46 protein-coding genes and 1 tRNA gene (1 of these 47 running past the window's edge) are annotated in these 57,671 nt (G+C 35.4%); 29 read left to right on the top strand and 18 right to left on the bottom strand.

All coding sequences use genetic code 11. The annotated features are described in order from the left end of the window. From nuoF to mfd, 16 genes are all read left to right on the top strand, one after another. Nucleotides 1-787, top strand: partial view of an NADH-quinone oxidoreductase subunit NuoF gene (gene nuoF, locus V5N67_RS05480; RefSeq protein WP_332060894.1) — the 3' portion only. It extends 521 nt beyond the left edge of the window; the window shows 787 of its 1,308 coding nt (coding positions 522-1,308); its start codon lies beyond the left edge, outside the window; it ends in the stop codon at nt 785-787. 63 nt (nt 788-850) lie between these two features. Beyond that, complete coding sequence (nuoG, locus tag V5N67_RS05475; RefSeq protein ID WP_332060893.1) at nt 851-2,917, top strand: NADH-quinone oxidoreductase subunit NuoG; 2,067 nt, start codon at nt 851-853, stop codon at nt 2,915-2,917. A 30-nt stretch (nt 2,918-2,947) separates the two neighbouring features. Next, nucleotides 2,948-3,994 carry an NADH-quinone oxidoreductase subunit NuoH gene (gene nuoH, locus V5N67_RS05470; RefSeq protein ID WP_332060892.1) on the top strand — a complete coding sequence of 349 codons (1,047 nt, stop codon included), beginning with the start codon at nt 2,948-2,950 and terminating at the stop codon, nt 3,992-3,994. 14 nt (nt 3,995-4,008) lie between these two features. Continuing rightward, nucleotides 4,009-4,500, top strand: coding sequence for an NADH-quinone oxidoreductase subunit NuoI (gene nuoI, locus V5N67_RS05465; RefSeq protein WP_332060891.1), 492 nt, complete (start codon nt 4,009-4,011; stop codon nt 4,498-4,500). A gap of 96 nt (nt 4,501-4,596) precedes the next feature. Then, complete coding sequence (locus V5N67_RS05460; RefSeq protein WP_332060890.1) at nt 4,597-5,217, top strand: NADH-quinone oxidoreductase subunit J; 621 nt, start codon at nt 4,597-4,599, stop codon at nt 5,215-5,217. Between the two features lie 11 nt (nt 5,218-5,228). Further along, the gene (nuoK, locus tag V5N67_RS05455; protein WP_332060889.1) at nt 5,229-5,537 is read left to right on the top strand and encodes an NADH-quinone oxidoreductase subunit NuoK; all 309 of its coding nucleotides are present in this window, start codon (nt 5,229-5,231) and stop codon (nt 5,535-5,537) included. A gap of 6 nt (nt 5,538-5,543) precedes the next feature. Then, on the top strand, nt 5,544-7,508 hold the full coding sequence (gene nuoL, locus V5N67_RS05450) for an NADH-quinone oxidoreductase subunit L (protein ID WP_332060888.1): 1,965 nt from the start codon (nt 5,544-5,546) through the stop codon (nt 7,506-7,508). Beyond that, nucleotides 7,508-8,977, top strand: coding sequence for an NADH-quinone oxidoreductase subunit M (locus V5N67_RS05445; RefSeq protein ID WP_332060887.1), 1,470 nt, complete (start codon nt 7,508-7,510; stop codon nt 8,975-8,977). The genes nuoL and V5N67_RS05445 overlap by 1 nt, the downstream gene beginning before the upstream one ends. Nucleotides 8,978-8,994: 17 nt before the next feature. Further along, complete coding sequence (gene nuoN, locus V5N67_RS05440; RefSeq protein WP_332060886.1) at nt 8,995-10,449, top strand: NADH-quinone oxidoreductase subunit NuoN; 1,455 nt, start codon at nt 8,995-8,997, stop codon at nt 10,447-10,449. Nucleotides 10,450-10,484: 35 nt separating this feature from the next. Beyond that, nucleotides 10,485-11,288: a biotin--[acetyl-CoA-carboxylase] ligase gene (locus V5N67_RS05435; RefSeq protein WP_332060885.1), complete on the top strand. Its 804-nt coding sequence runs from the start codon at nt 10,485-10,487 to the stop codon at nt 11,286-11,288. Nucleotides 11,289-11,341: 53 nt separating this feature from the next. Then, nucleotides 11,342-13,018, top strand: a complete 1,677-nt coding sequence (locus tag V5N67_RS05430; protein ID WP_332060884.1) for a ribonuclease J — start codon at nt 11,342-11,344, stop codon at nt 13,016-13,018. 214 nt (nt 13,019-13,232) lie between these two features. Beyond that, complete coding sequence (gene proS, locus V5N67_RS05425) at nt 13,233-14,561, top strand: proline--tRNA ligase (protein ID WP_332060883.1); 1,329 nt, start codon at nt 13,233-13,235, stop codon at nt 14,559-14,561. 8 nt (nt 14,562-14,569) lie between these two features. Beyond that, nucleotides 14,570-15,838 carry a lipoprotein-releasing ABC transporter permease subunit gene (locus V5N67_RS05420; protein WP_332060882.1) on the top strand — a complete coding sequence of 423 codons (1,269 nt, stop codon included), beginning with the start codon at nt 14,570-14,572 and terminating at the stop codon, nt 15,836-15,838. Beyond that, nucleotides 15,838-16,518 (top strand): ABC transporter ATP-binding protein, encoded by a 681-nt coding sequence (locus V5N67_RS05415; protein WP_332060881.1) that lies wholly within the window; start codon nt 15,838-15,840, stop codon nt 16,516-16,518. Before V5N67_RS05420 ends, V5N67_RS05415 begins: the two co-directional genes overlap by 1 nt. A gap of 76 nt (nt 16,519-16,594) precedes the next feature. Next, nucleotides 16,595-16,879, top strand: a complete 285-nt coding sequence (locus tag V5N67_RS05410; RefSeq protein ID WP_332060880.1) for an FAD assembly factor SdhE — start codon at nt 16,595-16,597, stop codon at nt 16,877-16,879. Nucleotides 16,880-16,890: 11 nt separating this feature from the next. Next, a complete protein-coding gene (gene mfd / locus V5N67_RS05405; protein WP_332060879.1) occupies nt 16,891-20,391 on the top strand; it encodes a transcription-repair coupling factor in 3,501 nt (1,166 codons plus the stop codon). Between the two features lie 961 nt (nt 20,392-21,352). On the opposite strand, the gene V5N67_RS05400 is transcribed toward mfd, so the two are convergent. Then, the gene (locus V5N67_RS05400; protein WP_332060878.1) at nt 21,353-23,164 is read right to left on the bottom strand and encodes an extracellular solute-binding protein; all 1,812 of its coding nucleotides are present in this window, start codon (nt 23,162-23,164) and stop codon (nt 21,353-21,355) included. A gap of 307 nt (nt 23,165-23,471) precedes the next feature. Between V5N67_RS05400 and V5N67_RS05395 the strand changes: the two genes are divergently transcribed. Then, nucleotides 23,472-24,083 (top strand): invasion associated locus B family protein, encoded by a 612-nt coding sequence (locus tag V5N67_RS05395; protein ID WP_332060877.1) that lies wholly within the window; start codon nt 23,472-23,474, stop codon nt 24,081-24,083. Nucleotides 24,084-24,178: 95 nt separating this feature from the next. Here V5N67_RS05395 and V5N67_RS05390 read toward each other — a convergent pair whose 3' ends face one another. Beyond that, entirely contained in the window at nt 24,179-26,815 is a 2,637-nt protein-coding gene (locus V5N67_RS05390; protein WP_332060876.1) for an Rne/Rng family ribonuclease, read from the bottom strand. Between the two features lie 622 nt (nt 26,816-27,437). Between V5N67_RS05390 and V5N67_RS05385 the strand changes: the two genes are divergently transcribed. From V5N67_RS05385 to prfB, 3 genes are all read left to right on the top strand, one after another. Beyond that, complete coding sequence (locus V5N67_RS05385; RefSeq protein WP_332060875.1) at nt 27,438-28,655, top strand: N-acetylmuramoyl-L-alanine amidase; 1,218 nt, start codon at nt 27,438-27,440, stop codon at nt 28,653-28,655. Between the two features lie 160 nt (nt 28,656-28,815). Next, nucleotides 28,816-31,275, top strand: a complete 2,460-nt coding sequence (locus V5N67_RS05380) for a penicillin-binding protein 1A (RefSeq protein WP_332060874.1) — start codon at nt 28,816-28,818, stop codon at nt 31,273-31,275. Between the two features lie 177 nt (nt 31,276-31,452). Beyond that, a protein-coding gene (prfB, locus tag V5N67_RS05375) for a peptide chain release factor 2 (RefSeq protein ID WP_332060873.1) occupies nt 31,453-32,581 on the top strand; the annotation gives its coding sequence in 2 pieces (ribosomal slippage) (nt 31,453-31,521 and nt 31,523-32,581; 1,128 coding nt in all). A gap of 148 nt (nt 32,582-32,729) precedes the next feature. Here the strand turns inward: prfB and V5N67_RS05370 are convergent. The 3 genes from V5N67_RS05370 to V5N67_RS05360 all read right to left on the bottom strand — a co-directional run bounded on the left by V5N67_RS05370 (nt 32,730) and on the right by V5N67_RS05360 (nt 35,647). After that, nucleotides 32,730-33,209, bottom strand: a complete 480-nt coding sequence (locus V5N67_RS05370; RefSeq protein WP_332060872.1) for a peroxiredoxin — start codon at nt 33,207-33,209, stop codon at nt 32,730-32,732. Between the two features lie 211 nt (nt 33,210-33,420). Then, nucleotides 33,421-34,674, bottom strand: a complete 1,254-nt coding sequence (tyrS, locus tag V5N67_RS05365; RefSeq protein ID WP_332060871.1) for a tyrosine--tRNA ligase — start codon at nt 34,672-34,674, stop codon at nt 33,421-33,423. 292 nt (nt 34,675-34,966) lie between these two features. Beyond that, nucleotides 34,967-35,647, bottom strand: a complete 681-nt coding sequence (locus V5N67_RS05360) for an alpha/beta hydrolase (RefSeq protein WP_332060870.1) — start codon at nt 35,645-35,647, stop codon at nt 34,967-34,969. Between the two features lie 173 nt (nt 35,648-35,820). Between V5N67_RS05360 and V5N67_RS05355 the strand changes: the two genes are divergently transcribed. The 6 genes from V5N67_RS05355 to V5N67_RS05330 all read left to right on the top strand — a co-directional run bounded on the left by V5N67_RS05355 (nt 35,821) and on the right by V5N67_RS05330 (nt 42,391). After that, entirely contained in the window at nt 35,821-36,966 is a 1,146-nt protein-coding gene (locus tag V5N67_RS05355) for a cysteine desulfurase family protein (protein ID WP_332060869.1), read from the top strand. 174 nt (nt 36,967-37,140) lie between these two features. Beyond that, complete coding sequence (sufB, locus tag V5N67_RS05350; protein ID WP_332060868.1) at nt 37,141-38,652, top strand: Fe-S cluster assembly protein SufB; 1,512 nt, start codon at nt 37,141-37,143, stop codon at nt 38,650-38,652. Nucleotides 38,653-38,707: 55 nt separating this feature from the next. Then, the gene (sufC, locus tag V5N67_RS05345; RefSeq protein ID WP_332060867.1) at nt 38,708-39,463 is read left to right on the top strand and encodes a Fe-S cluster assembly ATPase SufC; all 756 of its coding nucleotides are present in this window, start codon (nt 38,708-38,710) and stop codon (nt 39,461-39,463) included. Between the two features lie 11 nt (nt 39,464-39,474). Further along, on the top strand, nt 39,475-40,743 hold the full coding sequence (gene sufD, locus V5N67_RS05340) for a Fe-S cluster assembly protein SufD (RefSeq protein ID WP_332060866.1): 1,269 nt from the start codon (nt 39,475-39,477) through the stop codon (nt 40,741-40,743). Between the two features lie 9 nt (nt 40,744-40,752). Further along, nucleotides 40,753-41,997 (top strand): cysteine desulfurase, encoded by a 1,245-nt coding sequence (locus V5N67_RS05335; RefSeq protein ID WP_332060865.1) that lies wholly within the window; start codon nt 40,753-40,755, stop codon nt 41,995-41,997. Continuing rightward, nucleotides 41,990-42,391, top strand: a complete 402-nt coding sequence (locus V5N67_RS05330; protein WP_332060864.1) for an SUF system Fe-S cluster assembly protein — start codon at nt 41,990-41,992, stop codon at nt 42,389-42,391. The genes V5N67_RS05335 and V5N67_RS05330 overlap by 8 nt, the downstream gene beginning before the upstream one ends. Nucleotides 42,392-42,629: 238 nt before the next feature. On the opposite strand, the gene sodC is transcribed toward V5N67_RS05330, so the two are convergent. The 5 genes from sodC to V5N67_RS05305 all read right to left on the bottom strand — a co-directional run bounded on the left by sodC (nt 42,630) and on the right by V5N67_RS05305 (nt 46,291). Next, nucleotides 42,630-43,157, bottom strand: coding sequence for a superoxide dismutase [Cu-Zn] SodC (sodC, locus tag V5N67_RS05325; RefSeq protein ID WP_332060863.1), 528 nt, complete (start codon nt 43,155-43,157; stop codon nt 42,630-42,632). Nucleotides 43,158-43,649: 492 nt separating this feature from the next. Continuing rightward, a complete protein-coding gene (locus tag V5N67_RS05320; RefSeq protein WP_332060862.1) occupies nt 43,650-43,973 on the bottom strand; it encodes a hypothetical protein in 324 nt (107 codons plus the stop codon). After that, a complete protein-coding gene (locus tag V5N67_RS05315; RefSeq protein ID WP_332060861.1) occupies nt 43,951-44,295 on the bottom strand; it encodes a hypothetical protein in 345 nt (114 codons plus the stop codon). The genes V5N67_RS05320 and V5N67_RS05315 overlap by 23 nt, the downstream gene beginning before the upstream one ends. Before the next feature lie 283 nt (nt 44,296-44,578). Next, a complete protein-coding gene (locus V5N67_RS05310; RefSeq protein WP_332060860.1) occupies nt 44,579-45,052 on the bottom strand; it encodes an NUDIX hydrolase in 474 nt (157 codons plus the stop codon). A 12-nt stretch (nt 45,053-45,064) separates the two neighbouring features. Further along, the gene (locus V5N67_RS05305) at nt 45,065-46,291 is read right to left on the bottom strand and encodes a UbiH/UbiF family hydroxylase (protein WP_332060859.1); all 1,227 of its coding nucleotides are present in this window, start codon (nt 46,289-46,291) and stop codon (nt 45,065-45,067) included. Between the two features lie 170 nt (nt 46,292-46,461). Here V5N67_RS05305 and pcsA point away from each other — a divergent pair, with 170 nt between their 5' ends. The 3 genes from pcsA to V5N67_RS05290 are packed head-to-tail and all read left to right on the top strand — an operon-like array spanning nt 46,462 to nt 48,742. Beyond that, nucleotides 46,462-47,253 carry a phosphatidylcholine synthase gene (gene pcsA, locus V5N67_RS05300; RefSeq protein WP_332060899.1) on the top strand — a complete coding sequence of 264 codons (792 nt, stop codon included), beginning with the start codon at nt 46,462-46,464 and terminating at the stop codon, nt 47,251-47,253. 11 nt (nt 47,254-47,264) lie between these two features. Continuing rightward, entirely contained in the window at nt 47,265-48,311 is a 1,047-nt protein-coding gene (locus V5N67_RS05295) for an enoyl-CoA hydratase/isomerase family protein (protein ID WP_332060858.1), read from the top strand. Beyond that, nucleotides 48,308-48,742, top strand: a complete 435-nt coding sequence (locus V5N67_RS05290; RefSeq protein WP_332060857.1) for a DUF6163 family protein — start codon at nt 48,308-48,310, stop codon at nt 48,740-48,742. Before V5N67_RS05295 ends, V5N67_RS05290 begins: the two co-directional genes overlap by 4 nt. A 656-nt stretch (nt 48,743-49,398) precedes the next feature. Here V5N67_RS05290 and V5N67_RS05285 read toward each other — a convergent pair. The 8 genes from V5N67_RS05285 to V5N67_RS05250 all read right to left on the bottom strand — a co-directional run bounded on the left by V5N67_RS05285 (nt 49,399) and on the right by V5N67_RS05250 (nt 57,219). Then, on the bottom strand, nt 49,399-50,220 hold the full coding sequence (locus V5N67_RS05285; RefSeq protein WP_332060856.1) for an MBL fold metallo-hydrolase: 822 nt from the start codon (nt 50,218-50,220) through the stop codon (nt 49,399-49,401). 10 nt (nt 50,221-50,230) lie between these two features. Next, entirely contained in the window at nt 50,231-51,004 is a 774-nt protein-coding gene (locus tag V5N67_RS05280; RefSeq protein WP_332060855.1) for a TatD family hydrolase, read from the bottom strand. Then, nucleotides 50,994-52,553 (bottom strand): methionine--tRNA ligase, encoded by a 1,560-nt coding sequence (gene metG, locus V5N67_RS05275; protein WP_332060854.1) that lies wholly within the window; start codon nt 52,551-52,553, stop codon nt 50,994-50,996. The genes V5N67_RS05280 and metG overlap by 11 nt, the downstream gene beginning before the upstream one ends. 60 nt (nt 52,554-52,613) lie before the next feature. Beyond that, a complete protein-coding gene (locus V5N67_RS05270; RefSeq protein WP_332060853.1) occupies nt 52,614-53,669 on the bottom strand; it encodes a DNA polymerase III subunit delta' in 1,056 nt (351 codons plus the stop codon). Next, nucleotides 53,666-54,310, bottom strand: coding sequence for a dTMP kinase (tmk, locus tag V5N67_RS05265; RefSeq protein WP_332060852.1), 645 nt, complete (start codon nt 54,308-54,310; stop codon nt 53,666-53,668). Before tmk ends, V5N67_RS05270 begins: the two co-directional genes overlap by 4 nt. Nucleotides 54,311-54,330: 20 nt before the next feature. After that, complete coding sequence (locus V5N67_RS05260) at nt 54,331-55,506, bottom strand: D-alanyl-D-alanine carboxypeptidase family protein (RefSeq protein WP_332060851.1); 1,176 nt, start codon at nt 55,504-55,506, stop codon at nt 54,331-54,333. A 363-nt stretch (nt 55,507-55,869) separates the two neighbouring features. Then, entirely contained in the window at nt 55,870-56,757 is an 888-nt protein-coding gene (locus V5N67_RS05255) for a septal ring lytic transglycosylase RlpA family protein (RefSeq protein WP_332060850.1), read from the bottom strand. Nucleotides 56,758-57,143: 386 nt separating this feature from the next. After that, nucleotides 57,144-57,219: transfer RNA gene (locus V5N67_RS05250), tRNA-Lys, on the bottom strand. Nucleotides 57,220-57,671 lie beyond the last annotated feature (452 nt).

The raw sequence follows: 57,671 nt of genomic DNA, 5'->3' as shown, positions 1-57,671 counted from the left end.
AGAAACAGCTCTTCTTGAAAGTCTTGAAGGAAAAAAAGGACAACCTCGACTTAAGCCGCCATTCCCTGCAAATATGGGAGTGTATGGCTGTCCGACAACAGTAAATAATGTAGAGTCTATTGCAGTTGTTCCAACGATTTTACGTCGAGGTGCTTCGTGGTTTTCATCGATTGGACGTGCAAATAATGTTGGAACAAAGTTATTTATGGTTTCTGGACATGTAAATGCGCCCTGTACGTTTGAAGAAGCCCTTGGTGTATCTTTTCGTGAATTAATTGAAAAACATACAGGGGGAATTCGTGGTGGATGGAATAATCTTTTAGCAGTTATTCCAGGAGGAGCTTCTTGTCCAGTTGTTCGTGGTGAAGATATGGTTGATGCAATTATGGATTTTGACGGGATGCGAGATGTTGGGTCTTCTTTTGGTACGGGAGGTATGATCGTTATGGACAAATCAACCGATATCATTAAGGCAATTTGGCGTATAGCAGCTTTTTTTAAGCATGAAAGTTGTGGTCAGTGTACGCCGTGTCGTGAAGGTACTGGTTGGATGATGCGTCTTTTAGGACGTATGGTTGAGGGAAAAGCGCAGAAACGTGAAATTGATCTTTTGTTTGAAGTTTCTAAGCAGGTTGAAGGGCATACTATTTGTGCGCTTGGTGATGCTGCAGCGTGGCCTATACAGGGGTTGATACGTAACTTTCGTTCAGAAATTGAGCGCAGAATTGATGATTATACGCGCAATACAGTTCAAAGTAAAAATATTGCTTTGGAGGCAATAGGATAGAGTATTTGTTTTAAGAGCAATGAAATATAAGTTAAAATGGGTTATCCGCAGGCTGGATGAATAATGATAAATATCAAAGTTGATGGTAAAGAGATTGAAGTTCCTGATTATTATACGTTGCTTCAGGCTGCTGAAGCTGCAGGTGCTGAAGTGCCGCGTTTTTGTTTTCATGAATCTTTATCAATTGCTGGAAATTGCCGTATGTGCTTGGTTGAAGTTAAGGGAGGTCCTCCGAAACCTCAAGCTTCTTGTGCTATGGGGGTTCGTGATTTACGGTTAGGACCTAATGGTGAAGTGCCTGAAATTTTTACTAACACTGCGATGGTTAAAAAAGCACGTGAAGGTGTTATGGAGTTTCTTCTCATCAATCATCCTTTAGATTGTCCTGTGTGTGATCAAGGAGGAGAGTGTGATCTTCAAGATCAAGCAATGCTTTACGGACGTAATTGTTCACGTTACACAGAAAATAAACGCGCTGTAGAAGATAAATATATTGGACCACTTGTGAAAACTGTTATGACACGGTGCATTCATTGTACACGTTGCGTCCGTTTTACAACGGAAGTTGCAGGTATTTCTGAGCTTGGTTTGATAGGTCGTGGTGAAGATGCTGAAATTACGACGTATCTTGAAAAAGCAATAACATCTGAGTTGCAGGGAAATGTTATTGATCTTTGTCCAGTAGGAGCTTTAACTTCAAAACCTTATGCATTTCATGCACGTCCATGGGAGTTAGTTAAAACAGAATCGATTGATGTGATGGATGCTGTGGGTAGTGCTATTCGTATTGATAGCCGTGGTCGTGAAGTTATGCGAATTATGCCACGTACAAATGAAGAGGTAAATGAGGAGTGGATTTCTGATAAAACGCGTTTTATTTGGGACGGGTTACGTACTCAGCGACTTGATAAGCCGTATGTACGTATAGATGGAAAGCTTCAACCTGTAAGTTGGACAGAAGCTTTTGCAAAAATAAAAATGGTAATTTCTAAAGCTTTTCCAGAAAAGATTGGAGCAATTGCTGGGGATCTTGCGTCTGTTGAGGAGATGTATGCGCTTAAAGCATTGCTGATTTCATTAGGTTCAAAGGCATTCGATTGTCGTCAAAAGGGGGTAGCTTTATCTCCTGAGTTTGGGCGTTCGAGTTATATTTTTAATCCAACGATTGCAGGTATTGAGCAAGCTGATGCGTTACTTATCGTGGGATCTAATCCACGTTATGAAGCTGCTGTTTTAAATGCACGTATTTTAAAGCGTCAGCGGAGGGGGCGATTCCCTATTGCGTTAATTGGAGAAAAAGTTGACTTATGTTACCCATATTCTCATCTTGGAATAGGTGCCGATGCATTAAATGCTCTTATTCGTAAAGAGGATGCATTTTTTCATGTGTTAAAAGAAGCTGAGAGACCACTTATTCTTATCGGAGAGGGGGCTATTTCAGGTGAAGAAGGTTTATCTGTTTTAAAGAATCTTGCAAAATTAGCTGATAGTGTTGGATCTCTTAGTGAGGAATGGAATGGGTTTGGTGTTCTTCATAATGCTGCATCAACTGTTGGAGGATTGGACATTGGTTTTACTTCCAAGCTTGGGATAAAAAACATCATTAAAACTTGTGAAGTTTTATTTTTACTTGGTGCTGATGAAGTAGAATTAGCCAATAAACAAGCTTTTACAATTTATATCGGCAGCCATGGTGATAATGGTGCACATGCTGCTGATGTTATTTTACCAGCATCAGCTTACACTGAAAAGTCAGGACTTTATGTAAATACCGAAGGGCGTGTTCAAATGACAAACCGAGCTGGTTTTGCTCCAGGTGAAGCAAAGGAAGATTGGGCAATTTTACGTGCTTTATCTGATGTTTTGGAACGAAAACTTCCATTTGATTCGCTTGCGCAGTTAAGACAGAGTTTATTTAATGATTATCCGCATCTTTGTGCTATTGATGATATAATACCTTCCAGTATAGATGATCTTAAAGCGCTTGGTTCACAAACAGTTGTTCTGGAGACGCAAACATTTACTTCTATGATTAAAGACTTTTATTTGACAAATCCGATAGCACGTGCTTCTGCAGTGATGGCTGAATGTTCATCTCTCGCAAAGAGTCGCGCTATGCAAGCCATGTGAAGTAAAGGCGTAAAGGAAAAAGGAATGGTTATGTATGATTTCTTTATGACTTGGTTATTGCCATTACTCATTATAGTCGGAAAAACACTTCTTCTTTTAGTTGTTCTTCTGATCTTGGTTGCTTACCTTCTTTATGCAGATAGGAAAATTTGGGCTGCTGTACAATTGCGGCGTGGTCCAAATGTTGTTGGTCCATGGGGGTTGTTGCAATCCTTTGCAGATTTAATTAAATTTGTTGTGAAGGAGCCTATTATCCCAGCTGGAGCTAATAAGGGTGTTTTTCTTTTAGCACCTTTTGTTTCTGCTACGCTTGCGTTGTCAACTTGGGCTGTTATCCCAGTTAATGATGGTTGGGAAGTTGCACATATTAATGTTGGTTTGCTTTATATTTTAGCTATTTCATCTCTTGAAGTTTATGGTGTCATTATGGGAGGGTGGGCATCAAATTCAAAATACCCTTTTTTAGGTGCTCTTCGTTCAGCTGCACAGATGGTTTCTTATGAAGTTTCAATTGGATTTGTGCTTGTAACCGTCATTTTGATAAGTGGTTCATTGGATCTCACAGCAATTGTCTATAAACAAAATAATGGTCTTGGTACAGCTTTTGGTCTTCCTTTTAGTAGTTTTCTTGATTGGAATTGGCTAGTTCTTTTTCCAATGTTTATTATATTTTTTATTTCTGCACTTGCGGAAACAAATCGTCCGCCCTTTGATTTAGTGGAAGCAGAATCTGAACTTGTCGCTGGTCACATGGTTGAGTATTCTTCAACTCCGTACATGCTTTTTTTCCTTGGTGAATATGTTGCTATTGTTTTAATGTGTGCATTAACAACCATTTTATTTTTAGGTGGTTGGTTGCCTCCATTGGATGTTTGGTGGCTTAATTGGATTTCTGGTATTGTTTGGTTCGTTTTAAAGGTTTGTTTTGTGTTTTTTTGGTTTGCTATGGTTAAAGCGTTTGTCCCACGTTATCGCTATGATCAGTTAATGCGACTTGGTTGGAAGGTATTTCTTCCTCTTTCATTGGCAATGGTTGTGATGACTGCTGCTTTTTTAAAATATACTGGTTTTGCTTAATAGGAGATTTTACTGTGTCAGGTCTTATTCAGGCGGCAAAGTCGCTCCTTCTATTAGAGTTTGTGAGTGCTTTTTTCTTAGCAATGCGTCAATTTTTTTCACCAAAACCTACGATTAATTATCCTTATGAGAAAGGTTTTGTTTCTCAGAGATTTCGTGGTGAACATGCTCTACGTCGTTATCCAAATGGTGAAGAGCGTTGTATTGCCTGTAAATTGTGCGAGGCAATTTGTCCTGCTCAAGCTATCACAATTGAAGCGGGACCGCGGCGCAATGACGGTACACGTAGAACTGTTCGTTATGATATAGATATGGTTAAGTGTATTTATTGTGGTTTTTGTCAAGAAGCTTGTCCAGTTGAAGCTATTGTTGAAGGTCCTAATTTTGAGTTTGCAACGGAGACGCGTGAAGAACTTTATTACGATAAGGAAAAGCTTTTAATGAATGGAGATCGTTGGGAGCGAGAAATTGCTCGAAATATATTGATGGATGCACCTTATCGTTGAGTGTATCATGAAATGAGTAGTCGGATAATTTTTCCGATAAATTTTCATCTGGTATGAATTATCATACCAATTATTTGGTTAGTTAAGGAGAAGCCTATGCTAACAGGTCTAGCGGCGGCATTTTTCTATTTGTTTGCTTTTATTATGCTCGTGAGTGCAGTTATTGTTATTACTGCACGGAATCCAGTGCATTCAGTCTTGTTTTTGATATTGTCATTTTTTAATGCTGCGGCTTTATTTTTGCTTGCAGGAGCAGAATTCTTGGGACTCCTTCTGCTGGTTGTTTATGTTGGTGCTGTAGCAGTTTTATTTTTATTTGTGGTTATGATGCTTGATGTTGATTTTGCTGAGTTTAAAAGTGGCGCACTTCGGTATGCTCCCATTGGAATTTTTGTTGGGGCTATTGTTGCGGTGGAACTTATTGTTGTTTTTTTGAGTAATCGTTTTCCTTCAGTGCTTGAAACGCATATTACGCAACCAATGCCAAATTTAGAGCAGAAGACAAATACGCAAGCATTAGGCGATATTCTTTATACGGATTATGTTTTTTACTTTCAAATTGCTGGGATAATTTTATTGGTCGCAATGATTGGTGCAATCGTTTTAACACTTCGTCATAAATCGGGTGTAAAGCGACAATCCATTGCAGTACAAGTTTCTAGGACAGTGGAAAATGCAATTGAAATTAAGCAGGTTGAATCAGGAAAAGGCATTTAAAGGGGGGGATTATGTATATTGATATCACTCATTATCTCACTGTTTCTGCTCTAATGTTTACAATCGGTATTGCTGGAATTTTTTTAAATAGAAAGAATGTAATTATTATTCTTATGTCAATTGAGCTTATATTGCTTTCAGTTAATCTCAATTTTATTGCATTTTCAGCATTTCTTCATGACCTTGTTGGTCAGGTATTTGCTTTATTTATTTTAACAGTTGCAGCTGCTGAAGCTGCAATTGGTTTAGCAATTCTTGTAGTTTTTTTCCGTAATCGTGGTTCTATTGCGGTTGAAGATGTTAATGTAATGAAAGGCTGATTATTGATGTATTATGCGATCGTCTTTCTTCCGCTTTTGGGCTTTTTAATTGCTGCTATAGGTGGAAGAACTATAGGAGCTCGCGCGAGTGAATTAGTAACGTGTAGCTTTATGGTGATTGTTGCGGCGTTATCGTGGGTAGCTTTTTTTAATATTGCTATTGGTCATGATTCAGCTGTTGATATACCAGTGTTACATTGGGTTAATGTTGGCGTTTTAAATTTTAATTGGACATTACATATTGATACATTGACGGCTGTTATGCTTGTTGTTGTAAATAGTGTTTCAGCATTAGTTCATATTTATTCAATTGGTTATATGCATCATGATCCTTCAAGGTCTCGTTTTTTTTCTTATCTTTCTTTATTTACATTTATGATGCTTATGTTGGTAACGGCCAATAATTTAATCCAAATGTTTTTTGGATGGGAAGGTGTTGGACTGGCTTCTTATTTATTGATTGGTTTTTGGTTTCAAAGGGCTTCTGCGAACAAGGCTGCAATGAAGGCTTTTGTGGTTAATCGTGTTGGAGATTTTGGTTTCCTTTTGGGGATTTTCAGTATTTTTGTTTTATTCCAATCCATTAATTTCTCTTCTATTTTTGAAAAAGCTGCAGACAATAGTTTTGTACAAAACATGACATTTTTAAGTTGGCAACTTGATGGACAGGCAGCAATTACTGTTACGTGCCTATTATTGTTTATTGGCGCTATGGGAAAATCAGCACAATTTTTTTTGCACACATGGCTTCCTGATGCAATGGAGGGGCCAACGCCTGTATCAGCACTCATTCATGCAGCAACAATGGTAACCGCAGGTGTCTTTATGGTTGCACGTATGTCTCCAATTTTTGAGCTTTCTTCAATTGCTTTGACAGTGATTGTTATTATCGGAGCAACAACTGCGTTCTTTGCAGCTACTGTGGGATTGGTACAAAATGATATTAAGCGCGTTATTGCTTATTCTACGTGTTCGCAACTTGGTTATATGTTTGTTGCATTAGGTGTTGGAGCTTATGGAGCAGCTGTTTTTCATCTCTTTACTCATGCTTTTTTTAAAGCTTTGTTGTTTCTTGGTGCAGGATCTGTAATTCATGCAGTATCTGATGAGCAGGATATGCGGAAAATGGGGGGGCTGCGCAAACATATCAAAGTAACTTATTGGATGATGGTAATAGGGACTATCGCATTGACAGGCGTTGGAATTCCAGGAACATTTTTTGGTACAGCTGGATTTTTTTCCAAGGATGCGATTATAGAATCTGCTTTTGTATCACATAACATTGCTTCAGGGTATGCTTTTGGGCTTCTTGTTTTTGCTGCTTTGTTAACAAGTTTTTATTCATGGCGGCTTGTGTTTATGACATTTCATGGTAAGCCGCGTGCAACTGTTGACGTTATGCATCATGTGCATGAATCTGCCCCAATTATGTTGATTCCACTGTTTGTTTTGTCTATTGGGGCATTGTTTGCTGGTGCAGTTTTTCAGCCTTACTTTTTCGGCAGTTGGTATGATTTGTTTTGGAAGGGGGCGTTATTTACAGGAGTCCATAATCATATTCTTCATGAAGCACATAATGTTCCAAATTGGGTTAAATGGTCACCATTTACAGCAATGATTTTAGGATTTGTATTGGCTTACGTATTCTATATTTTTATTCCTTCCATTCCGAAAAAAATTGCTAAGTTAATGCCTGCAATGTATCGTTTTTTTTACCATAAATGGTATTTTGATGAACTATACGATGCTGTATTTGTTCGTCCTGCTCTCAAAATAGGTTACTTTTTTTGGAAGGTGGGTGACGGTAAGATCATTGACGGTTTGGGCCCCAATGGTATTGCTGCGCGTGTTGTTGACATTACAAATAAAGTTGTTCGAATGCAGACGGGCTATCTTTATCACTACGCATTTGCAATGCTTATCGGCGTTGCCGCGCTGATCACATGGATGATGGTCGGGAGCTTAAACTGATGACAGATTGGCCTATTCTTTCTACGGTTACATTTTTACCGCTTGTTGGCGTAATTTTGATTTTGTTAATCAAAGATGATAGTGAGGTAGCGAAACGTAATATACGCAATGTGGCATTTTTTACGAGCGTATTTGTTTTCGCTATTTCTTTAGTGATTTGGGCAGGATTTGATAATACAAATCCTAATTTCCAAATGGTTGAGAAAGTTAACTGGTTAGGCAGTGGCATTCGCTATCATATGGGTGTTGATGGTATTTCTATTCTTTTTGTCGTTCTTTCAGCTTTTCTTTTGCCTTTTTGTATTTTAGCGAGTTGGGAAACTATTCAAGAGAGATTAAAATTTTATATGATTGCTTTTCTTCTTCTTGAAGTTGCGATTATTGGAGTTTTTTGCGCTCTTGATGCAATATTGTTTTATGTCTTTTTTGAAGGCAGCCTTATTCCTATGTTTATTATTATCGGTGTTTGGGGTGGAGCACGTCGTGTTTATGCAAGTATGAAATTTTTTCTATATACTTTGCTTGGTTCAGTGCTTATGTTGATTGCCATTATGGCTATGTATTGGGAATCTGGAACGCTTGATATTCCAACTTTGCTGAGTTACCAGTTTCCTATACATATGCAATTATGGTTGTGGCTTGCATTTTTTGCTTCTTTTGCAGTTAAAATGCCAATGTGGCCAGTCCATACATGGTTACCTGATGCTCACGTAGAAGCACCAACAGCAGGCTCTGTTATTTTAGCTGGTGTGCTACTTAAATTAGGCGGTTATGGTTTTCTTCGTTTTTCTTTGCCAATGTTTCCCATTGCTTCAGCTAATTTTGCTCCTTTGGTTTTCACATTGTCACTTATCGCTATTATTTATACATCGTTAGTTGCACTTGTTCAAAATGATATAAAAAAACTTATCGCTTATTCATCAATCGCCCATATGGGATACGTGACGATGGGGATTTTTGCTGCGAATGAACAAGGCATCCAAGGTGCCATTTATCAAATGTTGTCGCATGGAATTGTTTCAGCTGCTTTATTTCTTTGTGTTGGTGTTATTTACGATCGTTTGCATACACGTGAAATTTCAGCTTTTGGCGGTTTAGTAAACAATATGCCTAAATATGCTGTTGTTTTCTTAATTTTCACTATGGCAAATATCGGTTTACCAGGAAGTTCAGGCTTTTTGGGTGAATTTTTAACTTTAATAGGCGTTTTTCAGGTTAATACATTCGTTGCAGTTTTTGCTACAACTGGCGTTATTTTATCAGCGGCTTATGCACTCTATCTTTATCGGCGTATGATTTTTGGCTCTTTGGATAAGGAGAGTTTGAAAGTACTCACGGATCTTTCTTTAAGAGAAAAAATCATCCTTTATCCGATGATTTTTCTTACAATATTTTTTGGTGTTTACCCAACGCCTATTCTCAAAACGATGGCGTTTTCTGTACAAACTCTTATCAATAAACTGCACTAGAAAAAAGAAGAATGCTCATGCAAACCGAAATGATAGCTCAATTAGTGTTAATCTTTCCAGAAATTTTAATAGCATTGGGGGGAGTCGCATTACTTTTGATTGGTGTTTATTCCAGTGCACGTTCATATTTAACCGTAACTGGTCTAGCAATTGCTCTTCTTGTTGCGACTATTGTTATTATTATTGTTTTTCCCAAAAGTGGTTTATTTCAAACTAATGCACTTATTATAGATGCTTTTAGTCGCTATATGAAAATTTTAACGCTTATTGGTGCACTCTTTGCTCTTATTATGTCAGTTAGTTTTACCTGTGCTCAAAAATTTGATATATTTGAATTTCCAGTGTTAGTTCTTTTAGCAACTCTTGGCATGATGCTCATGATTTCAGCGGGCAATATGCTGTCACTTTATATGGGATTAGAACTACAGTCCTTAGCTTTATATGTTTTAGCGGCAATTAATCGTGATAATGTTAAGTCTTCTGAAGCGGGTATTAAGTACTTTGTTTTAGGAGCTTTGTCTTCAGGGTTACTACTTTATGGTATTTCTTTGCTTTATGGTTTTACTGGTCAAATTGGTTTTCGTGAAATTGCTACTGCTTTAAAAGGTGATAGTTTAAATTTGGGTGTTATTTTTGGGGTTGTATTTATTTTAGCTGGTTTAGCTTTTAAAATTTCTGCAGTTCCGTTTCATATGTGGACACCCGATGTTTACGAAGGAGCACCAACACCTATTACAGCATTTTTTGCTGGTGCCCCTAAAATTGCAGCAATGGCTTTAATGATTCGTGTTGTTGTTATGACCTTCATTCCATTGGGTAGTTCTGACGGTTCTATGCCTGCATGGCAGCAAATTTTGGTGTTTATGGCAATTGCATCGATGATTCTTGGTGCATTTGCGGCGATTGGTCAGAATAATATTAAACGCCTCATGGCTTATTCATCAATCAGTCATATGGGCTATGCACTTGTTGGTTTAGCTGCTGGAGATATAATCGGGGTAAAAAGCGTTATTCTTTACATGACTATTTATCTTAGCATGACACTTGGTTCATTTGCTTTTATTCTCGGGATGCGGTCTAATGATGAAAATGTTGAAAATATTTATGATCTTTCAGGGTTGGTAAAGACGAATCCATTTATGGCTGTTGTGATGACTATACAGCTTTTCTCTTTAGCCAGCATACCACCTATGGCTGGTTTTTTTGGGAAGTGGTATACATTTTCCGCTGCTGTTCATGCTGGTCTTGTCCCATTTGCTATCGTTGGTATGATAGCGTCTGTTATTGGAGCTTTTTATTATTTACGCATTATAAAAATTATGTGGTTTGATAATGCAAAAGCGCATTTCGCTATTTTATCGAGCGAGCTTCAATTTTGTCTCAGTCTGTCTGCGTTATTCATTTTATTTTACACATTTTTTGGAATTTGGTTTGCTGAGTTGGCAGAAAAAGCAGCAGCTGCATTATTTTAAGGAATATAATTTACATTTTGTGGGATTTAACGAATATGGTTTACACCTTATCAGATTTTGCACAAAAACAAGGATACACTGTTGAATCATATGAAAATGTTGATTCAACAAATCTTATTGCACAGCGTAAAGCACATGCTGGTCATCGTGGTTATCTTTGGATTGTTGCACGGGAGCAATCACAAGGAAGAGCGAGAAGGGGTAGATCGTGGCATAGTCCGAAAGGAAACCTCTATTCTAGTCTTTTGTTAATTGATGATATCCTTCATCAGACTGCTGCCCAGCTTGGTTTTGTAGCGGGATTAAGTATGTTAGAAGCAGTAAAACGATTTATAAAAGATGAAAAACAAATAAATAATATTATTAGTTTAAAATGGCCAAATGATATTCTGCTAAGAGGAGCTAAAAGCTCTGGCGTTTTACTTGAAATTTCTCAATTGACATCACAAAAATATGCATTGGTTGTTGGTATCGGAATGAATATAAAGTGTAATTACGAAGATGCACCTTATCCCACTTCGAGTCTAAATGACATTGGTTTACATATTGATGCAGAACAATTATTTACGGTTTTGACAGAGTGTTTTTCTAAAAATTACCTCCTTTGGAAAGAGTTAAGAGGATGTGATATAATCCGTGAAAAGTGGCTTTCACACTGCGCTCACCTCGGACAGCATATCAAGATAGTTAATGATAAAAAAATCATCGAAGGTATTTTTGATGGTCTTGATAATGATTTTAACTGCATCATAAAACAAGAAAATGGCGAAAAAGCAATTATAACAGCTGGAGATGTTCATTTTGGTTTGGTTGCCTCTGCTAATGCAAGTCGTTATTAATTTATGGAATTTTATTTCATCACTAGATCATCTTAGTGATTGAGGAGATGTTGATGGTTGCAGCCAATGAGAATGAGTTTGTGTTTTTACCTTTAGGAGGAGTGGGTGAAATAGGAATGAATCTGGCTGCTTATGGATTTGGTCCTCAAAATTTTCGTGAATGGCTGCTTATTGATATGGGTGTTAATTTTGCTGGTCCTGAATTACTAGGAGCAGATCTTATTTTACCAGATGTTCGCTTTTTGGAAAGTGAGAAACATAATGTACGTGGTCTTATTTTAACACATGCTCATGAAGATCATTATGGTGCTGTTCTTGATTTATTGCCAAAACTAAAAGTTCCACTTTACTGTACCCCTTTTACAGCAGGACTATTGGAGAGTAAAAAGCAATCAGATTTTGGAGATTGTAAAATTTCATTAAATATTTTTCAAGCTGGTGATTGCTTTCAGGTTGGTTCTTTTACAGTCGAAGCTATTGCTGTTAATCATTCAATTCCTGAATCTGTATCTTTGGCACTTACAACATCTTTAGGCACTGTGATCCATACTGGCGATTGGAAAATTGACCATACGCCTTCGCTTGGAGTAGTAACGGATGAAAAACGGTTTCGCGCTTTAGGTAACAAAGGTATTTTAGCATTGCTGTGTGATTCTACAAATGCATGTCGAGATAGTATACCATCATCTGAACAGCAAGTTGAGGAAACTCTCTCCAAAATTATTTCGCAAGCTGAAGGACGCGTTGCTATTGCAACTTTTGCATCTAATGTTGGTCGGATACGTTCTATTGCTCTTGCAGCGGAATCTGCTGGACGTCAAGTTCTTGTTGTTGGGCGTTCTCTTAAGCGGAGTATTATGGTTGCACAAGAGCTTGGTTATATGGATGGTTTAGCGCCATTCGTTACGGAAGATGATTATGGTTATATTCCACGAAAAAATATTGTTTTAGTCGTGACGGGGAGTCAAGGTGAGCCACGTGCTGCTTTAGCTAAACTTTCGCGAAATGAAATGAGAAATATTGCGCTTTCTACTGGTGATACTGTCATTTATTCGTCACGAAGTATTCCAGGAAATGAAAAATCTATTATTGAGATACAAAATCGCTTTATAGATTTAGGAGTTAAAATTATTACAAATGAAGATGCTCTTGTTCATGTTTCAGGTCATCCTTATCCTTCAGAACTTTTACAGATGTATAATTGGACAAAACCAAAGATACTGGTTCCTGTCCATGGTGAGGCAATGCACCTTACCGCTCAAGCAGCTTTAGCGCGTCAAGTAGGTATTAAAGTTGTTGCTGATATTAGAAATGGGAACGTGTTGCGCCTTGCGCCAGAGCCAGTAGAAGTCATTGATCAAGTTCCTGTTGGTCGTATCTATAAAGATGGTTGCCTTATTGGTGATGAAGATGAGTTAGGAATTCGTGAACGTCGCAAATTAAGTTATGCTGGTCATGTTGTTGTGTCACTTCAGATGAATAGTAAACATGATCTCCTTGGTGATATCGGTCTCATTACATCTGGTTTGCCTGAAAGAAATGAAAAAAGAGAAATTTTGAAAGATATTCTTTTAGATGTTGTAGAAAATACCATTCATAATATTCCACGTGTTAAGCGAAAGAATAATGAACTTATTCGAGAAGCAATACGGCGTGCTGTGAGGGCAGCTGTTAATGAAATTTGGCGAAAAAAGCCTATTTGTACAGTTTTTTTACATCGATCAAAATAAAAATTTTTACGTTATTTTTTATTAATTAAAAGAAAAAGAAAAATATCAGACCATTTTATGATTAAAAAATAAAAAATTTAGGAAATATAATACATAAATTCTTGAATAACATGATCATTATGTTTGCAAAAATTCAAAATGAAATTATAGATTAGCTTATGATATATTTAAGATATTCCGATATGATGTGCTTGATTAGGAGTGAATTAATTTAATGCGTCTTTCTCAATATTTTCTTCCTATTTTAAAAGAAAATCCTAAGGAAGCAGAAATTGTTTCCCATCGACTCATGTTGCGTGCAAGCATGATTCGTCAACAAACATCAGGGATCTATTCTTGGCTTCCATTAGGAAAAAAAGTACTTGATAAAGTTTGTAAAATTATTCGTGAAGAGCAAGAACGAGCTGGTGCAATAGAAATATTAATGCCAACGATTCAACCTGCTGATCTTTGGCGTGAAAGTGGTCGTTATGATGATTATGGTTTGGAAATGTTACGCATTAAGGATCGCCAAGAGCGTGACTTACTTTATGGTCCAACCAATGAAGAGATGATAACAGATATTTTTCGATCATATGTGCGTTCCTATAAAGACCTTCCACTCAATCTATATCATATTCAATGGAAATTTCGTGATGAAATCCGTCCACGTTTTGGTGTGATGCGTTCACGAGAATTTTTAATGAAAGATGCTTATTCTTTCGATTTTGATCATGAGAGTGCTAAAGCATCCTATAATCGTATGTTTGTTGCTTATCTACGCACTTTTTCTCGTATTGGCTTAAAAGCAATTCCCATGCGTGCTGATACAGGCCCTATAGGTGGCGAACTCAGTCATGAATTTATTATTTTGGCTGAAACGGGCGAAAGCGCTATATTTTGCGATAAGCAGTTCCTTGAACTCACAGTTCCGCATATTTCAGTTGATTTTACTAACAAGGATATTTTAGCTGATATTGTAAAACAGTGGACATCTTTTTATGCTGCAACAGAGGAAATGCATAACAAAGAAGAATGGGATAAAGTTTCTGCCCATAATCGCTTGTCGGCACGTGGAATTGAAGTAGGGCATATTTTTCATTTTGGAACTAAATATTCTGCTCCAATGAAAGCAAAAGTTATGGGGCAAGATGGAAAAGAATATTTAGTCTCTATGGGATCTTATGGTATTGGGCCTTCACGTCTTGTTGCTGCAGTTATTGAAGCATCTCATGATGAAAATGGTATTATTTGGCCAAAATCGATTGCACCCTTCGATTGTGGTATTATCAATATGAAGCCTGATGATGAAAAATGTACTCACATGTGTGAAACTCTTTATCAGGGATTAATACATGCTGGTTTTGATCCATTATTAGATGACAGAAATGAGCGTCCTGGATCGAAGTTTGCAACAATGGATTTGATTGGTTTGCCAACACAAATCATTGTTGGACCTAAGAGCGTTGCACAAAATGAGGTTGAAATTAAAGATCGAAAAACAGGTATTAAAAAATCTCTAACGGTTCAAGATACACTCAATCAGCTTTCTGTAATTTTATAGGCAACGCTATGTATATGCTGAGGAGCAAATGGTTTTTATCTTATGAATGGATGATAGCTTTTCGTTATATGATTCCCAATAAAAAGCACATAGTTGCATCTGTTATTTCCATTATTTCTTTAATTGGAATTATGTTAGGGGTGTTTGCTTTAGTTGTTGTGATGGCGGTGATGAATGGTTTTCGTACAGAGCTCCTCAACCGTATTCTTGGTATGAATGGCCATCTTGTTGTTCAAACAATTAATTCTGGTTTTTCCGATTATAATACTCTTATTTCTTCTTTAGAATCTGTAAATGGTGTGAAGTTTGTTTTGCCTGTTGTTGAAGGTCAAGCCCTTGTACAGGGTGAATTTGAAGGAGGATCTGGTGTTTTAGTTCGTAGTATGCGAAAACAAGATTTGGAAAAGCTTAAAACAGTATCTGAAAATATTAAATCAGGTACGCTTGCTCAATTCGATGAAGAGGATGGTGTCGTAATTGGCAGTAATTTAGCAGCAAAATTGGGACTTACCGTTGGAAGTAATCTTCGTATCATTACACCAGATGGTGATGAAACGCCTTTTGGAGTTATGCCACGTGTTAAAGCTTACAAAGTGACGGCTATTTTTGAAGTTGGTATGTCTGAATATGATTCAATATTTGTTTTTATGCCTCTTCATGAAGCACAAGTGTTTTTTAATTTAGGAGATCAAGTGCAGTTTTTAGAGTTATTTTTAGATAATCCTGATGCTATTGATCAAATAAAACCACAAGTAGAGAAAGTTATTAATCAACAAGTCTATTTAATTGATTGGCGTACACGCAATCAGGCTTTTTTTTCAGCCTTACAGATTGAACGAAATGTTATGTTTTTTATTCTTTCTCTTATTATTCTTGTTGCTGCCCTGAATATCATTTCAGGACTTGTTATGCTTGTCAAAGATAAAAGCCATGATATTGCAATTTTACGCACAATGGGTGCACGTCAAAGTGCTATTATGCGTATATTTATTGCTACTGGTATGATGATTGGACTTATTGGAACAATATTGGGTTTGATTTTAGGTATTATCACTATTGCTAATATTAATCATATTCAAAATTTTGTATCTTGGCTGTTTAACGTCGATGTATTTAATCCTCAACTTTACTTTTTAGCAAAATTGCCTGCACAAATTGAATGGGGACAGACAGCCATGGTTGCTGTAATGGCGTTATTTTTATCATTTCTTGCAGCACTCATTCCAGCGTGGCAAGCTGCTAGGCTGGATCCTGTACAAGCTTTGAGGTATGAATAATGACAGCTGTTTTAGAGCTTGTTGAAATTGAGCAACATTTTTTTGAAAATGATAAACCTTTAATTATTTTAGACAAAGCTAACCTTACCCTTAATCGCGGAGAGCTTGTTGCTCTTATTGCACCATCTGGTGCTGGAAAATCAACACTTCTTCATATCGCTGGATTATTGGAAAAACCAAAAGCTGGTGATGTGATATTACGAGGTATTTCTTGTACAAAACGTTCTGATAGTGAACGAACATCTCTCAGGCGAAATGATATTGGTTTTGTTTATCAATTTCATCATTTGCTTCCAGAGTTTACAGCTTTGGAAAATGTTATGATACCGCAAATGATAGCAGGATTAAAAAAAACTGTAGCAGAAGATCGTGCATTAAAATTGTTAACATATCTGCGTGTTTCTCATCGTGCGAAACACCGTCCATCAGAATTATCGGGTGGGGAACAACAGCGTGTTGCTATTGCACGTGCAGTAGCAAATGGTCCTTCGGTTCTTTTAGCCGATGAACCTACAGGAAATCTTGATCCTGTAACTTCAGCATATGTATTTCAAGCTTTATCTGTCCTTGTTCGTCAATCTGGTCTTTCTGCTCTTATTGCAACGCATAATTACGGTTTAGCTAAGCAAATGCATCGTCGAATTACGCTTAAAGAAAAAAAGATTATTGAACTTCCTTAAAAATAAGGTACACAATCCATTCTATAAATTGAATTTACTATATTGATATCATTTTTCATCTATTAAGGAGACTTTTATGACAGTTTTTGTCGTTGACGAAAACCAATTGGATGCGCGCCGTCGCCGATTGGTTTTTCGTGCATGGCACAGAGGTATTCGTGAAATGGATCTTATTTTAGGGCAGTATGTAGATGCTCATGTCGCTGGTATGAATGATGAAACTGTTTCTCAACTTGAGTATATTATGTCTTTTAATGATCGCGATTTGCTAAAATGGGTTGTTGGAGAAGCTTCACCACCATCTGAAATTGATGGTTCACTTTTTCACGATATCGTAAATTATTATGTTCGCATAAATTAAAATTGATCTCAATGTCCATATTCAAAAAAATTACTATTCCTAAAAATATTTCTGGTCATATGCAATTTGATGGGGTTACTGATGGATTTGAAGCCTTTGTACTTGCTAAATTAAGTTCGGAAATTGTGCAAGGAAAACCACTTATTTATGTGATCCGTGATGGAACAAAAATTGCTCATTTACAGCAAGTTTTAAATTTTATTGAGCCAAATTTTCCTATTATTCAGTTTCCTGCGTGGGATTGTTTGCCTTATGATCGTGTGTCACCTGGGGGTGCTGTTATGGCACATCGGCTATCTGCTTTGACACATATATCAAATTTGCGTAAAAACCCACGCACTGCGATTATATTAACGACAGCAAATGCAATTATGCAAAAATTGCTTCCTCGGGAAATGATTGAATCTCAGATTATTTCTGCACATATTGGTCAGAATATTAATATGGAGCATTTAATTCATTCGCTGAAATCTAATGGTTTTGAGCGTGTTTCTACTGTTCGTGATGTTGGTGAGTTTGCTGTGAGAGGAGGAATTATTGATATTTTTTCTCCTATGGATATCGCACCTTTGCGTCTTGATTTTTTTGGAGATACCCTAGAAAGCATCCGCGTATTTGATCCAGAAACACAAAGAACAACAGGTACGAGAACTGAATTTTTGTTACAATCAATGAGCGAGGTTGTTCTTACGCCTGAGTGTATTCACCGATTTAAAAGTAATTATACCCGTACATTTGGTATATCACAAAAAAATAATATGTTGTATGAGGCAATTTCTCAAGGACGACGTTTTGCTGGTATGGAGCATTGGCTTCCATTTTTTTATGAAAATCTTGATACTTTTTTTGATCATTGTGGTAATTGGCCTATTGTTTTTGAGCATCTCATAGAAGAAGTGCTTATAGAGCGCTATCGTCTCATTCAAGATTATTATGATGCTCGCAAAGAGCATGAAAATGATAAAGGGAGTCCTGCTTCTTACCATCCAATAGAAGCTGACCTTCTTTATTTAACACCAGAACGTATTTTAGAGCGTGTACAAAAATCTGGGCAGCGTATTGATTTCACACCTTTTCATATTCCACAAACTTTTGAACAAACTGTTGTCCACACGAATGTTAAACAGGGATACGATTTTGCAAAAGAACGTAATGCACAAGAAAAAAATGTTTTTTCAAGTGTAGTTAACCATATTGCTTCATTGCGTGCTGCCGGCAAAAAAGTGCTTTTAGCGGGTTGGAGTGAAGGGTCTCTTAATCGTTTGATACAGGTTCTTGATGAACATGGGTTAAAAAAAATAAACATTGCAAAATCATTGCAAACTGTCAAAGCAACACCACGTGACCGTATATCTGCAGCTGTTTTGATGATTGAGCACGGTTTTGAATCTGAAGATTTTGTTATTATAGCAGAACAAGATATCCTTGGTGATCGATTAATAAGATCGCCAAAACGGCGTAAACACAATAGAAATTTCATTTCTGAAATTGCCGCTTTAAATGCTGGTGATATTGTTGTGCATATCGATCATGGGATTGGGCGATTTATTGGTCTTAAAACCATTATGACGACTGGAATTTTACGAGATTGTCTTGAAATTAAGTATGCTGGAGGCGATCTACTCTTTTTACCTGTCGAAAATATCGAGCTTCTCTCACGTTATGGATCAGAGGGAACAGATGTAGCATTAGACAAGTTAGGTGGTGTTGCTTGGCAAGCACGTAAAACACGACTAAAAAAACATTTATTGGAAATAGCTGGACAGTTGATTCATGTAGCTGCAGAACGTGCTACACGTTCTGCACCTTCTTTGATTCCACCGATTGGACCATTTGATGAATTTGTTGCGTGCTTTCCCTACGAAGAGACAGAAGATCAAATGGATGCAATTGATGCCGTTTTAGACGATTTGGCATCAGGGAAACCGATGGATCGCTTAATATGCGGCGATGTTGGCTTTGGAAAAACAGAAGTTGCTATTCGAAGTGCTTTTGTTGCAGCATTAAATGGATATCAAGTTGCTGTTGTTGTTCCAACAACTTTACTTTCACGACAGCATTACAAAACTTTTATTTCGCGTTTTCAGGGACTCCCTGTGAAAATTGGTCATGCTTCAAGGCTTGTGAAAACTAAAGAACTTGCCCAAATTAAAAAGGGCATTTCAGATGGTACAATTGATATTGTTATTGGAACGCACGCATTGTTAAGCGATGCAATCAAGTTTTCACGGTTAGGACTTCTTATTATTGATGAAGAGCAGCATTTTGGAGTAAAACACAAAGAGCGTTTGAAAAAACTTAAAAGTGACATTCATGTCCTTACACTTTCAGCAACACCTATACCACGAACTTTAGGGTTAGCATTATCAGGAGTACGTGAACTTTCATTGATAACAACGCCACCTATTGACAGAATTGCGGTACGTACTTTTATTTCGCCTTTTGATGCACTTGTTATACGAGAGACTCTGCTTCGAGAATATTATCGTGGTGGACAAAGCTTTTATGTTTGTCCTCGTATTTCTGATCTTGCTTTTGTGGAAGAATATCTCAAAACACATGTTCCTGAACTTAAATTTATCGTAGCTCATGGGCAAATGCCAGCTGGACAACTTGATGATATTATGAATGCATTTTATGATGGGCAATATGATGTATTATTATCAACCACCATTATTGAATCAGGACTTGATATTCCAACTGCTAATACATTAATTGTACATCGCGCTGAGATGTTTGGTCTTTCTGCTCTTTATCAATTACGTGGTAGAGTAGGGCGTTCAAAGCAACGTGCTTATGCACTTTTTACATTTCCTTCTGGTAAAACTTTAACTTCTGCTGCTGATCGTCGTCTTAAAGTGCTGCAATCTCTTGATACACTAGGGGCTGGTTTTCAATTGGCAAGCCATGACATGGATATTCGCGGCTCAGGAAATTTTTTAGGTGAAGAACAATCAGGACATATTAAAGAAGTTGGGTTTGAACTTTATCAAAAAATGCTTGAAGAGGCTGTTGCTGAGTTAAAAGATGGAGAGCAAAATGAGGATCAACAATGGTCACCTCAAATTTCACTTGGTACAACGGCGATGGTACCAGAAAGCTTTGTGCCTGACTTATCTTTACGTATGGGGCTTTATCGTCGTTTGACAGAACTGAATGATTTAGAGCAAATAGATGAATTTGGAGCTGAATTAATCGATCGTTTTGGTCCTTTGCCACTTGAAGTTCAATACCTTCTTAAAGTGTTTTATATCAAAACATTGTGTCGAAAAGCGCATGTAGAAAAGTTGGATGCTGGACCAAAGGGTGTCGTTATACAGTTTCGTAATAATTATTTTGAAAATAGTGTTGCTCTTATTCAGTGGGTTGGGAAACAAGGTTCGATGGCAAAAATTCGACCAGACCAGAGTATTGTCTTTATCCGTGATTGGGTAACAGTGGATAAAAGATTAAGCGGAGTAGCAATTATTATGAAACAGCTTGCAGAAATGGCAGGATACTGTTCCACTTAGCGGTATTTTTACTCATTCAAAGTTATCACGCATTTTTAAAAATTATTCTATAAAGTATCCATCCTTGTTCCTAACTTTAAAAGTGTTAACGTCAAAAATATGTATGATAAATATTTAAAATAGAATTAGTTTTTGATTAAAATATTAGTATTTTAAATGGCTTAAGATTTATTTTTAAGAATAAAATTAAAGAAAATTTTGATAAATTAAGCTTTTTGGAAAAATACAATTTAGATGCAGGATAACATAAGCCTATAAGTAAATTTAACAGGGAAATATCATAAATTTAATTCAAAATTTTGGTGATCTCATTAACAGAGAAATAAGAAGTTATATACAGCATGTATAGAGAAAGGGAGCAGGGGAAGAGAAATTGTAATTAAAGTAAGAGAATATTTAAAATTTTGGTAGTTTTATGAATTTCCATTTTTGAGAGTAGATAGAAATTTTTATGTTATAAATAGATATTATTTACTATCAGTTTTCAAGCACAAAATTAATAAGAATGTATTTTACAAGAATGCAGGAGTTTTGTTATGCAAAAACTTCACTAAAAAAAGGAAGGTTTTAATTCAGAAAAAGATGCAATTCATTTTAATTAATTTCGAGATAGCCAAAAGTCTTGAAAAATTTACAACAGTGAATTTTTAAATTTAAAACTTGAAAAATACTGATATTTTTGCAGGTTTAAGAAATTGTTATAAAAATAATTTCTATTAGCGATACTTTTTCTCAAATAGTCACAGTGTAAATCTTGCTTCGTATCAAAACTATTTTACTGCATATAATTGTTTACATGAATTTTAATAGAGTTATCTGTTAATTAACTAATACAAGTAAAACATTACTAAAATAATTAATTTTATAGTTTAAGTTATTTTTATAAATATCTGTTATTTTAAGTAATTTTTTTATAAATAGGCAAAGTTTAAAACAATATTATAAAAGCTTTTTTCGTTTTTTATTCACGCCACCAAGCTGGAAGGCGATATCCATAGAGTGGTGTATAAGTAGGATGTTTAATATATGACCAACGAGCTATCCATTGTTCAGGCAAATGATAAAGCGGTATATAATAGCTTCCAGAAATAAGAACTCTATCTAGTGCGCGAACCGCTGCAATGAAGTCAACATCCGTACGCGCGTCAAGTATCGCTGTTATCATCGCATCTATGGCAGGGTCAGCTGCTCCAGAAAAATTAAAACTTCCCTTCAAATTTCGAGATGCTGAACTCCAGCGATTTATTTGTTCATTTCCTGGTGATAAAGAATTTCTTAATTTTCCTATGATCATATCATAATCAAACATTCCTAAACGATTTTGATATTGGCTATCATCAACGGTTCTTATCTCAGCATAAATACCAAGACGTGACAAAGTGCTCTGAAACGCAAGTGCAACTTTTTCTTCTTCAAGTGATTGAGTCATAATTTCAAATTGAAAAGGTAAACCATTTGGGAAAACAGCTTTATTATTTTTTTTGACAATTCCTGCTTCTTGCAATAACTTCCAAGCTTTTTGAGCAGTTGACCGATCCATCCCTGATCCATCAGTTTTGGAAATACGCCAACTTCCGTCCATAACCTCAGGAAGAACTGCATCAGGATAAGGTGCTAAAAGTATTTTTTCTTCTTCACTTGCCGGTCTCCCAATAGATGAAAGGATAGATCCATCCCAATAACCTTCTGTTCTAGTGTAGATATTATTGAAGAGATAATGATTGGCCCATTCAAAATCGAAAAGTATTGATAGTGCTTGTCTTATTCTTTTGTCTTTAAAAATAGCGCGGCGCGTATTAAAAACAAAGCCCATGAGATCAGCGGGTGTTCCCTTTGAAAAATTTTCTTTGATGATCCGCCCTTCACGAACAGCTGGAAAATTATAGGAGTGTTGCCAACGACTTGGATTTGTTTCAATAAAGATATCAATTATACCTTTTTTAAATGCTTCAAAGCGTGCTGTATCATTACGAAAATATTCGATTTGGATGGTATCAAAATTATTTAATCCTTTATTGACAGGAAGATTTTGACCCCAATAATTAGGATTGCGTTTATAAATAATCCGTTCACCTGGATCAACACGCTCAATAATATAAGGGCCGCTTCCTAGGATTTTATTTAGATTGTTTTTTTCAAAATCATCAACATTAATAGCGTGTTTCGGCAATATTGGCATTACACTTGCTAAGAGAAGGGGAAATTCACGATCTTTTGAATTTGGGAAACGCATTTTAATGCCATAATCTCCGATTTTTTCGATAGATTCTATGCGTTTCATGTAACGACTAAATGGAACTCTCCCTTTATCTTTAAGGAGTTTTATTGTAAATAAAACATCTTCAACTGTAATGTGCCTTCCATCTGAAAAACGTGCTTTGGGATTAATAAAAAAGGTAATTTCAGTGCGCTCATCGTTTAATTCTACTTTTTCTGCTAAAAGGTTATAAAGTGTAAAGGCTTCATCACGAGAGCGTACCATCATTGTTTCATAAACAAGTCCAGAAAATTGTTCATCAGCAAAAAGTCCTCTTGCAGTTGTTCGAAAGCTGCGGATTACAAATGGATTTAATCCATCAAATGTCCCAACAACACCATAAGTCACTTTACCTGTTCGATTTGCATTAGGAAACGCATAAGGAAAGTAATCAAAATTATTCGATAATTTTGGAGAGCCGTGCATTGCAAGACCAGTTGCTAGAGCTCCATGGCTTAAAAGAAGAGTTACAACTATAAAGAAAAGTCTAAAATAATGAGCACTGTAGAATAACATAGACATTTACTCTAATTATATTGCAATATTGCTTTGTTTATGCAATCTTAATTTACTTCATTGTACTTAGATAATTTATGAATGAATTTCATAAAAGGCCAATGCAATAAAGAGGGGAATTCTACACATGAATGTATAAGAGTTCAATTGGCTATTTGTAATTTTTTCTAAAATTTAATTTTTCTCTTTGTATTGAAATAAGTGATGTCATTTCATGGGTTTCATTTAGTACGATTGGTTGAAATTATATTTAATACTCCTAATGTTGGAGTTATTATAAAAGCACGTTGAAAGGATTAATTTAATTATGTCGCATAAAAGTGTTTATTCTGCCGTTTCAGTATTAGCTGGAGCCGTCGCTCTTTTTTTTATAGTACATATTTCTGCAAATGCGCAGACTTTGTCTCAAGGTTGGTACAAAGTTTGCAGTAAACAGCATGATGTTGATATTTGTAATACAATGAATACTATTGTATCAAGTACTGGACAACCTTTGACGGCTTTTAATTTAGTTGAAATAAAAGGAAAACAAAATGAAAAGCGTATAGGTATTCAAGTGCCTACAGGTCGCTTTTTGCCAGAAGGTGTTCACATTCAAATTGGAAATGACTTTTCTAAAAAAATTCCTTATATTATCTGTAATGGACCAAGTTGTATTGCCAATGATGTTTTAGATGATAAACTCATTACTGCTATGAAAAGTGGGGCAAAAATGGTTGTAACTACAATGAATGCCCGAGGTTCAGCAAATCCTATTGAATTTTCTCTTGATGGCTTCACAGCTGCATACACCGGTCCTGGTATGGAGGAAAAAGATTTTCAACAAGAACAAATAAAACTACAGCAAGCTATTCAATCAAAGCAAAAAGAGATTGAAGATCGTATGCAAGCTGAGCAAGAAAAAGCTAAACAAAATTAATCAGAACACAAACAAGGGGAAGTTTTTTAAAATCTTTTCTATGTTCGTTTATTTAAATTGCCACAAAAGAGATTTTGTGGCAATTTTTTTAGCAATTAATTTTTAGAAAAGGTTCTGCGTCTCCACCAACCAACACGCTCAGTCTTTGGAGTATCATCTGGTGTTGATGATATAATAATAGGTTGATTAATTGCTTCTTCAATTTTGCTAGGAGCATTTTTTTCAATTTGCTCCATTCCAGACTTTTTCTCTGATATTTCTGTTATTTGCGCCAGCTCCTCTTTAGGAAGGTTTTTTTTACGTGTTCTGCGTGTTGATTTTTTTGTATTTGCTGCAGGAGCTTTTTCTGCCGTATTATGAGCGAGCTCATCCACTTTTTTTGTTTTAGTTTTGTGTATTGAGCTGTCTGTAGATTTTTCTTCAAGAAGTGCTGATGCTGTTTCACTCTGATTATTTTCAAGATTCTTTTTATTTTGCACTATTTTTGAAGATCGCGTTTTACGTTTTTTTAGCTTACCAACTGTATCAGCTTTTACAATTTCATCCTGTTGTGTATTTGAAGATTGAGTATCGTTCTTTTCTTCTTGAAATTCAACGGACTTAGCAGTTGGAATACGGTGTTTGCTGTTTTCCACTTTTATTTCTTCTACAGCCTGCTTGGAAAAATCCCCTACTGGTTCTGAATAGGGAACATGAGGTTGATAAGAGTTATTATCTTGATTACGACGGCTACCAGAACGTCCCCGACGACGTCCCCGACGATGAGAGTCTTCATCATTTGGAACATTGTCTTTGTCTTTTTTATGAGTATTGGAGAGAGAATTTTCATTAACCTCATCTTGACGTTTTTTACGCCAACGCCGTTGGTTTGTTTCAACGGATGTTTTCTCTTCAATAGATTCATTTTCTACTAAAACTACATCTTCAGTTTCTTCTTGAGTATCATTCTCAAGAAACAATGGAGTTTGGGCAACGACCTCTGCTATTGTCCCCTTAGAAATAATAAGATGTTGCGTTCCAATACTATCATCTGCTTCAATACTAATATTAAGCTTAAAGCGTGCTTCTAAATTAACAAGAATACTGCGCTTGTGGTTTAAAACATAAAGTGCTGTTGCTACAGGTGTACGCACAATAATATTATGTTGGGGATTATGAAGCAGATATTCTTCAATTGAGCGCATAACGTGCAAAGCAATTGATGATTCAGAGCGTACATGTCCTGTTCCAGCACAATGTAAGCAAGGTTGCATCGTGCTTTCTAAAACTGACACACGAATACGCTGACGACTCATTTCTAAAAGACCAAAGTGTGAAATGTGACCAACTTGAATACGGGCGCGATCGCTTTTAAGGCAATCTTTCAATTTTTTTTCGACCATCCTAACATTGCGATCTTCAAGCATATCAATGAAATCAATCACTATCAAACCAGCTAAATCGCGCAGACGTAATTGACGAGCTACCTCTTCTGCAGCTTCAAGATTGGTTTGTAATGCTGTTTTTTCAACAGAATGCTCTTTGGTAGAGCGGCCTGAATTTACATCAATAGCAACAAGTGCTTCCGTTTGATTAATAACAAGATATCCTCCAGATTTTAAAGAAACTTGTGGAGACAACATTTTATCAAGCTGAGTTTCAACATTATTACGCGTAAAAATAGGAATAGGATCACGATACGGTTGAACAACCTTTGCATGACTTGGCATAAGCATGCGCATAAAGTCTTTTGCCTCACGATATCCTTGATCGCCAGAAACAAGAATCTCATTAATATTCTTATTGTAAAGGTCACGTATAGAGCGCTTTATGAGATTACTTTCTTCATGGACAAGACATGGTGCAGTTGATTTAAGTGTCAAAGCGCGAATATTGTCCCATAATCGCGTAAGATATTCATAATCGCGTTTAATCTCAGCTTTTGTTCTATTTGCACCAGCAGTTCGCAGTATAACGCCCATGCCCTTTGGAACCGCTAATTTTTTTACAATTTCTTTAAGACGTTTGCGATCTTGTATGTTAGTGATTTTTCGTGAAATACCACCACCCCGCGCTGTATTGGGCATTAAAACAGAGTAACGACCTGCTAAAGATAGATAAGTTGTGAGCGCCGCACCCTTATTGCCACGCTCTTCTTTGATGACTTGCACTAATAAAATCTGACGCCGTTTAATAACTTCTTGAATTTTATACTGGCGTTCTTGCTTACGCTGGTAGGTGGGGAGCTCTTCACGTGCATCTTCCGCACCAACCATTTCTATATCATCATTAGAAGCATCTGTATCAAATGTTTCTTCTGTATCATCGTTTGTAACTGCTTCAGATATAATATCATCTTCAGCATCTATTGCCACAATTTTGTCATTTTTATCTTTTTTTGTTTTTTTATGGCGTTTTTTATTTGTATTTGTTTCTTCAGTGAGGATATCTACATGATTTTCTCCGATAGCTTCTTCTTCTTCAAGAAGAGCGAGCCGATCAGCAATAGGAATTTGATAATAATCGGGATGAATTTCCGAAAATGTCAAAAAACCATGACGGTTTCCGCCATATTCTACAAAAGCTGCTTGAAGTGATGGTTCTACACGTGTAACACGTGCTAAATAAATATTTCCCTTGAGCTGCTTTTTATGTTCTGATTCAAAATCAAGTTCTTCAATTTTGTTGCCGTGAACAACAACAACACGTGTTTCCTCTGGGTGAGAGGCATCGATAAGCATTTTGTTTGACATAAGTTAAAATCCTGAAGGCGACATGCGCAACTTCGTTCAAACGAACAGTACAATTGTTTAAAAACGTAAAGGGCTGTCTACCATAAAATGGAGGCGCTGGCATAACAGTATGAGTTACTACACGCAAATGCATCTCTGCATTTATAGTATCTATAATCATTACCCTTACCTGTTTTGTATGACTCATACTTTATAAGTCTCCAGCAAAAAAAATCTTGATAATAGTTCGGATATCCGAATCAGTAAATCTTCAATAACGTCATCCTAGTTTTGGGACATGAAGACTTTTCATCCATAAAAGCCTCAATGCATAATGTGTGACAAACCTTCTAAAGACAACTTAATATGAGCTATAGATAATTCAAGTCAAGACTAGATGGTTGTTATCAACTAGGAAGCGTAAATGCTCTTTTATGTTGGTATCATAGTTTTGGCAAGTAACAATATAAAAGTATGCCATTATAATCTCTGTATTATCTCAATTTAGTTTTTACTATTTATGATTAAAAAATTCAGCATATATTGAAAAATATAATGCAGATCCGATGTATCGCTTATATATGATGTATAGGATGAAATTAATTTTTCTGTAAAATGCTTTAGAATAAAGAGTATTTCATTTATGTTTTCTTCCCAAAAGCCAAAAGCAGCCTATTGGAATATTATTGCACGCTTCACTTACTGTTTATTGTTTTTTTTGATATTGCAAACATACACTCAAGCAGAAGCTCTTAAACTTGTCAGCTTGCGCACCATTGGTGATAATACATATACACGTATTATTGCGGTTTTTAATGCTAAACCAAATATTCGATTACAAATTTTGGACAGACCAGCACGTTTGGTTATCAATTTACCTACAGTCGATTTTCCAACGCAAAACACATCTTCAAATAAAAAAAATATATTATCAGCTATGTTATCAGGTGTGCGTTATACCTTTTTTGATGCACAAACTTCGCGTATTATTTTAACGAGCAAAATTGCTTTTTCTGTTGAAAAAAGTACAATACAAAAATTAGATAATGGCTTATGGCAACTACTGATTGATATTACTAAAAGCACACAAGAAAAATTTAATATAGCACTAAAAAATCAGCAAAAAGCTAATTCTTATACAAAAACACAATTAGATTCAATACGAAATTTTCGTGTTGTGCTTGATCCTGGTCATGGCGGAATTGACGGCGGTGCGCAAGGTGTTACTGGCATTTTAGAAAAAAATGTAACTCTCGCTTTTGCACGTGCATTGCGAGATGAATTAAAGAAAGATTCCCATATCATTGTTAACTTAACGCGCGATTCTGATATTTTCCTAAGGTTAAGTGAAAGAGTTAAAAAAGCACAAGAGTTTAACGCTGATCTTTTTATATCTATTCATGCAGATACGATTGATATACATTCTCTTCGCGGAGCTACTGTGTATACCATATCGGATAAAGCTTCTGATGTAATTGCAAAATCTTTGGCTGAACGTGAAAACAAAGTTGATCTCCTTGATGGATTACCTGCAGAAGAATCTCTCGAAGTTACAGATATTTTGATTGATCTTACTCAACGTGAAACACATACATTTTCGGTTAATTTTGCTCATCATGTGGTTTCAGATTTATCAAAGAGTAACATTAATCTCATAAATAATCCTCATCGATATGCTAACTTTCAAGTTTTGAAAGCTCCAGATATACCTTCTGTCTTGATAGAGATAGGTTATTTATCTAATAAACAAGATGAAAAATTATTAAACAATTTTCAATGGAGAAAAAAAATGGCTGCTTCTATTGCGCACTCTATTCGCCAGTTTGCCGAGCTCAAACAGAAAATTATGCAGCCTTTTTGAATTTGCAAAAAAATAGAGTGCTCATACTCATTTTTAGTATAAAATAGTAAAAGATGGAAAACAGTCTTAATCTTTTATCTCGATTTAATGACAACAATACCTTATTTTGATGAAGTAACATACTTTTTTGTTAATTTTGAAGAAAGCGATAGCCATTTCTATGATAATTTTTAGATATCTTCTTAAGTTTGTTGTTGCGATTGGACTTTTAGGAGCAACGATATTACTAATAATAACAGGGAGCCAGGCAAGTAAGCTTCCTGATTATGAAGTTCTTTCCTTGTATGAACCTTCTGTTATGACGCGTGTTCATGCTTCTGATGGAAGCTTAATGGCAGAATTTGCAACAAAATATCGCCTCTATCTACCAATTCAATCAATACCAAAGCTTCTTAAAGATGCTTTTATTTCTGCCGAAGATAAAAACTTTTATCATCATTTTGGTTTAGATCCTGAAGGGCTTTTAAGAGCTCTGGTCAATAATATTCGGAATATTGGCTCTGGTAAACGTCCAGAAGGGGCATCAACCATTACACAGCAGGTCGCTAAAAACTTTCTTTTAAGTTCAGATGCAACGCTGGAGCGCAAATTAAAGGAAGCTATCCTAGCAATGCGCATTGAGAAAACTTATTCAAAGGACCATATTCTTGAACTTTATCTCAATGAAATTTATCTTGGTCGTGGCACATACGGTATCGCAGCTGCTTCTTTGATTTATTTCCATAAATCCGTCAATGAGCTTACTTTAGAGCAGTGTGCCTATTTAGCTGCTCTTCCAAAAGGACCAGCAAATTATGATCCATTTAAAAATACACGACGTGCTATTGATCGGCGCAATTGGGTTATAGATCGAATGGTTGCAAATGGGTATGTAACACTAGAACAAGGTGAAGAAGCCAAAGCAAAACCTTTGGGTGTTGCCATACACAATAATGATAATGATATTTTTACTGCTGACTATTTTATTGAAGAAGTACGTCGCCATTTAATGCATCGTTATGGAGCTAAAACACTTTATGAGGGGGGGTTGTCAGTTCGTACAACACTTGATCCGCATTTACAGCTTATCGCTCGGCGCGCTTTACAAAATGGTTTAATTAAATTTGATCATTCACAAGGGTGGCGTGGGCCTTATGAACATATTGATAAAAATAATGATTGGGGTGTAAAACTTGCAAATATTGCTAAATTAAATGACGTGCCTGAATGGCATTTAGCAGTTGTCCTTTCTGCTAACGCCAATAAAATAAAGATTGGTTTGCAGCCACAGCGCGAAGCTTCAGGCTTAATATCAAAAAAATGGGACACTGCTATTTTGTCTGAAGCTGACTCAAAATGGGCATTACATACTATCAATAAAAATGGCTATCGAAAAACTGTTCGAGACTTATCTCATGTCTTGCAAGTCGGAGATGTTATTTTCGTTGAAAAAATATCAAGCGCAAGTAATCTTTATCGTTTACAGCAAATTCCAAAAGTTGAGGGAGCGATTGTTGCTATGGAGCCACATACGGGACGTGTTCTTGCTATGGTAGGAGGATTTTCTTTTTCTGCTTCTGAATTTAATCGCGCAACACAAGCTTATCGTCAACCTGGCTCTGCTTTCAAACCTTTTGTATATGCAGCAGCACTTGATAATGGGTATACACCAGCCTCTGTCATTTTAGATGGCCCTATTGAAGTTCGTCAAATAAATGGTGAAGTTTGGCAACCTAAAAATTATGGCGGTACATTTGCAGGACCTTCAACACTGCGTTATGGCATTGAATATTCTCGTAATCTCATGACTATACGACTTGCTTATGATATGGGCATGCCTCTTGTTGCTGAATATGCAGAACGTTTTGGTGTTGTAGATAAATTGTTGCCCTATCTTCCTATGGCTTTAGGGGCGAGTGAAACGACAGTTTTACGAATGGTTACAGCTTACTCAGTCATTGCCAATGGGGGACGTTCTATTAAACCTTCACTCATCGATCGAATTCAGGATCGCTACGGAAGAACTATTTATCGTCATGATGACCGTTTATGTGAAAATTGTAATGCTCAGTCATGGGATAATCAACATGAGCCCACATTGATCGATGAGCGAGATCAAGTTCTTGATCCTATGACAGCCTATCAGATTACATCAATGATGGAAGGAGTCGTTCAACGTGGTACAGCTGCACGTTTACACTATTTGAATCGACATATTGCTGCAAAAACAGGAACAACTAACAATTCTAAAGATGTATGGTTTATGGGATTTACCCCTGATATTGTCGTCGGTATTTTTATTGGCTATGATCAACCAGCGTCATTAGGATATAAAACAGGAAGTTCATTGGCAGCTCCTATTTTTGGTGAGTTTATGCAAGCTGCCCTAAAAGGTAAGCCAGATGTACCATTTAAAATGCCAAAAGGCATGATTTTAATGCCCATTAATCGTAAAACAGGCATGCGCGCTGAAGCAGGAGATCGCGATGTCATTATAGAAGCATTTAAACCAGGAACTGGACCTGCAGATATATATGAGGTAATTGATGGCAGTATTTCTTTTCAAGAAGGTGTCCCTTCAATAACCATTTCTCCACAAGTTAACAAAGCTCTTGAAAGTGGAACTGGTGGATTATACTAATAAACAAGCAGTTCTCTTTGACATCATAGGTCGATATAAATATATCTATCTATCTTCGTGACGTAATTGAAGGAATAAGTTTTATGCAGCTTATAGCACTTGATGCAGCGTTACCATGTTGGTATCAAGTATAAAGACTGTTAAACAATTAATATTAAAAGGTTAAGGTATCAGGTTATGCGTGCAGAGATAGAAACTTTGGTTGATGAAATCCAGCAAGCAATCAAGTTGCTAAGGGGGCATCTTTGACTGGGATCAATCACTGAAACGTCTTGAATACCTTAATCAAAAAGTAGAAGATCCAACGCTTTGGGATAATGCACAACAAGCACAAGATATGATGCGTGAGCGTCAGCATCTCGAAGATTCAATGAATGGTATTCGATTATTTACCAACACACTTGAAGAGTGTATCGAGTTAATAGCTATGGGAGAAGAAGAAAGTGATGCAGAAATCATTACTGATGCAGAAAACACAATACGCAACTTGAAGAGTGAGATAGATAAAAGGCAAATTGATGTTCTTTTATCAGGGGAAGCGGATTCAAATGATACTTATTTAGAAGTTCATGCTGGTGCAGGTGGTACAGAAAGTCAAGATTGGGCTGCTATGCTTTTACGTATGTATATGCGTTGGGCTGAACAACATAAAATGAAAGTTGAAATATTAGAAATTCATGATGGAGAAGAAGCGGGAATAAAGTCAGCAACTATTCTCGTAAAAGGGCATAACGCTTATGGTATGCTAAAAACAGAATCTGGAGTTCATCGCTTGGTACGTATTTCGCCGTATGATTCAAATGCGAAGCGCCATACCTCTTTTGCAAGTATTTGGGTTTATCCAGTTATTGATGATAATATTGAAGTTGATGTTTCAGAGTCAGATGTTCGTATTGATACATATCGTGCATCGGGAGCTGGAGGACAACATGTTAATACAACAGATTCTGCAGTGCGTATCACGCATATAAAAACAGGGATTGTTGTTCAATGTCAAACAGAGCGTTCTCAACATAAAAACCGAGCAACGGCATGGTCTATGTTGCGCGCTCGACTTTATGAAGAAGAGCTAAAAAAAAGGGAAGAAGAAACAAATGCTATTGAATCTTCTAAAACAGAAATCGGATGGGGGCACCAAATTAGATCTTATGTTCTTCAACCTTATCAGCTTGTCAAAGATTTGCGCACAGGCGTTGAAAACACTGACCCACAATCCGTACTTAATGGAAATTTAGACGCTTTCATAGAGGCAGCACTCGCTCGACGTATTCACGGAAAAAATCAAAAAATTGAAGATAGTGGTTGATAATAACAATATTGCTCAAATTTTGCAGATTTATTTTTCAAATTTTCGATTAATTTTATCTGGTTATCCGAAATTTACCAGTTGGCAAAACAAAGTCAACTGGAAGGGAACTTGTGTTATTTAGCATGACAATTTGCAATAAATAAGTTTATGAGCCATTACGTAAAAGTACAGCGGTAGTTAGAACATTTTCAGCGTGCCCAGATACACTAACTTTGCGCCATTCTTCTGCTATTTTTCCAGTTGTATCAATCAAAAAAGTGCTTCGTTCAACTCCCATATATTTACGTCCATACATACTTTTTTCGACCCAAACACCATATTTTTCAAGCATAGTTTTTTCTTCATCTGAAACAAGGATGACATCAAGCTCGTGTTTTATTTTAAACTTGTCATGTTTTTTAACATTATCTGGAGATACTCCAATAACAACAGCACCAATGTCATCAAATTTTTCTTTTAATCGTGTAAAATCAATTGCTTCACTTGTGCATCCACTGGTATCATCTTTCGGATAAAAATATAAAATAACCAGCTTTCCTTTAAGGTCAGAAAGACACAATTTTCCTCCACCATCACGTGGTAAATTAAAATCGGGAGCAGGAGTACCCTTCATAGATTTTGTCATTGTTTTTTCTTTCTTTTTTTAATTCAGTATGCGTCAGGATAGCTAAAAAAAATAACTATTCAACTATCTACAATATAATTATTTTGGAAAATTCTTATCTATTGTGTGGAGTTTATTACATATGATAATAATAATGTAAGATATAATCAAATTATTGCACATGTAGTGAGAATAAAAGATTTTAAAGTAAGATCAAGAAATTATAAATAGATTATAGTGGCTTAATCAGAACGTGCTTTTTTTTACCAAAGGACAACTTAATCGTTCCTACTGCATTGATGTCTTCTTCAATAATAAGGCGCGTTTCATCCTCAACAATTTGGTCATTGACACGTACACCTCCACCTTGAACATGTCGGCGTGCTTCACTGTTTGATTTAGCTAATCCTGCTTGCACTAAAAGAGCTAATAGTCCAGTTCCTGTTTTTAATTCTGTAGTACTAATTTCAAGAGTTGGAAGATTTTCTCCGAGTGTTTTTTCTTCAAAAGTTTTACGTGCAGTTTCTGCTGCTGCCTCCGCAAGATTTCGTCCATGCAACATTGCTGTAACTTCTGTTGCAAGAATTTTCTTCGCTTCGTTAATTTCAGTTCCTTGTAATGTGGAAAGCTTGAAAATTTCATCCATTGGCAATGTGGTATAAAGCTTTAAAAATCGCGTAACATCAGCATCTTCTGTATTTCGCCAATATTGCCAAAATTGGTAGGGTGAAAGCATATCTGCGTTAAGCCATACAGCACCACTCAGTGATTTACCCATTTTTGCACCAGAAGAAGTTGTAAGCAATGGTGATGTTAACGCATATAATTGTGGCGTCCCTAAGCGATGTCCTAATTCAATCCCATTGATAATATTTCCCCATTGATCAGAGCCACCCATTTGCATGCGTAAGCCATAACGCTTATAAAGCTCAACAAAATCATAAGCCTGTAGAATCATATAATTAAATTCAAGGAACGATAAAGAATGTTCGCGTTCAAGTCTGAGTTTAACAGAATCAAATGACAACATACGGTTGACGGAAAAATGTTTTCCTATATCACGCAAAAACTCTAGGTAGTTTAAATGACACAACCACTCAGCATTATTAACGATACGTGCATCGGTTTCTTTATCACCAAACGTCAAATAATTGGCAAATACCTTTTTAATACCAGCAATATTTTCAGTAATATCATCTTGTGTCAAAAGACGGCGAGCTTCATCTTTAAAAGAAGGATCACCTATCATACCTGTTCCCCCACCCATTAAAGCGATGGGGCGATGTCCGGTTTTTTGTAACCAATAAAGCATCATAATTTGAAGAAGGCTTCCAGCATGCAGACTTGATGCCGTAGGGTCAAAACCAATATAAGCAGTTACAACTTCTTTTGAAAAAAGAGCATCTAAGCCTTTTTCATCCGAGACTTGGTGGATAAAACCACGTTCACTCATAATATGTAAAAAGTCAGATTTAAAGGTAAACACGGATTTTACTTCCTAACCAATATTGCCATTATTTTATATAGTGAATTGTTAATACGCTGTCTCTACCATAGATATTGTAAGGCTCACAAGAGAATGAAGAATGTTAGCAATAAAAAGCAACATAGATTAAATTTATATTTTTAAAAAATAGTGATCACTGATATGAAAAGGCATCTTTTTACTCTTATAGGCAAGACAATTACAAAAATTGGAAAAATAGTGTTAAAAGAACAAATGTCCTTCCTCTTACAAGGAATAACCTTGATTCAATTTTTATAAATTTCCAATATTTTTAAGTAAGTAGAGTTAATTCACGCGGAGGAGCTAAAAGTTCACCTGCAATATGATTATCTAAGTATTGTGCACATCGTTCAATAAGCTCTTCATTGCGTTCGCTAAAAAAGTGATTCGCACCCTCCAGTATTTCTTGTGTAATGATAATACCTTTTTGCGTTTTTAACTTATCTACAAGAACTTGAACATCTTTGGGAGGAGCAACCTTATCGATATCTCCGTGAATTATAAGCCCAGAAGAGGGACAGGGGGCAAGAAAGGAAAAATCATAAATATTAGGTTGAGGAGCAACGGATATAAAGCTTTCAATTTCTGGTCGGCGCATTAAAAGCTGCATACCAATCCAAGCACCAAATGAATATCCTGCTACCCAGCAATTTTTAGAATCAGGGTGTTGTGTTTGTACCCAATCGAGTGCAGCAGCGGCATCTGAGAGTTCTCCTGTTCCATGATCGAATTCACCTTGACTGCGACCGATACCACGAAAATTAAAACGCAATGTAGTAAAACCACGCTGTTGGAACATGTAGAAGAGATCATAGACAATTTTGTTATTCATTGTGCCGCCAAATCGGGGATGAGGATGCAAAATAATCGCAATTGGTGCATTTTTTTGTTGTGATGGTTGATAACGCCCTTCAAGCCGACCTGCAGGACCGTTAAAAATAATTTCTGGCATTAAATGCTCCTTAAATGCTATCATTAACTTTGGTACATTTTTACTATAGTAATCTACTTTACACGATCATTTTGTTTTAATGAACCGTTAGATATTCTGTTTTTAGTGCATTTTTCAAGAAAATTGCGCTATTTTTTTTAATCAACTTATAAAATGAATGACTGAGATGTAAAATGGTTATAAAACGTCGATACTTTGACCATAATGCAACAACTCCGCTTACGAAAATAGCACGAACGGCGTTACTGGAATCTTTAGAAATATTTGGGAATCCATCATCTGTTCATGCAGAAGGGCGTGCTGCTAAAGCTTTATTGCAAAACGCTCGTCGAAAAATTGCTGATAAACTCAACACAAATCCAGATCATATTGTGTTCACATCTGGAGCAAGTGAAGCAGCAATGACCTTGTTAACACCTTTTTATAATATGGGAAGCTCTAAAGTGCGATTTTCTCACCTTTACATTGGAGCTACTGAACATCCATCTATTGCAGAAGGGGGGCGTTTTTCTAAAGAATTAATCCGCATAGTTGCTGTTGATGAACATGGTTTAATTCAACAAGATAACTTAACATCTCTTTTAACTGTTCATGATAACAGCAAAGGTTTACCTCTCGTTGCTATTCAAGCCGCAAATGGTGAAACTGGTGTTATTCAAAAAATAAAAGAAATAGCTGCCATTGTTCAGAGTGTTGGAGGGGTTCTCATCGTTGACTTAACACAATATGTAGATAAAAATTTTATTGACATCGCCCAAATGGGTGGAGATTTTTTTATACTATCTGCCCATAAAATTGGTGGACCAAAAGGAATTGGTGCTTTTGTTTCATGTGGCAACCTTTTAATGCCTTGTCCTCTTATTGTTGGGGGAGGGCAAGAAAAAGGGTTGCGGGGAGGAACAGAGGCTTTACCGCTTATTGCTGCTTTTGGAGCTGCAATAAGTAACTGCTTTACTCCAGAAGAGATAAAACAGCTAATTGATTTACGCAATAAATTAGAAAATGGATTACAAAAAATTAGTGATGATGTTAAAATTTTTGGCAAAAAAGTGCAGCGTTTGCCAAATACAACTTATTTTTCTGTACAAAATATGAAAGCTGAAACCATGCAAATTGGATTTGATTTGGCAGGATTTTCTGTATCAGCAGGTTCTGCTTGCTCTTCAGGAAAAGTAAAACAAAGCAGAGTCTTGGAAGCAATGGGATACCATGTTCCAAACGGCGCGATCCGCGTTTCAATAGGACGTGACACAACTCTCGAAGATATTGATGATTTTTTATTAGCTTTTTCTCAAATTATAAATAAGAGTAAAAAATAAAATTTATAGAGTTCATTATTTAAAAATTTAAGGCTGTTTTAAAAATAAAATAAGCTTGATTGAAATCTTCCTACTTTACATATAGTCTAAAGAGTGGACTTTTTACTCTAAGCTTATAAAAAAGCAAGACTTTAAATCACCGGTTCTTGATGCCGAGAAAAATGGAGAAAATTGATGCCGGCAGTGCAGGAAACAATACGCCAAGTACGTGAGATAGACGTTGATCAATATAAATATGGTTTTGAAACCAATATTGAAACTGATAAAGCTCCCAAAGGATTAAGTGAAGATATTATTCGCTTCATTTCCGCGAAAAAACATGAGCCTGAATGGATGTTGACATGGCGTTTGCAAGCTTTTCGCCGTTGGCTTACAATGGAAGAGCCTCATTGGGCACGCATTAGATATCCTAAAATTAACTTTCAGGAACTTTATTATTACGCTGCTCCTAAAAACCATACAGGTCCAAAATCTTTGAGTGAAGTTGACCCTGAATTATTAGCGACTTATGAAAAACTTGGTATTCCTCTCAAAGAGCAGGAAATTTTAGCAGGAGTAAGAAAACAAACGGATCCTTCTAGTTTTGATGATAACGTACATGCTTCAGGAAAAGTAGCTGTTGATGCAGTTTTTGATTCTGTTTCTGTCGTTACAACATTTAAAGAAGAATTAGCGCGTGCTGGTGTCATTTTTTGTTCTATTTCAGAAGCAATTATTCAACATCCAACCCTTATTAAGGAATATTTAGGGGCGGTTGTTCCAGTTGGTGATAATTATTATGCTGCTCTCAATGCAGCTGTTTTTACAGATGGTTCATTTGTTTATATTCCTAAAGGGGTTCGTTGCCCCATGGAACTTTCGACTTATTTTAGAATTAACGAACGTAATACAGGCCAATTTGAACGAACACTCATTATTGCAGATGAAGATTCTTATGTTTCTTACCTTGAAGGTTGTACTGCACCTCAGCGCGATGAAAACCAGCTTCATGCTGCTGTTGTTGAACTTGTTGCACTGAAAAATGCGGAAATTAAATATTCAACAGTACAAAATTGGTACCCTGGTGACAAAGAAGGGAAGGGTGGTATTTATAATTTTGTGACTAAACGAGGAGATTGTCGAGGCGATAATTCTAAAATTTCATGGACACAGGTCGAAACAGGTTCTGCCATTACTTGGAAATACCCATCTTGCTTGCTACGTGGTGATAATTCACGTGGAGAGTTTTACTCTATTGCCGTTGCAAATGGTCATCAGCAGATTGATTCTGGTACAAAAATGATCCACTTAGGAAAAAATACGTCAAGCCGTATTATTTCCAAAGGTATTTCTGCGGGTTTTTCAAATAATACTTATCGTGGACAAGTTTCAGCACATCGAAAAGCACAGAATGCACGAAATTTCACGCAATGCGACAGTTTGTTAATTGGCAATGATTGTGGCGCTCATACAGTTCCCTATATCGAGGCAAAAAATGCAACAGTTCAGTTTGAACATGAAGCAACAACATCAAAAATATCTGATGATCAGCTTTTTTATGTTATGCAGCGAGGAATTCCTGAGGAAGAAGCTATTGCATTAATAGTAAATGGTTTTGTAAAAGAGGTCATTCAAAAACTTCCCATGGAATTTGCTATTGAAGCACAAAAGCTTATCGGTATAAGTCTAGAAGGTAGCGTAGGCTAATTATCCCTTAGGTAAATATACGCTAAGTATAAGCCGCAAGAACAGGACATAAATTATGTTAGAGATTAAAAATTTGCATGCCCGTATTACTGATACTGATACAGAGATCATCCGTGGCTTAAACTTAACCGTTCAAGATGGTGAAGTGGCTGCTATTATGGGGCAAAATGGAGCAGGGAAATCAACTTTGTCTTATTTGCTCGCTGGTCGTGATGATTATGAAGTAACAGAAGGCGACATCGTTTATAACGAGCAATCTCTTTTAGAAATGGATCCAGCAGAGCGTGCTGCATTTGGTGTTTTTCTTGCTTTTCAATATCCAATGGAAATACCTGGTGTTGCAACAATGGAATTTTTAAAAACTGCAATCAATTCTCAACGTAAAGCCCGTGGTGATGAAGAGCTTAAAACTCCTGAGTTTATTAAGCGTGTTAAGGAAGTTTCTTCTAAACTTGATATAGATATGTCTATGCTCAAACGTCCCTTGAATGTTGGTTTTTCTGGTGGAGAAAAAAAGCGTGCTGAAATTCTCCAAATGGCTCTACTAGAACCAAAGCTTTGTGTTTTAGATGAAACAGATTCTGGTTTAGATATTGATGCGTTGAAGATTGTTGCAGACGGAGTTAACAAGCTTCGTGATTTGAAACGTTCATTTTTGCTTATTACGCACTATCAGCGCCTACTTGATTATATTATACCTGATACAGTGCATGTTCTTCATAAAGGTCGTATTATTAAAAGCGGAGATAAATCATTGGCACTTTATTTAGAAAAAAATGGATATGCTGATATTATCGGTGAAGCAGCTTGAGGCCATTGAATATGCGCATGAACTCACAACAAGAACTGATAGCAGTTGAAGCAGATATTATAAATCATTTTAATCAGCATATTAATGATTTTCCTGGAAATGGGACAGTGCGTGCAATTCGTAAGGAGGCTATTGAGCTATTTCAAAAAGTGCATCTCCCTTCACGTAAAATCGAAAATTGGCATTATACCAATCTGCGCGTTTTATTGAAATCTGTTAGTGATTTTTCAAAAGTAAATAGTGTTCAATCGATTGACGCGCTACTTTTAGAAAGTGCTGTATTTTCTATTGAAAATGGTAAAACACTTGCAAAACCCGAAATATCAGATATTAAAGCAGAACGCCTTATAGATGCATTGGAAAAAAATTATGTAAAGATAGATAAAATCACGGCTGATGAAGATTTTATTGGACAATTGAATACAGCTTTCTTTACAGATGGATGGTTTTTACAAATCCCTGAAAATACAATATTAAATGCCCCTATAGAATTGCAAAATATTCAAAGAGGTGGGCAGTCACATGTTTTATCAGAGATTACAATTGGCAAAAATAGTCAAGCTGTTATTATTGAACGTCAAATCGGTGATGATAAAGATACTTTTATCAGTTCAGTATTTTCGCTACATGTCGCGGCTCATAGCGATGTAACATGGATTCTTATCCAAGATCGGGGAATAAATTCTACACAACTTAGCCGATTGCGTGCTGTACTTGGTAAAAATGCTAAGTTATCGCTTTATGTGGTTAATATAGGCAGCCAGCTTAATCGGCAAGAAATTGATGTTGAATTACAAGAAGAGAAAGCTAATTTTCAACTACGCGTAATAAATTTATTATCTGAAAAAACACATAGTGATCTTACGATGACAGTTCGGCATATTGCAGAAAATTCAACTTCAACAGAAGTTATCCGCAATGTTGTCACAGATCAAGCGCATGGCGTTTTTCAAGGAATAATACGTGTAGCACAAAAAGCTCAAAAAACGGATGCACGTATGGCTTGCAATAGCCTCATTCTCTCAAATGATGCAGAATTTTATGCAAAGCCTGAATTAGAAATTTTTGCTGATGATGTTGCATGTGGTCATGGTGCAACGGTTACTAAAATTAATCGTGATCAACTTTTTTATCTGATGGCACGTGGTATTCCTTTTAAAATTGCTCGAGAGCTTTTAATTAAAGGTTTTGTTACAGAATTAATTGAGGACATAAAGCATAATAAAATTCGAGCAGTTCTCGACAGTATTATTGTCCAATGGTTAAAGAAGAATATCTAAGGCAAAAAAATGGAAAATGATGCATCAACGTTGAGTTATAATGTAGAAGAGATTCGGCGTGATTTCCCTATTTTACAGCATAATGTTTATGGCAAGCGACTGGCTTATTTGGACAGTGGTGCATCTGCTCAAAAGCCGCAAGCAGTACTTGATGCGATGAATGATTTTTATCGATGTCGTTATGCAAATGTGCATCGAGGGATACATTTTTTATCAAATGCAGTTACACAATCTTATGAAGATGCTCGCGAGACAGTTCGTGCTTTTTTAAATGCGCAAACAGTGAAAGAAATTGTTTTTACAAAAAGTGCAACGGAAGCTATTAACACTGTTGCTTACGGTTGGGGTATGTTTAAACTGAATGAAGGTGATGAAATTATTCTCACCATTATGGAGCATCATTCAAATATTATTCCTTGGCACTTTATCCGTGAAAGGAAAGGTGTTAAACTTATTTTTGTACCAGTTGATGAGAATGGTGTTTTACATATTGAAGATTTTCAAAAAGTTTTAAGTGATAGAACAAAGCTTGTTGCTATTACTCATATGTCCAATATATTGGGGACTGTACCTTCTGTTAAGGAAATTATTAAATTAGCGCATCAAAATACTATTCCTGTTCTTGTTGATGGCTCTCAAGGGGCTGTGCATTTAAAAGTTGATGTACAAGATCTTGATTGTGATTGGTATGTTTTTACGGGTCATAAGCTTTATGGTCCCACGGGTATTGGTGTTCTCTATGGTAAAGAACATCAGCTAGAGGAAATGAACCCTTTTCAAGGGGGAGGGGAAATGATCGAGGACGTAACGATTGATAAGGTCTCTTATAATGCTCCCCCTTACCGTTTTGAAGCAGGCACTCCCCCTATAGCCGAAGCTATTGGATTGGCTGCTGCCATTGATTATATGCAAAAAAAAGATAGAAATGCTATTCATGCTCATGAAACAGCACTTTTAGCCTATGCACATGAAAAACTTGAAACGGTTAAATCATTGCGCATTTATGGACGTTCTCCTCATAAAGGTGCTATTATATCTTTTGAAATAGATGGCATTCACGCACACGATATAGCTATGTTTATTGACAGACAAGGTGTTGCTATCCGTGCAGGAACGCATTGTGCACAACCTTTGTTACAACATTTTGGTTTAACATCTACTTGTCGTGCATCATTAGCCATGTATAGTAATCATGAAGATATAGATCAGTTAGTAGAAGCATTAGAAAAAGCAAGGACATTTTTTAATGGCTAAGTCAATTGAAGCATGTAACGCTACCAGTTTTGGCGATACAGGAAGCGAAAAAGGAAAGTCTTATGTATCAGCAATTCCAGAAGCTGAAATTGAACGTATGACAAATGATATCATCGCTGCTCTTAAAACGGTTTACGATCCAGAAATTCCTGCTGATATTTATGAGCTAGGATTGATTTACCGCATTGATATTGAAGATGATCGCTCAGTAAAGATTGAAATGACACTCACAGCACCAGGATGCCCTGTTGCGGGTGAAATGCCAGGTTGGGTAGAAAATGCTGTAAGTGCAGTTGAAGGCATTTTGCAGGTTGAAGTAATCATGACATTTGATCCGCCATGGACACCTGATTGTATGTCCGAAGAAGCACAAGTTGCTATCGGATGGTATTAAAAATATTAGCTCTCTTCATGCCGTGAGCTATTTACTGTTCTAGGCGTTTAAATTTAGGGATGACCGCCATGAGTTTTCCTTTAAAAAGGAAAACTTACCTGATTAAAAAAGGAAGACTCCTAAAATAAAAATCCCGTATTTTATTGAAATGTCTTTAAGTGTCCTATTCTTGATGAGAGATTTTGGTTATCTTACAAATACTTCCTTCGTTAATGGATAAAAACCACTGCTACTGTTATTATTCTTCAATAATTCCACAAGCTAAACGTGCACCACCTCCGCCAAGTGGTAATGGCTTATCTGATTGATTGTCTCCTCCTAAGTGAATTATTAATGCACGATTTTTAATGTCAGAAATTTTTTTAATTCGCGGTGCGAGAACGCTCATTGTTGCTCGACCTTGATCATCAACATAAAGTACAGGTAAGTCACCAAAGTGGCCATGAATATTATAAGGTCCAAGATGTTTTTTAGTATTTTGTGGATCATAGTGTCCTCCTGCCGCGCCACCAATTACGCCCTCTTTTGTGTCACATGAAGGATTCATATGTACATGAAAACCATGAAAACCTTCTGGAAGCGAAAATAAACTTGGTGTAAAAATTAAACCATGTGCATTTTCTTCAATTGTTATTATACCTATGGGTTTTTTTATGTTATCTTCTTCTAGTTCATAAATTTTTACTTGAATTGAATTTGCAAATGTAATAGAATTGTAAGTAAAAGATATGAATAAGACTAATAAAAAAAAGAAGTTTTTTTTCATAGAGCACCTTTTTGTATTTAGTTTAATAAAAAATCTATTAATGCTTTGAATACTTAATGTAAATTTTGGAATTTATATTTCATTGCCGTGAAATTTTTCGGTAACTTTAGTTTAATTGAGTAAACAGCGCTTTCTCCCTATAAATGGAGTATTCTTTTCTTTAAAAAATATGATTAAAAAAGTTTTTAAAACTTTCATAAATGCAAAACGATTTAATCTTTACACAGTTGCTGATCTAAAAAAATTTTCCTATTTATTAAAAATACAGACTTTATGACTATCGCCTTGCTCTAAAAACTATGCCCCCAAACGAAGCAGATTTTTTAAAAGCGCGAGGGAAAAACTGAATGAAAGATATTTACGATTAAATCAGCATTTTGTTTATAATATGATGTAAACTTTATTCAAAATTGTGACATTTAACATATTGATTACAAATATTTTTATAATGAAAAAATCATACTCATCACAAAATTTAAAAAAGAAACAATTTCATGATGTATATAAATTTTTTACAATGATGCAAAATGTGCCAATAAAAGTGCCTATTATTGAGCCTACCACTGCACCAATTACTGTACCAACAGGGAGTGCTACGCTTATCCCCATTGCAATAATTGGGCCAAACCCTGGAAGAGCAATATAACCATAAGCTGCAAGAATTGCTGCAATTGCTCCTGATACACTCCCATTTAAACCCCCAATAAGTGCAGATTCTTTAAGAGAATAGCACATATTTTTAAAAATTTTTTTCTCACAATTTTTTAAATTGATGTTGCTATAAATTTTAAAATCAATCATATTCTCTTCTTTCACTTTGGATATTAAATGTCCCAGAATAATCGACTGATATGAGAAAATAGCATTTTTTAAATTCCACTAAAGCGCGCCAAATACCTTTATCATCTAGACGCAATCGTTTAATATTTTTGAAACCATTTTGTATGAGATAATTTTTAATTTGCGAAGCAGTAAATGAATTTTGTCCTGCTTTAGTAATGTTTTGTGAAAAAGAATAAGTAGAGATTTGACAAGAAGGATCATAAAAAACCTCACTTATAGAATCTGAGACTGTAAATGAGATAGATACGATCATTATAAAAAAAATATTTAATTTTAATTTTTTATTTAATCTCATCTTGTCACCATCTATTTAAACGATGCTTTTATATATTAACCTCATACGCTAAATTAACCTTTGTATTGCTGACAGGTTCCCTAAACTATTTCATTTTTAATACTATGCTTAACAGCGTAAGCTTTTTAAAATGTAAGTTTATGAATTAAAAACGTTTTTTCCGTATTAGTTTATCAAAAAAAGTGTTATGAATATCAACCTTTAACAAAATTGTATCTCTAAAATACAATATTCATATTATTCAAGCAGCTGATACAAAGAAAAGATATGTGATTGATGAACTTTACGCGCATGAATTTTCATGAGGTTTATAATGCAATAAAATTTTTTTAAGTTGTGGTTCACGAACACGGTTTACAGCCTCTGACACTGTAACCCATTCATACATACGTTGATTTTTTTCTGGCCACTTTTCTTCTTGATACAAATAAAGTACAGCAAAAACATAAACACATAGCTTGCGATTTTTTCCTTTAGGTAAATCCGATTTTTCATACTCATACATACCTATAGGAGATGTTTCACTAACACCCCGCACTCCAGCTTCTTCAAAAGCTTCTTGTAATACAGCTTGTGAAAAAGATTTTTTAGGCATTGGCCATCCCTTTGGTATGATCCATCGACCAGATCCTCTGCTCGTAATAAGAAGAAATTCAAGATTTTTATTTTTTATGCGATAAATTAACGCACCAATTTGCAAAAAATACCCATTATTTAGCAAAATATACTTATTATAAGCTATGTCAGTACCATTCATTTTTTTATCATATCAATGTAGTTTTTTAGGAAATTTAATTGGGAATTTTGGCATAATTTCTTTTAACCCATAACCAAGAGATATGCCTTCTCGCATAAAAAAATTACGCAACGGAGAGCAGTGGTGTAACAACCCAAATCCAATACCTCGCATAATGTGAACAGGCAACAAATGAGAAAGTAACGCATAATTAAGCATATGAACAGAGGTGCTTCGGATAAATATATCAGGTCTGCGGATTTGATTATAATGTGTAACAATCTCTTTAGAATTAAAATTGAGTACTTGTTTGGGTAAAACATCAATTAAAGTTTGCACATCACGAAACCCTAAATTTAATCCCTGCGCTCCAATAGGAGGAAGAACATGGGCTGATTCCCCCACTAAAATCGTCTGATTAGCAGCAAAACGATGAGAGATCAGTCCTGAAAGAGGCCATGCTTGAATTGGTGTTTCTAATATCAATTTTCCAAGCATTGACTGCATTTGATTTTCGATTATTTTTGCAATCGCTTTTGAATCTATACTCAATAATTCTTTAGCGCGAGAAGGATTGACAACCCATACAAGACTGGATCTATGTCCTAGCAGTGGAACCTGCGTAAATGGACCATTTTCTGTATGAAATTCAGTTGAGGTATTTTGATGAGGAAACTCATGTGAAAAATTTAAAACAAGTGCCGTTTGTGAGTAGTTCCACTGTTTTATGCCTATACCAGCTGCTGCTCGCGTTGGAGAATGTCGTCCATCAGCAGCAACAACAAGCGGTGTTTGAATGACTTCACCACTTGAAAGAGTAATGCGTATATGATCTTGCTGATGATGAAAAAATTTTGCCAAAGAAAAAAATCTTATAATATTTGGCATATGTGTAACTGCATCAGCTAGGGCATTATTTAATTCTATATTAGGAATATTATAACCAAACGCCTTTTCACCAATTTCAGCAGAACAAAAATTTACTGTGGGAGCGCGCACAACTCTAGATGTTATATCAACGATTCTGATGGAAGATAAAGCTGCAGCATGACGTTGAAGAGTATTCCAAACATTAATTTTTTGAAGCATCTGAACTGCTGGAGTCATAAGAGCTGTCGTTCGTAATTCATCTACATGGGTAAGCGGACCAATAAGAAAAACAGAATACCCCTTATGTGCAAGACTAAGCGCTGCTAACATACCAACTGGGCCTGCACCAATAACAGTAATATTTTTATGCTTACTTTTTTTTAATGTCACAATTATCTCTTTTCATTACGTAAATTTTCTCTATTATATTCCGTAATAAATAATGCAATATAAAGAAGTAACTTTTTTATGCTTTTTTTACATATGAATCATGTCATAAAAAAAAATAGTGTATTAATGTATTAAATAATGAAGACTTTTAGAATGAGGATAAGAAAACTCTGAAACGTAAACTAACAAAAAAGATTAAAACTAAAGCTGATCTTTTGCGTCATAAAACAGTAACAATGCCGCAAGCGAGGGCTTTTTCTGTTCATTTATTAACAGCTTCTGGTTCATTTTTAGCATTTTTATCTCTTATATCTGCATCTGAAAAAGAATGGAATGCCATGTTTTTTTGGCTCGGTCTTGCACTGTTTGTTGATGGTATCGATGGGCCAATTGCACGCAAACTTGATGTTAAATACGTACTCCCAACATGGTCTGGGGAGCTATTAGATAACATCATTGATTATGTGACTTATGTTTTAATTCCAGCTTTTGCACTTTATCAAAGTGGTTTTATGGGGTCAAGTTTATCATTTTTATTAAGCGCGATCATCGTTATTTCGTCAGCCATTTATTATGCAGATACTGGAATGAAAACAAAAGAAAACTTCTTTAAAGGGTTTCCTGTAGTTTGGAACATGGTGATTTTTATGCTTTTTGTAGTAAGACCAGGGGAGTGGATTGCCTTTACTATTATTATTTTATCTGCAATTATATCTTTTTTACCAATTTATTTTATTCATCCAATAAGAGTTATTCGTTTACGTAGGTTGAATTTTTCAATTTTTTTCTTATGGTGTTCTTTTGGTGTTGCTGCATTTTTTTACCAACTAAATGCTCCATATTGGGTTAAGATAGGAATTTCTATAACAGGTATTTATATATATTGTATTGGCGCTATTATGCAGCTTTTTCCTCAATTGGGTGCACAGAAAAATATCGCAAACAATAATAGGTATTTTTAGAAAAATTAAAGATGCAAATTGATTTTGGGGCAGATAATGACATTTCTTTTACAAAAGAGGGACATGCTGGTATTATAAAGCTTACACGTTCTTCTGCACTAAATGCTCTTAATCATCAGATGATTTCCGCTTTAAAAAAAGCTCTTAACACATGGGAAAGAGATAATGATATTTCTTGTGTCTTAATTGAAGGGGAGGGACGAGCTTTTTGTGTTGGCGGAGATGTCGTAGAAATTTACCATATGGGAAAAGCAGACTCTTCTTATCAGTATTTTAGTGATAAATATCGCTTAGATGCTTATATTAAGCGTTTTCCAAAACCTTATATTTCTCTTTTGAATGGTATCTGTATGGGAGGAGGAGTAGGTATTTCTATATATGGTTCATACAGAGTTGTGACAGAAAATACACTGTTTGCTATGCCAGAATGTGCTATTGGATTTTTCCCAGATGTTGGTGCAAGCTTTTTTTTGCCACGTCTTCCTGACTATTTTGGTGTTTATCTTGCATTAACAGGTGCGCGTATAAAATGGGGAGATTGTTTAAATTTAGGATTAGCAACTCATGCAGTTCCTGAGGCTGAACTAGATATCATTAAAAAATCTATCATTGAACAAGGTGATCCTATCTTAGCTTTAAAAGAACGAGAAATTACAAAAGATTATGAAACAAACCATGAAATCCGTCATGTTATTCGTATTTGTTTTGGTACAAATACGTTGGAAGAATGTATGAAATTGCTTTATAAAAAAAGCAAGGAAGGATTATTATTTGCCAAAGAATGTTATGATATTTTACAATCACGTTCTCCCACAAGTTTAAAAATTATCTGGAGACAAATGAAACAAAAGTCATTTCAAACTTTGGAAGATTGTATGAAAATTGAAAACCGTATTGCACATCATATGATTAATTCACATGATTTTCGTGAAGGTGTACGTGCAATGTTAATTGATAAGGATCAAAAACCTAAGTGGCATCCAGATAAACTCTCAAAGGTAACAAGTAAAACAATAGATGCTTATTTTCAACCCGTTAAACGAGAATTATTGCTTTGATAGATATCTCTCAAAAACAGATTGCAAAAATTAATTTAATTTATAACTTTTATTTGCGGTTATTAGCTTTAATTTGCTTCGGACTGGGTATCTTTTATTGGTTACGACTTGTTGGTGTATTTCCAGGAGTTTTATGGCGCTTTGATCTTATGCCATGGCAGTGGCAATTTTTATCAGGAACATTAGCTATTATCTATCCTATCGCGTTAATTGGACTTTGGATGTACTCACCGTGGGGAATCGTCTTATGGTGTATTGCAGTCTTTACCGAAACATTTGTGATAACAGTTCTGTGTTCTGACTCTGCTTCTATTTATCCGCTATTTATGTCATTATTTCATGGAATATTATTTTTAACTCTTATAATATTGCAAATTATAATGATCTTTTTTAAAAGGAATCATACTATTGATTCTGCTGATAATGTCTAAAAATTACCAAATACAAAAACAAAACCGAGCCTCAATTATTGACTCGATTTTGTCTTTTACGTAGAGTAGCTTTTCATTAGAAACTTTTTAACAGAATGGCACCCACCATAAATCCCAAGAGCTAGTTGCTTTCGCTGAAAAGATCCATATTAATGATCCTAACGCTCCAAAAAATGATGCTATTAACATATAATTATACCCTTTCTATTTTTATATGATCCAAAATATTTTCAATATAGACATTACAACTTCTATTATTCCCCAAAATATTTTCATAATCATATACCCTTTCTATTAAAATATTCCATAATATATATTATGCGACAATGTGGTATAGAATAGGAGAAACATTAATTTAAATAGAAGGTAAGCCTACTTTTAAACACATTAACCACACTTGTGTCACAGTAGTCACTTTAAAAACAAAATTATGTCAAAAGTTTGTCTATATATTGGAACATTTTAATTATTGGATATTTATATTCATTTCAATATTCATTTCAAAAATTAGGCTTTAAGCAATATTGCATAAACATATACCCAAAATTTTTGAACGTATCATGTTTTCTGGAAGCAGCTAAAGGCGACAATTTTATCTTTATTTTGACATAATTGTATATAAAAAAACAAAATAATGACTCAAAATTGTCTTAATATTAAATAATGGTTGGTATTTCCGTTTCAAAAACAAGCCCTTGATATGCAGGCTTAACATGCGATGGAATATAGTTTACAAGCTCATTGTAATCAAGCGATCTATCCATATGCGTTAGTATAGCTTGTTTTGGTTTTAAATATTGTATCCATTGCAACGCTTGCTCAACAGAAAGGTGGCTTGAATGAGATTCAAATTGAAAAGCTTCAATAATCAAAATATCTAAATCCATTAATTTTGGTAATGTTTTTTCGGGAAATGTACTCACATCTGTACAGTAAGCAACATTACCAATACGAAACCCTAAAGAATGAGTAGCACCGTGAAATTGTAAATGCGTATTAACGGCTATTGCACCACCCTGCCCTTGAATTATAAATTGGCTATCTTCATTTATAAGATGCGCTTTTAAAATAGGCGGATAAAATGAATCCTTTGGCGTTTGAAAACAATATTTAAAAGAATTTTTCAGATGCCCTAATGTAAACACATCTGCATAAATATTTATTAAACATTGTTGTGCGAGTGCATAACTGCGTAAATCATCAATTCCATGAGTATGATCTGCATGAGAATGTGTATAAAGAGCAGCATCAAGGTGACTCACACGTGCATCGATCATTTGTGACCGAAAATCTGGACCAGTATCAATAACAATCGTTGTTTTTTTTTCTGATTGGTGAATACGCTCTACCAATAAAGAACTTCTATAACGTTTATTTTTGGAATTATTCGGGTCACAAGCTCCCCAATCGCCATTAGGACGTGGAACTCCTGGAGAGGGACCGCAGCCTAATATTGTAAATCGATACCGATCAAACATACCTTTTACCTTATTTCATTTTGCTAAATAAACGAAAAGCATTTTTTGTCGTTATCTGAGCTATTTCTTCAATAGTTAAACCAATAGTTTCAGCTAAAATATCTGCTGTATAACGCACAAAAGATGGCTCATTTGTTTTACCACGATGAGGAACTGGTGCTAAAAATGGCGCATCTGTTTCAATCAATAAACGCTCATACGGAACAATTTTTGCTATTTCACGGATTTCAAGCGCATTTTTAAAAGTGAGAATACCTGAAAAAGATATATAGCCACCAAGCTCAATACCAGCACGAGCAAGTTGCATTCCAGATGAATAACAATGAAATACGAAAGGGAAGGCTCTTTCTTTTACCTGCTCACGCAATATTTTTTCCATATCTGTATCAGAATTGCGTGAATGAATAACAAGAGGAAGCTGTGTTTCTCGAGCAGCGATAATATGTTCATGAAAAGTCCTCTGTTGCTCTTCTGGTGAAGAATAATCATAATGATAATCAAGACCAGCTTCTCCAAATGCAACAACTTTAGGATGATTCGATAGACGAATAAGATCTTGGGCTGTAATATTTTGTTCTTCATGAGCATAATTAGGATGCGTTCCAACAGAACAAAATACTTGATCATATGCCTGCGTAATTTCTAAAAGCTTGTCTAACTTATGAACATGTGTTGAAATCGTGATCATACGTTTAACATCAGCATCTAAAGCCCGTTGTATAACATCATCCAAATTTTGTACAAAATTCTCAAAATCAAGATGACAATGTGTATCAATCAGCATAATGAATATCGTCTTTCTTAAGTATATAACGAGGAAAGATTGGTTCTGGTGAAGGAAGGTCAAGACCTTCTTGAATTTTTGAGTGACTTACGTGATGTAATAATCTATCTTCTTCAGCAATTGCAAGACTATCAAGAATTTTAGCAGCTGACTGTGGTATGAAAGGTAATAACATAATTCCTATCCGCCGCAAAATCTCTATAGTTACGTAAAGAACGGTACAGAATCTTTCTTGATTATTTTTCCGTAAACTCCAAGGCTGTTCATTAGCAAAATAGCGATTGGCATCTGCCACGACTGAAAAAATAGCTGAAAGCGCCAAGTGTATTTTCTGAGAGGACATAGCTTGACGTGCAGTCTCAAGCGCTTGAAGAGATTGTTCTAGAAGCTGTTCATCTTGAATCAAAAATGCAGCTGGTGTAGGAACTTTTGCATCACAATTTTTAGCAATCATAGACAAAGATCGTTGCGCTAAGTTACCAAGATCATTAGCAAGGTCTGCATTAATGCGATTTACAAAATTATCATGGCTATAACTGCCATCTTGCCCAAATGGTACTTCACGAAGAAAGAAATAGCGTACCTGATCAAGACCATAATGATCAACCATTGCAAAAGGATCAACTACATTTCCAATGGACTTTGACATTTTTGCACCGCGATTAAGTAAAAAACCATGAGCGAAAATGCGCTTAGGTAATTCAATTCCAGCAGACATTAAAAAAGCTGGCCAATAAACTGCATGAAAACGGATAATATCTTTACCAATGATATGCGCATTCGCAGGCCAAAAATTACGCTTTTTTGAATTGTTATCAAAAAAATCAATCGCTGAAAGATAATTTGTGAGTGCATCAACCCAAACGTACATTACGTGCTTTGGATTATTAGGAACACAAATTCCCCAATTAAAACTTGTCCGTGAAATAGAGATATCTTTTAAGCCTGATTTGATAAAACTTATAATTTCATTACGCCGTTCAGTAGGAGTAATAAAATCAGGATATTTTTCATAGTGCTCAAGAAGAGCTTTTTCAAAACGAGAAAGTCTAAAAAAATAACTCTCTTCCTCATTCCATTCAACTGGAGAACCTAACTCCTTTTCACGGCGAATTTTGTCTTCTCCAACTTCAGTATCTTTTTCTTCATAATAAGCTTCCTGACGAACTGAATACCAACCACTATAACAGCCAAGATAAATATCGCCATTAGCTTCCATTTTTTTCCAAATTTCTTGACAAGCTTGATAATGCCGCTCTTCTGTCGTACGAATAAAATCATCATTAGAACAATTTAATACTGCAAGCATTTTTTGAAACACAGCACTGTTGCGGTCTGCGAGTTGCTTGGGCGTTATACCTAACATCTCTGCTGTCTGTTGCATCTTTAAACCGTGCTCATCTGTACCAGATAGAAAAAATACATTTTTGCCATCTAAGCGTTGAAAACGAGCCAAAGCATCACTTGCAATCGCACTATAGGCATGTCCAATATGTGGAGTGCCATTAGGATAAAAAATTGGAGTTGTTATATAATATGTATCACGCATGCCATACTCATTGTAAAACGTAATAAAGATATAATGACATAACGCCTATTAGTTATATTGTCACGGAAAAAGCTCTTTTTCTTGAATGATCTTATGAACTTTAAAAAGCAGATTAATAATGAATTGCTTTTTATCAAGATTAAATAATTGCATTTCCCATATTTCTTGATGAACTTCTTGCCACGCTTGTGCACATTTTTTTGAGAGAAAAAAATCTCCTTTTTTAGCTAAAATGATAGCTCTTTTTTGAATTTTATCAAGAATTTCATCGCAAAATTGTTGAAATTGAATACCTGAAGAAAGAGACGAAAGTGTTTGAGCAAAATTATGTACGATAGTTGGATTGTATACCAACTGTTCTAAGAGAGTATCAATGGTTTTAATAATTTCAAGTCCACCGTGGCAAATAAGCAAAGCTGCTTTCCTAGGATTCCCTTTGGATTTTTGAATAATCGTCTCAATAGCCTCTTCATCAGTTACAGCTTGATTAGAAAAAATATGTGCAATAACTTGTTTCATCTCATTATCACGCAATGGACGCAAAGAGATTTGTTGGCAGCGTGAACGAATTGTTGAAAGTAATTTTCCTGAAGAGTGCGTAATAATAACAAATAAAGTCTTTGCAGGAGGTTCTTCAAGTATTTTGAGAATTGCGTTAGCCGCACTTCTATTCATATCATCAGCGGGGTCAATGATAACAATACGCCACCCCCTATCTTGCGATGTTTGGTGTAAAAAATACATAATATCGCGGACATCATCAATGAGTATACCTGTTTTGAATTTTTGCGTTTTTAAATCAAAGCGACGCGAAATATATAAAAGACTAGGATGACTGCCACGCATAATTTGACGCCATGTGATCGAATTACACTCTGGTTGTAAAAACTGATCTTTTTGAGAGCTTAAAATATTCCAAGCAAGATGAAATGCTAATGTGGCTTTTCCAATCCCTTGCTCTCCTTCAAATAATAATGCATGAGGTAAACATTCTTCTTTACACATTTGCGCCAAAAAGTGACGAACAGCTCCATGACCAAAGATAACATTATTCTGTGAAGGTGATAAAACTGTATCGATATCGTCATATTGACGCAAAAAATTTACATCATTCATAGAAAATGACCCAATATTACCTGATGGAAAATATCTCTTATTTTTTTTGCAATAGCTTCTACTGCATCCGTTGCATCAATTACACGAAATCGATCAGGCTCCTGTTTTGCTAATCGAAGAAAAGCTTGACGTCTTTGTTCTTGAATTTTTAGTTCATCTTTTTCAAAACAATCAATTGTTTCTGTTTCTTTTCTTCGCAAATTTGCGCGCTCCATACCACACGTTGCTGGTATATCTAGCAAAAATGTCAAATTAGGAATTATTCCATTTACAGCAACACATTCTAAAACAGAAAGAGTACGAGAACTTACCGCGTTATTAAGTCCTTGGTAAACACGTGTAGAATCAATAAAGCGATCACATAAAACGATTTTACCTTCTTGCAAAGAAGGGGCAATTACTTCGCTAACATGATCAGCACGCGCAGCTGTAAACAACACTGCTTCAATTAAAGATCCATAGTGTTGAGCCTGCCCCGATAACAAAATATGACGTATTGCTTCTGCACCTGCTGTTCCTCCTGGTTCTCGTGTTATAACAACATCATAACCTTTGCTACAAAGATACTGAGCAAGCAAAGAAATTTGCGTTGTTTTTCCTACTCCTTCCCCTCCTTCAAATGTAATAAAATAACCTGACACGTATAAACCTTAATTTTTATTTAAGCATGTACTATAAAATATTTCCGTAACCATCCAATTGTTATTTCATAGAATGCATCTTTTATTTTTGTAAAGAAGCCTCCTTCTTGGATATGAGCTCCAGCCCAAACTGGTCTTTCAAAAAGAATTTTTTTATTTTCTGAAATTTGAATAACGCCAATCTGTTGACCTAAAACAATAGGAGCTTTCAACGGGCCGCGATATTTAATTTTTGCTTTAACATTAATTTCTTTTTCATTCGAAAGCATAAAATTTATCGGTTCTTTAACAACAAGTGGAACAAAGCTTTGTGATCCACCATAAACATAAGCATGACCAACCGTCTCTCCCTTTGTAAAAATTGTTTTAAGATCGAAAGCTACCATTCCCCATTGAAAAATGCGTTCTATTTCTTTTGTACGCCCTTTACCATCCTGCAAACCATTTACTGCTAAAAAAAGACGTCGATGATTCTTATAAACGACAGCAACCATTGAAAAACCTTCTTTTTCGCTATAACCAAAGCCAAATCCTTCTGCACCAATTTTTTTAGAAATAAGAGGGTTTTTATTACGTTGAAAAATATTATTCCAAGTAAAATGAGGTTCACGATATAGCGCATAATAATCGGAATATTCATGAGCAATGTGACACGCTAATACAATCATATCGCGCAATGTTACAAACTGCCCTTCTTCAGGAAGCCCCGTTGCATTAACAAAGTGACTATGTGATAATCCGAGTATCTTAGCTCGTTGATTCATCAATTTTACAAAATCAGCCTCACTTCCCGATATCCCTTCAGCAAGAATAATAGCTGCGTCATTTCCATTAACAACAATTAAACCCCGCAAAAGATCAGAAACACTAATTTCTGTTTTCACTTTTGCAAACATAGTGGTTGTACCAGATGGTGCTCCACCTTTACGCCAAGCATTTTCGCTCACTTTAAATGTCTGTGCACTGCTTAATAACCCTTCTTTTAATTGATGAAATACCACTTCAGCCGTCATAAGTTTTGTTAATGAAGCAGGAAAAAAAGCAATATCACTTTGTTTTTCAAAAAGTATTGTGCCTGTATCACCATCTAATAATAGCAATTGTGATGCAGAAGTTTGAAAATTTTTTGCCCTCCCCCATTCAGTCAACGTCAACGCAAAAAATAAGGCAAATAAAATCCTTAATACAATATACATAACCGATTCTCCCCTCCCATATTTAAAGAATCAGCATAAAGAATACTTTTGTACAAGAAAAGTTCTGTTTAAATTTTGCAGAGAAAAAATCATCTGCAAATTTAGAATCGATATCTCTTTTTGTTCAGCACCATAAGAATAAATCAGTATACCACATTGTTTTTTCTTTTAAAAAATCTATTCTTAATATTTTGGATATACTCAGAATATAATAAGGATTTTTAATAGCCATTTTTCTATAATAACACTCAACTTAATTTTTCTTTAAAATGAGTGAATTATTATAATTATTCATTTTTGATCACTTGTAATTTAAAAATTGTATACATTTAAAAACTAATATACTTTTTTAAATAGCTGTAATTAATTTATCTTCATCTTTTTGTTCAGCTTACTCATAAAAGCCACTTGACCAAACGATATCGGCTTATCAACTAAAATAGGACCAACTTCTGGTAATTTTATTAAAATAATTTTCTCTAAATGCTTTCGTTCAGCAATAACTTCAGCTGATTTTTTCTGACTATCTGCATCGAATCCCTTTAACATGATATCTTCTTTTTCTTTTGGTAAAGCTGCCAATACTAATGAAGATGAAGCATTATCTTTAAGTGTATAAGAAGCCATTAAATAAGCGCTATCATAATAATCAACGGGTGCTTTAGCGATATATTCCACTTTAACATTTGTCACTCCCGCATTTGCATAACCAAGTATTGTTGCAGCTCGTTTTGATAAATCAATAATTCGATCTTTCATAAAAGGACCGCGATCATTCACTCTAACAATGAGTGAAGAGCCATTTTCTAGATTAGTAACACGAGCATAACTGGGCAAAGGCATTGTAGGATGAGCAGCAGTCAAGAGATTCATGTCGTAGATTTCACCATTAGCAGTCAAACGTCCATGAAAATCTGAACCATACCACGATGCTTGCCCAACACGTTTATAAGTTGGATCATCTTGAGGATAGTACCATTTTCCTTTTATTTTGTAAGGTTTACCGACAACAGCTCGCCCGCGACTCTGTCTTTTTGATTTATCCAATTTATCTGAAACTTTTTTAGATGAGAAAACAATTTTTGAATCTGTTGATTTCTTATTATCCAGACTTTTTACTGCAAAATGTGTTGTAGGTACTGTTTTTTTGGTGCCACAAGATGCTAATAACAGAGAAAAAGTCCCCACAAAAGCAAATTGACATGTTGATTTAACAATGGAAGTAAATTTTTCTTTGTCATTTAAAAACATTTTTCAGCCCGCTTATTTTTGTTAATTATTTAACGCAAAAAACAAATTACACTTTCTATATACGCAATAAAAAATCCACACTCGTAAACCATTTCCCTCTATGGTATTTCTGAAATACACCACTTATCAAGAAATTAATATAATGTTAATTTTTTTTGTCTGTTGTTAAAAATAAATGCTACCGAGAAAACATTAGAATGGATTAAATCATAATAAAATCAACGCATTAATAAAAATACAATTTGATAATATAAGCTGTGAATAACTAGAATGGTTCTATATAAGCAACAATAAACTGCTCTGATCCATGCAAACAATAACTGTAAAACAACAATTAGCTCAATAAATATTCATCGTTTTCATGAAATTTGGGAATATTATTAATTTGGTGAGCGCGCAGGGATTCGAACCCTGGACCTACTGATTAAAAGTCAGTTGCTCTACCAACTGAGCTACGCGCTCTCAAACAAATCACATTGTTTGTAAAAACAGGTGGAACATACGGTTGACTTTTCATTTGGTCAATACTTTTTAAAAAAAATATTATTTTTATTTTGAGTTATCAATATTTTTCTAATTTTTTTCCTTTCTTTACCACTGCATACATAGTTTTTATCATTTCAAAACTTGAATAAAAATAGTAGCTTAAACATAAAGATACTTCTGATTCTTAAAATAAAAATTGTGAACGTTTCAAAACTATTTGGATAAATTGAAGTACAAATAAATTCAATAAACTGAATTTAAAAATAAATAACAATAAAAATCGTTATTGAATGTACTTAACAAAAAGTATAAATATTTTATTGAAAAATTTTAATGTTATAATTCTTATATAAACAAAATATTTATTCCATCATAACTTTAAATATATTTTCTATAATTCATAATTTTTGATATAAATTAAATAAATC

Origin of the sequence: Bartonella rhinolophi (genome assembly GCF_036576165.1) — a bacterium.
Classification (GTDB): domain Bacteria; phylum Pseudomonadota; class Alphaproteobacteria; order Rhizobiales; family Rhizobiaceae; genus Bartonella.
The sequence above is the reverse complement of the archived record's forward strand: the minus strand, read 5'-3'. Positions and strand labels throughout refer to the sequence as shown.

What these genes read in the sequence shown, in the direction of transcription:
- nuoG (WP_332060893.1), top strand. Translation starts at nt 851, where the DNA reads ATGATAAATATCAAAGTTGATGGTAAAGAGATTGAAGTTCCTGATTAT.
- nuoH (WP_332060892.1), top strand. Translation starts at nt 2,948, where the DNA reads ATGTATGATTTCTTTATGACTTGGTTATTGCCATTACTCATTATAGTC.
- V5N67_RS05460 (WP_332060890.1), top strand. Translation starts at nt 4,597, where the DNA reads ATGCTAACAGGTCTAGCGGCGGCATTTTTCTATTTGTTTGCTTTTATT.
- nuoK (WP_332060889.1), top strand. Translation starts at nt 5,229, where the DNA reads ATGTATATTGATATCACTCATTATCTCACTGTTTCTGCTCTAATGTTT.
- nuoL (WP_332060888.1), top strand. Translation starts at nt 5,544, where the DNA reads ATGTATTATGCGATCGTCTTTCTTCCGCTTTTGGGCTTTTTAATTGCT.
- V5N67_RS05445 (WP_332060887.1), top strand. Translation starts at nt 7,508, where the DNA reads ATGACAGATTGGCCTATTCTTTCTACGGTTACATTTTTACCGCTTGTT.
- nuoN (WP_332060886.1), top strand. Translation starts at nt 8,995, where the DNA reads ATGCAAACCGAAATGATAGCTCAATTAGTGTTAATCTTTCCAGAAATT.
- V5N67_RS05435 (WP_332060885.1), top strand. Translation starts at nt 10,485, where the DNA reads ATGGTTTACACCTTATCAGATTTTGCACAAAAACAAGGATACACTGTT.
- V5N67_RS05430 (WP_332060884.1), top strand. Translation starts at nt 11,342, where the DNA reads ATGGTTGCAGCCAATGAGAATGAGTTTGTGTTTTTACCTTTAGGAGGA.
- proS (WP_332060883.1), top strand. Translation starts at nt 13,233, where the DNA reads ATGCGTCTTTCTCAATATTTTCTTCCTATTTTAAAAGAAAATCCTAAG.
- V5N67_RS05420 (WP_332060882.1), top strand. Translation starts at nt 14,570, where the DNA reads ATGTATATGCTGAGGAGCAAATGGTTTTTATCTTATGAATGGATGATA.
- V5N67_RS05415 (WP_332060881.1), top strand. Translation starts at nt 15,838, where the DNA reads ATGACAGCTGTTTTAGAGCTTGTTGAAATTGAGCAACATTTTTTTGAA.
- V5N67_RS05410 (WP_332060880.1), top strand. Translation starts at nt 16,595, where the DNA reads ATGACAGTTTTTGTCGTTGACGAAAACCAATTGGATGCGCGCCGTCGC.
- mfd (WP_332060879.1), top strand. Translation starts at nt 16,891, where the DNA reads ATGTCCATATTCAAAAAAATTACTATTCCTAAAAATATTTCTGGTCAT.
- V5N67_RS05400 (WP_332060878.1), bottom strand. Translation starts at nt 23,164, where the DNA reads ATGTTATTCTACAGTGCTCATTATTTTAGACTTTTCTTTATAGTTGTA.
- V5N67_RS05395 (WP_332060877.1), top strand. Translation starts at nt 23,472, where the DNA reads ATGTCGCATAAAAGTGTTTATTCTGCCGTTTCAGTATTAGCTGGAGCC.
- V5N67_RS05390 (WP_332060876.1), bottom strand. Translation starts at nt 26,815, where the DNA reads ATGTCAAACAAAATGCTTATCGATGCCTCTCACCCAGAGGAAACACGT.
- V5N67_RS05385 (WP_332060875.1), top strand. Translation starts at nt 27,438, where the DNA reads ATGTTTTCTTCCCAAAAGCCAAAAGCAGCCTATTGGAATATTATTGCA.
- V5N67_RS05380 (WP_332060874.1), top strand. Translation starts at nt 28,816, where the DNA reads ATGATAATTTTTAGATATCTTCTTAAGTTTGTTGTTGCGATTGGACTT.
- V5N67_RS05370 (WP_332060872.1), bottom strand. Translation starts at nt 33,209, where the DNA reads ATGACAAAATCTATGAAGGGTACTCCTGCTCCCGATTTTAATTTACCA.
- V5N67_RS05360 (WP_332060870.1), bottom strand. Translation starts at nt 35,647, where the DNA reads ATGCCAGAAATTATTTTTAACGGTCCTGCAGGTCGGCTTGAAGGGCGT.
- V5N67_RS05355 (WP_332060869.1), top strand. Translation starts at nt 35,821, where the DNA reads ATGGTTATAAAACGTCGATACTTTGACCATAATGCAACAACTCCGCTT.
- sufB (WP_332060868.1), top strand. Translation starts at nt 37,141, where the DNA reads ATGCCGGCAGTGCAGGAAACAATACGCCAAGTACGTGAGATAGACGTT.
- sufC (WP_332060867.1), top strand. Translation starts at nt 38,708, where the DNA reads ATGTTAGAGATTAAAAATTTGCATGCCCGTATTACTGATACTGATACA.
- sufD (WP_332060866.1), top strand. Translation starts at nt 39,475, where the DNA reads ATGCGCATGAACTCACAACAAGAACTGATAGCAGTTGAAGCAGATATT.
- V5N67_RS05335 (WP_332060865.1), top strand. Translation starts at nt 40,753, where the DNA reads ATGGAAAATGATGCATCAACGTTGAGTTATAATGTAGAAGAGATTCGG.
- V5N67_RS05330 (WP_332060864.1), top strand. Translation starts at nt 41,990, where the DNA reads ATGGCTAAGTCAATTGAAGCATGTAACGCTACCAGTTTTGGCGATACA.
- sodC (WP_332060863.1), bottom strand. Translation starts at nt 43,157, where the DNA reads ATGAAAAAAAACTTCTTTTTTTTATTAGTCTTATTCATATCTTTTACT.
- V5N67_RS05315 (WP_332060861.1), bottom strand. Translation starts at nt 44,295, where the DNA reads ATGAGATTAAATAAAAAATTAAAATTAAATATTTTTTTTATAATGATC.
- V5N67_RS05310 (WP_332060860.1), bottom strand. Translation starts at nt 45,052, where the DNA reads ATGAATGGTACTGACATAGCTTATAATAAGTATATTTTGCTAAATAAT.
- V5N67_RS05295 (WP_332060858.1), top strand. Translation starts at nt 47,265, where the DNA reads ATGCAAATTGATTTTGGGGCAGATAATGACATTTCTTTTACAAAAGAG.
- V5N67_RS05285 (WP_332060856.1), bottom strand. Translation starts at nt 50,220, where the DNA reads ATGTTTGATCGGTATCGATTTACAATATTAGGCTGCGGTCCCTCTCCA.
- V5N67_RS05280 (WP_332060855.1), bottom strand. Translation starts at nt 51,004, where the DNA reads ATGCTGATTGATACACATTGTCATCTTGATTTTGAGAATTTTGTACAA.
- metG (WP_332060854.1), bottom strand. Translation starts at nt 52,553, where the DNA reads ATGCGTGATACATATTATATAACAACTCCAATTTTTTATCCTAATGGC.
- V5N67_RS05270 (WP_332060853.1), bottom strand. Translation starts at nt 53,669, where the DNA reads ATGAATGATGTAAATTTTTTGCGTCAATATGACGATATCGATACAGTT.
- V5N67_RS05260 (WP_332060851.1), bottom strand. Translation starts at nt 55,506, where the DNA reads ATGTATATTGTATTAAGGATTTTATTTGCCTTATTTTTTGCGTTGACG.
- V5N67_RS05255 (WP_332060850.1), bottom strand. Translation starts at nt 56,757, where the DNA reads ATGTTTTTAAATGACAAAGAAAAATTTACTTCCATTGTTAAATCAACA.